The sequence below is a fragment of the Arthrobacter sp. StoSoilB20 genome (genome assembly GCF_019977295.1).
Lineage (GTDB): Bacteria > Actinomycetota > Actinomycetes > Actinomycetales > Micrococcaceae > Arthrobacter > Arthrobacter nicotinovorans_A.
This window is the reverse complement of sequence record NZ_AP024651.1, coordinates 1,604,257-1,661,927: the sequence shown is the minus strand read 5'-3', so window position 1 is coordinate 1,661,927 and position 57,671 is coordinate 1,604,257. Positions and strand designations below refer to the sequence as shown.

Genomic DNA, 57,671 nt, shown 5'->3' with positions numbered 1-57,671 from the left:
GGAGCCGTCACCATCTGACAGCCCCCTCCCCCGGGCCAGTCCCGCCGCCGGTCGATCCTGCCCGGAACAAACGTCGGCCTGGAACAAACTTCGGCCGCCATCAGCGGGTGCCAATGACGTCACCCACCGATGGCGGCCGGATACTTTTAACTTGCCCTGCCTACCCCAGCCCGATCGCCTTGCCGAACAAACTGAAGCCGACAAAGGCCACAATGTCCAGCAGGGCATGGGCGATCACCAAGGGCATCACCCGCTTGGTCCTGGTGTAGATCCAGGCGAACACCAGGCCCATCACCACATTGCCGATAAAGGGTCCAAAGCCCTGGTACAGGTGGTAGCTTCCCCGCAGGACGGCGCTGACCACAATGGCCACCGGCGCGCTCCAGCCAAACTTGCCGAAGCGGTCCATGAGGTACCCCACCACGATCACTTCTTCGACGATCCCGTGCCGCACGGCCGAGAGGATGAGTACGGGCACGGTCCACCAGTAGGCGTCCAAGCCGCTGGGGACGATCGCAGTGGTAATGCCCAGGGCCCGGCCGGCAGCATAGAGGCCCAGGGAGGGAATGCCGATCAGCGCAGCAAGTCCCACGCCGTGCAGCAGGTCCTTTCCGGGCCGGGCGAAGTTGAAGCCCAGCCGGGCGAAAGCCCCGCCGGCGCCGCCGTCGCGGTTCCCCTGGCTGTGGGTGGACAGGAAGTAGAACACCAGGGCCACCGGCACGAGGGCGAAGATGATATCCAGTAACTGGTAGGTGAGGTCAAAGTACTCGCGGGTGTTTTGGGACCTGTTCAGGGTGGACGTGGCATCAGCCAAAGGAGCCCGCGTCATCTTGTCCAGGAGTTGCACCACGGAATACACGGCCGACTGGCCCAGGGACAAGCCCAGGACAATCAGCACTTCGGCGCGTAATCGCCGTCGGGAAGCAAGAAGCATGTACCCACCCTATGCTTGGTGGGATGGGCGCCCCAGCGAGAATTTTCATGATCCGGCATGGCCAGTCGGCCGCGAACGCCGACACCACCATCTACAACCGTGTGCCGGACTACCGGATCCCCCTGACGGAGCTCGGCGTGGAGCAGGCACGCGTTGCCGGGGAGGACCTTAGACGCAAGCTCGACGGGCAGCAGGTCTGCGTCTACGTCTCACCGTATTTGAGGGCGTATCAAACCCTGGAGGCGTTGAACCTTGGCCCCTTGATGGAACGGGTCATTGAGGAACCCCGGCTTCGCGAGCAGGACTGGGCCAACTTCCAGATCGCCGGGGACATCGAGGACCAAAAGGAGCTCCGAAACCTCTACGGCCACTTCTTCTACCGGTTCCGCGAGGGTGAGTCCGGCTCGGATGTCTACGACCGCGTGTCGTCCTTCATGGAGACCCTCTACCGTCACTGGCAAAAGCCTGCGTATTCGCCCAACACCCTCCTGGTCACGCATGGGTTGACCATGCGCCTGTTCTGCATGCGCTGGTTCCATTGGACGGTGGAGTACTTCGAGTCGCTCAACAATCCGGACAACGCCGAGTTGCGCACGCTGGTGAGGGACGACGACGGCCAGTACAGCCTCGATCTACCGTTCAGCCAGTGGGTGCCCAGGGAAGTTGACGATTCCGTGCTGCATGCGCCCAGAATGCGGTTCTAGCCGCTGCAAGTTTCCTGCAGGGCTCAGTTCGCTGCACGGCTCAGCCGGCGGCTGCGACGATGACTTCGGTGCCCTTGGCTTCGAAGGCAGCTTTGTCTTCGGCACTGATCCCGGAATCGGTGATGAGGTGCCTGAAGTCGTATCCGGCCATGGCGGCGAAGGAGCGGCGGCCCACCTTGGAGGAGTCCGCCACGACGTAGGATTCCGTGGCCCGGCGTGCCATCACGGTGTTGACCATGGCTTCGCCTTCATCGGTAATGGTGGGGCCGAGGTCCGGATCAACGCCGTTGACGCCGATGAACGCAATGTCCAGGGCCACTTTCTGCATGATGACGTCCGTGTAGGGACCCACCAGTTCGTAGGAGCGCGGGTTCAGGATGCCGCCGGTGACCATGATCTTGATATTGGGCCGGACCGCCAGTTGCGAGGCGATGTTGATGGCATTGGTCACCACTGTCAGGGTGGGCCGGTTGGACGGCGCGTTGAGGTCTTCGCGGGTGGAGAGCAACTGGGCCAGCGCGGTGTTGGTGGTTCCGCCGCTGAGGCCGATCACGGCACCGGGCCGGATCAGGGCTGATGCTGCCAGTGCAATGTCCTGCTTGGCCTGGGCGTGGTCGTCACGGTTGTAGCGGCCCGGGAGGTCGTAGGCCACCGATCCTGTAGTGGCGCCACCCCTGGTGCGGCTGAGGAGGCGCTGCTTGGCGAGGCTGTCCAGGTCCCGCCGCGCCGTGGCCGGCGACACGCCAAGGCGCGTCACGATGTCCTCGACTTCCACATGGCCGGACTCGGCCAGGAGATCGAGGATGGCAGTCAGCCGATCGGTGCGGGTCATGACGGGCCTTTCGCGGGTTCGGAGCTATTTCGCTTTGGCGAACAGCGTCAGCATACGTGCGGACTCCAACACAAGGGCATCCCGGCCGGCCTTGATGTACTTCCGGGAATCCACCACTGCAGGGTTGGCATCGAGGTACTCACGGACTGCGCGGGTAAAGAACCCGTTCAAATGTGTGGATACGTTGATTTTAGTCATACCCGCGCCAATAGCTGCCACGAGCATCTCGTCTGTGACGCCTGAGGAGCCATGGAGGACCAGTGGTTTTCCTACAGCAGTCTTCAGCCGGGTGATCAAATGCAGGTCCAGTGCCGCGCTGCGTTCGGTCATGGCATGGGATGAACCTACGGCCACGGCCAAAGCGTCAACGCCCGTGGCTTCGACGAACGCCCGGGCCTCTGCGGGGTCGGTCCGGACACCCGGGGCGTGGGCGCCGTCTTTCCCGCCCACTTTGCCCAGTTCAGCCTCCACATAGACACCGCGCTGGTGGGCGTAGGCGGCGACGCGCTGGGTGACTTCGACGTTCCATTCATAGGGCAGATGGGCGCCGTCGTACATCACGGAGCCGAAGCCAAGGTCAACGGCGGCAAGCGCGAGGTCCTCGGACTCGGCGTGGTCCAGGTGCAGGGCGACCGGGACAGCGGCCGAGCGTGCGATCGCGAGCGCCGCTGAAGCGATCGGTTCGAGCCCGCCGTGGTATTTGGCGCAGTTCTCGGAGATCTGCAGGATCAGGGGAACCCCGGCAGCCTCGGCTCCGGCCACCAGGCCTTCGGCCGTCTCGATGTGGATGATGTTGAACGCGCCCTGGCCAGTACCGGAGGCCGAGGCCCTGTCCATGAGTTCCCGCGTGTTGACCAGGGTCACCGGGTCTCCTTCCATGTCACGATCAGTTGGTCTTGAAGTTCCTGGTAGCGCGGTGAGATTTCGCCGGCGGCCGGCATGAGCACGGCGGCTGCTGACCAGGCGGTGGCGCGGCGGAGTATTTCGCGCGGTTCGGTAATGCCTTCGGCGAGTGCGACGGCGGCAGCCGCCACGCCGGCGTCGCCCGCCCCTGTGGGGTTGCCGCTCAGCGCCTCAGGCAGGCGTGCGCTCCAGTAGCCACCGGGAGCGGCGTGGTCGAAGGCGAGCATGCCGTCCGCGCCGGCGCTGACCAGCACTGTCCGGGCGCCCATCTCGATCAGGGCAAGGGCTGCCGCTTCCAGGCTGGATTCTCCGGTCGCTTCGGCGAGCTCGTGATGGTTTGGCTTCAGGATGTCGGCCCCGGCCTTGGCTGCGGCGATGATTCCGGGACCTGAGGTGTCAATGATGGCCGGGATGCCGGCGTCGTGGGCCAGGCGCACGAGTTCGGGATAGAAATCCGCTGGAGCCCCCGGCGGCAGGCTGCCGGAACCAACCAGGACGGAGGCCGGCAGGTTCCGGTTGCCGCTGACGGCTTCAACTATGGCGATCCGGAGTGAGCGCCAGTCATCGGGCAGAAGGGCCTGCCCTTCCTCGTTGAAGATGGACGTTTCGCCGGCGACCGTGTCCACGAGGGCGATGCTGCGGCGGGTCTCGGCGGCCACTCCCACCAGCGTGTGGGGAACTCCGCTGGTCCAGAGCTCCGCTGCCAGGGTCTGACCGGCTGCGCCGCCGGTGGGTGCGATCGCCAGGACAGGGTAGCCAAGCTGGTGCGTCACGCGGGCAACGTTGATGCCCTTGCCACCGGCGCGGCTCAAAGGAGTGGGCACGCGGTGGCTGGCGCCCTCGGTGATTCCCTGAACGGCATAGGTCATGTCGATGGCCGGATTGGCAGTGACAGTGATGATGCGGTTCACGTTGGCTCTCTTCATTGTGACGCCCCCTGGAGTGCTTTGGCCGTCAAAAGTGCCCTTGCGTTCAACGCCGCACCCAGCAGGCCGGCGTCCTGGCCCAGCTGGGCCCTGATCAGCTGCGGCCGCCGCTGGAAGTCAAGGATTCCGTCCACCTTGGCCCGGAGGGGCTCCAACAGTTCGTCGCCCGCCTCAGCCAGGCCGCCTCCTATCACCACAGCTTCGGTTCCCATGATGTTGACGCATTGGCAAATGGTGAAGGCGAGGGCATCGACGGCATCGGACCAGATGCGGGAAGCAAGGTCATCGCCCTCTCCTGCCCTGATCAGGACACCGCGGGCACCGTTGACCCTGTTTCCGGACGCCCGGTAGTAGCGTTTGGCGATGGCACCGGCCGAGCCGACGGCTTCGAGAATGGTCGAACCTGCCGATCCAGGGCCGGCGTCGGGATCCGGTACCTGGGCATGTCCGAGTTCCCCGGCGAAGCCGCCTGCGGTGACAGCCTTGCCGCCGGAAAAAACGGCTGCGGCGATCCCGGTTCCCACCACCATCACTACGACGTCATTGAATTCTTTGGAGCCGCCGAAGGTGTGCTCCACTGCGGCAGCGGAGCGGACATCGTGATCAAAAGCCACCGGGATTCCCAGCCGCTTTTGGGCTTCGGCCGTGAAAGGGAAATTTCTCCAGCCGAGGTTGGCGGAGTAGACGCCGATGCCGGCAACGGAATCCACGATGCCCGGGACGATGATGCCGGCGGCTTTGGCAAGGGTTTCCGGGAATTCCTCCGCCAACTCGGCCTTAAGCTCGGCCAGCCTGTCCAGGACGGCCTCACCCGGGCGGGCAGGGTCCAAGGGCGTAGGGACCCGGCGCATGCCAAGGACTCTCCCCCGGGCATCCACCAGGCCGGCCTTGATATCAGTGCCGCCAACGTCGAAAGACAGGACCGGTGATTCAGCGGCTCCGAGAACCATGACCGGTGCCTAGGCGGAGGCGTCGAGAATGACGGAGCGCGTCAGGTTGCGGGGCAGATCCGGATTCAGGCCACGGACGCGCGCGCGCTCCAAAGTGACCTTGTGGACGCGCGCCAGTTCAGCCAGCGGGTGCTTGTCGGTGTGGAGGTAAAGGGCGCCGGTGACGGCCATGTCACTGTCCAGGCCTTCGGGCTGGGTACCGAACAGCCACGTCACCCGGCCCGGAGCGGCGATGGAGATGGGTCCGTGGCGGTATTCCATGGCGGGGTAGGACTCGGTCCAACCCTGCACAGCCTCGCGCATTTTCAGTCCGGCCTCATGGGCCAGCCCGACAGTCCAGCCCGTGCCCAGGAAGGTGAATTGCTCCGCATCCAACAGCTCCTGCGGGACCGGAGCACTCACGGCGTCGCGGGCATCCTCGATGGCCTGCTGCACATCGATATCAAGGCTTGTGAGCAGGTAGACCAATGCGGTGGTGGCGAACCGGGTCTGGACCACGGAACGTTCATCGGCGTACTGCAGTCCGATCACGGCATCTGCAAGCTCAACGATCGGAGACGTGGTATCACCAATAATCGCCACCGTGGGGACAATTCCCTGAAGCTCAGCCAGGATCTCAAGTACCTCAGTGGTGGTGCCTGACCGCGTGATGGCCACAACGGCGTCGTACTGGCGATCGGCACTGTTGCTGTTGAGGAAGGCCTCGGAGGCGGCGAAGGCATCGGTGACGCCCTTGCCTGCGGATTCGCGCGCTGCTGCATAACTCTGGGCCATGAACCAGGAGGTTCCGCAACCGATCACGGCGATGCGCTTTCCGTCGGCGGGAAGCAACTGCTCGGCCCGGGCTTGTTCTACCGCCCGCTGCCAGACCTCGGGCTGGGAAACCAGCTCTTCCTCCATGAAGGCGCCCAGTGTGTTCTCGCTCATCGTGTGTTCCGCTCCCGCTCAGCTTAATGACGTTTTCTGATCTATAGAAACACTAAACGATCATTTTCGATCTCACAAGGATCATCCGCGCGGGAAGACCGCTCATTATCTGCGTAGGTGCGGAATGCGCAGGATGACAGGGAAAGCGTGTGCCGACATGTGCACTTAAGTTAACTGACTGTTAACTCTTGTCAACTTCTGTCCCATGAACCAGGCTTAGAACCGTCCGCAAGAATCTGATCAATATCAGCTCGGAAAAATCAAGAAGGAGCATAATGCCCCGCTTGTCATCCCCCAGACGCATCGCAGCGCTCAGTTTGGCCTGCGTCGTCGCCTCATCCTCGCTCGGTCTGCTGGCCATAGCACCGGCCACGGCAGCCCCGACCTCCCCGCCCTCCCCGCAAGCCGACCCCGTCAGCCCTGCAGAAACAGCCACCATCGCCTCCGGCCAACTCACCGTGGATGTCTCCACCGGCTTTCCGCAGGTCCTCAGCTATACAGACGCCGCCACCAAAGCACGTCTGGAAGGGACCGCGAACCGGCTCAGCACCATCACCCTCAACGGCGTGGAGTACACGGTGAGCGGGACCTCCACCGCATCCGGGAAGGATGCCCGGGACTACGTGATGACCGTTCCGGAATTCGGCAACACCGTCATCAAAGCCCGTCTCTCGGTGAAGAAGAACGTGGTCTCCTTCAATGTCACCGAGATCAAGGACTCCGCTGATCATCAGGTCAAGACCCTGCAACTCCCCCGGCTGAACCTGGTGACGGTCGGATCCGCCCAGCCCGGAGCCCAAGTGTCAACGGCCAACCTGTCCGTGGACCGCAGCGTTAGCGGTGACGAGTTCACGCCCATTACCGCCGCCACCGCCTTGGACACCACCGCCAAGAGCTCGGCCTACGCCCTGGCCAACACAGCGTCCCTGGGCGCCGCCGTCGAATCGAATGCCCTCTACGACACGTCCTCGGGTCCGGGCGCCAAGGATCGCGGCCGCTTCTGGCGCCAGGCAGTAAGTGATGGCGCCGGCGGAGTTTCCATGGGTGTCGCCAGTGGCCAATGGCTGTACCGGGCAGAAGGGTCCCCGGCCACCGAGGAACTTCCGTGGACGCGGGTTGCCATCACCACCGACGCCAACGCCGACGGCGGAGTGGATTGGCAGGATGCCGCCATCGCCATGAGGTCCATCCAGGTCAGCGCGAACAAAGGCGAGCAGACCCCGGACAACGTGATCACCCACATTCCCTTCAACTTTGCCTCCCAGGCAACCCACCCCTTCCTGCGCACCCTCGATGACGTCAAGCGCATCGCCCTGGCCACGGACGGACTCGGACAGGTGGCCATGCTCAAGGGCTACACCAGTGAAGGACACGACTCGGCCAATACCGATTACGGCAATAACTTCAATACACGCGCGGGCGGGCTGGAAGACCTTAATACCCTGGTCAAGGAGGGCAAAGACTGGAACGCCAGCTTCGGAGTCCACATCAACGCCACTGAAATCTATCCCGAAGCCAAGTCCTTCAGCGAGGACCTGCTGCGGGCGGACAAAGGCCTGGGGTGGAACTGGCTGGACCAGTCCTACTACATGAACCAGCGTGCAGACATCACCTCCGGCAAGCTTGCCCAACGCATCAAGGAACTGCGGGAAGCCACGGACAAGAACCTGGATTTCGTGTACGTGGACGTCTACTACGAGTTCGGCTGGCTGGCCGAACGCCTCCAACAGGAACTGGTGAAGAACGGCTTCCGGGTGGGCTCGGAATGGGCGGACCACCTCTCGCGGAACAACACCTGGTCGCACTGGGCCAATGATGAGAAGTACGGCGGCTCCACCAACAAGGGCGTCAACTCACAAATACTGCGCTTCATCAACAACACCCAGTCCGACGTCTGGAACCCGGACCCCAAGCTGGGCGTGAGCCACATTGTGGAATTTGAAGGCTGGACCGGACAGAACGACTTCAACGCATTCAGCGAAAATGTCTGGACAGCCAACCTGCCCGCAAAGTTCCTGCAGCACCACCCCATCACCAAATGGACAGCTGACAGGATCGACCTCGCCGATGGCGTGTCCGTCACCGGAAACACAGCAGCCGAACGCAATATCACGGTTGCGGACACCTCGGTTTTGCGCGGCGGAACCTACTTGCTGCCGTGGTCTTCGAAGGAAAACGGCAAGGCCGACAAGCTCTACCACTACAACCCCGCCGGTGGTTCCAGCACGTGGACGCTCACCAAGGAGTTCGCCAAGGCCAACACCCTTGAGCTGTTCAAACTGACGGACAACGGCCGCGTCAAGGTCGCCGATGTTCCCGTGATCAACGGACGGGTCACGGTCACGGCCGACGCCAAGCAGCCCTACGTCCTGGCTCCGAAGAACAACAAGGCTGAGCTGCCCGGGAAGGCCACCTTCGGCGAAGGAACGGCCTTCAACGATCCCGGCTTCAACGGCGCAGACCTCTCCCCATGGAACCCCACCGGCACCGTCACGCAGGTCCGCGATGACAAGGGCCGCCGCTTCGCCGAAATGGGGGCAACGCCGTCGTCGATCAGCCAGGAAGTAAAGCTGGACGCCGGAACCCAGTCCGTGAGCGCCTGGGTGGAAATCCAGCCCGGCAAGACCCGACCCACCACGCTGTCCGTGGACATCAACGGCAAGACCGAAAGCGTCACAATCGACTCCTCCAACGCCGAAAACTTCGTGGCCGGCGACGAAAAACACGGCACCTCGTTCCAGCGCGTCCGTGTGCTGGTGGACGTCCCGCACAACAACACCAAAGCCAAGGTCACCGTCACAGCGGCCGACGGCGACGGAACAGTTCGCGTTGATGACTTCCGGGCGGCGAAAACCAGCCGGGTACCCACTACGGGCCTGCTCAGCGAAAACTTTGAAAACGTGGACCAAGGCTGGGGACCCTTCGTCAAGGGCGACGCCGGCGGCTCCACCGACCCGCGCACCCACATCACCGAACGCCACGAACCCTTCACCCAAAAGGGCTGGGACACCAACGTGATCGATGAAGTCCTGGACGGTACCTGGTCCCTGATCGCACACGACGAAAACCGGGCTCCCAACGGCGGACCCGGCATGGTGTACCGCACCACGGAGGCAACAGTGCCGTTCCAAGCCGGCCACAAATACAAGGTCTCCTTCGACTACCAGAACTCCAAGGCCGGGCAGTACGCCTGGGTTTCTGGCTACGACTCCCAGGCCGGTCCCGCCGTGACCGGAAGCCATGCCCTCGATGCCAAGACCTCCACCACACGGTTCGAGCAGACACTGGACACCGGTTTCTGCGGCGACTACTTTGTGGGCCTGCAACGCACTGGCAGCTCAAACGGTTCGGACTTCACCCTGGACAACTTCCTGGTCGAAGACCTCGGAGCCTCGGAATCCGTCCCGGCGTGCGCGCAGCTCTCGGCCTCCCTTCAAGGGGACGTGGTCCAGCAAGGAAAGGCGCAGGACTTCGTGACCACCTTTGTCTCGGACGAGCCGGCGGCCATCAAGGACCTGGCCATCACCCTGGCACTACCCGAGGGATGGACGGCAACGCCCTCCACACCTTCTTCCGCGGACACCCTTCCCGCCGGAGGAACCCTCACCACCACCTGGAAACTCACCGCACCGGCTTCAGCAGATGGCGACTACCCCATCAAGGCGACAGCCACATACAGCACTACGTCCGGGCAGGCGGGCAGCCGGACCATCACCACCACCAGCACCGTCCGGACGCTCCCCAAGCCACCCCAGACCACCGTGTTCGCCAGCGACCACCCGTGGGTCAGTGCTGCCAACGGCTGGGGTCCTGTGGAGAAAGACCAGTCCAACGGCGGAACCGGGGCCGGTGACGGTACTCCCCTCACACTGAACGGCACGGTCTACTCCAAAGGCCTGGGAGCCCACGCCAACGGCAACGTCCGCTACTACCTCGGCGGATACTGCACCGCTTTCACCGCCACTGTGGGCATCGACGACGCCCAGCCGACGCGCGGAAGCGTGAAGTTCTCGGTAGTGGCAGACGGAACTGCGAAGGTGACCACGCCGGTTCTCGGCGCTGCAAGCGCTCCTCTCCCGCTCACTGTGGATGTCACCGGAGCACAGTATGTGGAACTGGTGGCCGACGATGCCGGGGACTCCAACGGCAACGACCACGCGGACTGGGCCGACGCCAAATTCACCTGTTCCACCACGTCCCAGCAACCGCCGGCACCTGTCCTGACGGGGACAGTGTTCGCTTCCGACCTCCCCTGGATCGGCAGCACCAATGGGTGGGGTCCTGCGGAACGGGACCGCGCCAACGGTGAGCAGAACGCCGGCGACGGGCCCGCCTTGCGGCTTGACGGCGTCGTGTACCCGAAGGGCATCGGAGTCCACGCCGACTCGAAAATCAGCATCGCCACCGAAGCCAAATGCACCGCATTCAGCGCGGTGGTGGGCGTGGATGACGCGAAGCTGAACAAGGGCCTGCACGGTTCTGTGGTGTTTATCGTCAAGGGCGACGGGCGGGAACTGATGCGGACTCCCGTCCTCAGCGCCGATTCAGCCGCGCTTCCGCTCGCCGTGGACATCAGCGGCGTAAGGAACGTGGAATTGATCGCCGACAAGAACGGAGACGACGCCGGCGACGACTGGGGCGACTGGGCAGACGCAAAGTTCAGCTGCGCCTAAAGAGCAACGCGGGGTCACTTGTGGCCCTTCCGGAACTGCGGAAGGGGCCATAAGTGACCCCGCGTTGTTTTAAGCTGCCTTGATCAGACAGCCCGGACGCCCGCGCGCCACACCGAATGCGTCAGCGGGATCCCCGGGCGGTAGGCCAGGTGCGTGGCCGACGGCGCCTTCAGCAGGTGCAAGTCCGCGCGATGCCCGACGGCGAGCGAACCCACCGCCCGTTCGGCGTCGACGTCGTTCCCCGACTCCCGCCCCAACGCCAAGGCGCCACCGTACGTCGCCGCCCGGACGGCTTCGTGGACGCTGAGGTGCATTTGAAGCACGGCAGTGGTGACACAGAAGGCCATGGAACTCGTATACGAGGTACCGGGATTGCAGTTCGCCGCAAGGGCGAGCTGCACGCCGGCGTCGAGCAATTCACGGCCAGGGGCAAGCGGCTGCCGGGTGGAAAGATCGCAGGCAGGAAGGCACGTTGCCACAGTGCCCCTGCTTCCCTGACCCGTGGCCGGGTCCCAGCCGGCCCACGTTCCCGCGAGCGCAGCAATGTCCTTGTCCGAGAGGTAGTTGACATGGTCCACGCTGGCAGCGGCGAACTCCACGGCCAAGGCAACACCGGGGCCTTCGCCGAGTTGGTTGCCGTGAACCCTCAAGCCCAGTCCGGCCTTTTTCGCTGCCGTCAGGACACGCCGGGACTGGTCCTCAGTAAACGCCCCCCATTCGCAAAACACATCTGCCCAGCGGACATACGGCAGGACGGCGTCCAGCATCGGACCGCACACCAGGTCCGTGTATTCCTCGGGATCTGAACCTTTCGGGACAAGGTGCGCCCCGAGGTAAGTGACCTCGTCAACTTCCGCTGCGGCGATGCGGGCGCTGCGGGCCTCGTTGTCAACGTCAAGCCCGTACCCGGTCTTGCTCTCCAAGTAGGTGGTTCCTTGCGAGACTGCCTCGGCCACGCGGCCCCGGACCAAGCTGGCAAGCTCGTCGTCGCTGACCCGGCGAGTGGCACCCGTGGTGACGGCGATCCCGCCCGCGCTGTAGCTCTGGCCCGCCATGCGGGCCTCGAACTCAGCCGTGCGGTCCCCCGCGAAGACCAGATGGGAATGCGAATCCACCCAGCCGGGCAGGACGGCGCGGCCCTCGGCGTCGATCATTTCGTCAGCGGCCGGAGCGTCCTTGGCCGAACCGATCCAGGAGATGCGCTCGCCTTCGAACACGATTGCGGCGTCCTTCAGGACCCGGTGCTCAAGGTCCTGGGTCATCAGTTCGCCGATGTTGGTGATGACTGTGCTGCCGCTGTTCCCGTTCCTGTTTCCGCTCATGACCCTATTGTTCAGCGCCGGATGGACCAGCGTGTGGCTGCGAGCTGCTCCGCTGTCCGGGATTCCGGACTGTCTGCCCCGACCTCGCCGAGGATCAGGGCAGCGGCCAGTTCCGCAATGGCCGAGGACGTTTGGAAACCGTAGCCGCCCTGTCCGGCCAGCCAGAAGAAGCCGGGCGCTTCGGCGTCGAATCCCACCGCCGGAACTCCGTCTGCAGCTTCGGTGCGCAGGCCCGTCCACGCGCGGTCCACTGAGCGGATCCCCAGGGTCGTCACGGTGTTGAGGTTGCTGATCAAGGCCTCCACATCACCGGCATATGGCTTGGCATCTTCTGCGCCGCTGGGCACGCTTTCCGAGGGCGAGATCAGCACTTGGTTGCCTTCGGCGCGGAAGTAGAACGAGTCATCTGCTGCGCACACCATGGGCGTTTGGGGCGTCAGGGGGTTCTCGACATTCACTATCGCGGCAGTCCGACGGTATGGCTGCAGGCCCAACTTCTCCACGCCGCTGATAACGGCAAGTTCGTCCGCCCAGGCACCTGCGGCATTAACCACGACGCCGGACTGGAAGCCTTCGGTGCCGGCGCCCACCTGCCAGCCGCTCCCCAACCGCTGGGCGGAGTGGACCCTGGCTCCGGTGATGATGTCCACGCCGGCAGCTTCTGCCGTCCGGCGGTGCTCGTCCAGCAAGAGCGGGGCGTTGCAGCCGAAGGAGCCACTATCCAGCCCGGCCGATGTGAAGGACCCGGGGTCCAGGGCCGGGCAAAGACGCATCGCTTCGTCGTGGGTAATAGCGTGCATGTTCCCGCTGGCCTCGGCCCGTACCGATTCTTCATCGCCCACCAGCATGAAGCCACGCGGGGTGAGGATGGGTTCGGCCGCTACGGCATCCCGGGCTGCCAGCATCTCCAAGGTTCGGATGGTCAGTTCCTGCACCACCGCCGGGCCGTAGCTGGGGATCAACTGCCGGGCAGAACGCGAGGAAGTGTGGAAAGCAAGGGATTGCTCCGCTTCGACAAGCGCCACAGTGCACTTGCCCGCGAGGGCCGCCGCCAAGGACAGTCCGCCGATCCCGCCGCCAACGATTACCACGTCATAATTCGAAGCCATGGGACCATCCTGTCAGACCCGATGCTCTCTCACATCCCACGCCCTTCAAGGGAAACCATCTCTCACATCCCACGCGCTCCAGGGGAAACCTTCTCCCACATCCCCCGCCCCTCAGGGAAACCATCTCTCACATCCCACGCCCTTCAGGGAAACCTTCTCTCACATCCCCCGCCCCTCAGGGAAACCATCTCTCACATCCCACGCGCTCCAGGGAAACCATCTCTCACATCCCACACCCTTCAATGCGCGCCGGGTCCCTGGGCTTCAACCTCGGCCAGTACTGCAACAATGACGGCATGCACCGCAACCATCCCATCCGGCGAGTAGCGGAAGATCCCGCCAAAGCACTGGACCGCCGCCAGTGGCCGGCCAGCCTTCCTCCGGTGGCACAGCTTCTGGACCAAGGTCTGGATCTGACGCCTGCAACAATCCTGGTGGGCGAAAACGGTTCTGGTAAGTCGACAGTTGTCGAGGCCATCGCCATGGCCTACGGTCTGTCTCCGGAGGGCGGCTCAACGGGGGCCCGACACACTACAAGATCCACCGAATCCGAACTGGGCAGCCACCTGCAACTCATCCGAAACGCCGGAAGCAGCAAGCGTGGTTACTTCCTTCGGGCTGAAACCATGCACGGTTTTTTCACCTATCTGGAGCAGAACCCCAGCACGTACGGCGACTTGCCCTTCCACGACATGTCGCACGGCGAATCGTTCCTCGAGCTCGCTGTTGACCGGTTCCGTGGGCCCGGATTGTGGGTATTGGATGAGCCGGAATCAGCGTTGTCGTTCAATGGCTGCCTCAGCCTGCTCTCAGTTCTCAAGGAGTTGCTGGTTGATGGCAAGTCCCAGGTCATCATGTCTACGCATTCGCCTTTGCTTGCCGCACTTCCCGGTGCCCAAATACTTGAAGTCGGGCACTGGGGTCTTCGGTCCAGACAATGGTCGGATCTGGACCTGGTCACCAATTGGCGATCATTTCTGGACGCCCCGGAAAGATTCCTCCGGCACCTTTAGGACGGGAGCCGACGCTCGCTCACTTTCTTGAAGAAAGTGAGCGAGGATCACCCCAAACCCCCGGGAGACATGAGAGAGGATCACCCCAAACCCCCGGGAGACATGAGAGAGGAACACCCCAAAACCCGGGGGACGTGAGAGAGGAACACCCCAAACCCCCGGGGGACGTGAGAGAGGAACACCCCAAACCCCAGGGGACGTGAGAGAGGATCCACCCAAACCCCCGGGAGATGTGAGCGAGGGCTTAGGCGACTGCGGCGCGACTCTTGACGAACGCCTGGACGCAGGCTTCGACGTCGTCCGCGCTGTGGGCGGCGGAGAGCTGCACACGGATCCGGGCCGCACCCCTGGGCACCACGGGGAAGCTGAAGGCCGTGACGAAGACGCCGTTGTTGAGCATTTCGTCCGCGATCCTGGCGGCCATCACGGCGTCACCGAACATCACGGGGATGATGGCGTGCTCGCCGTCGAGGAGCTCGAACCCTTCCTCGCTCATGCGGCGGCGGAACAAAGCCGCGTTCTCAAAGAGTCGGGTGCGGAGTTCGCCGGATTCCTGAACCAGTTCAATGGCCTTGATGGTGGCCGCGACGATTGCCGGGGCCAGGGAGTTGGAGAACAGGTACGGGCGGGCCTTCTGGCGGAGCATCGCAACGATCTCGCCGCGGCCGGAAACGTAGCCACCCGAGGCGCCGCCAAGTGCCTTGCCGAAGGTGCCGGTGTAGATATCCACACGCTCGGAGACACCGGCGTGTTCGGGGGTGCCGGCGCCGGTGGGGCCCATGAAGCCGACGGCGTGGGAGTCGTCCACCATGACCAGTGCATCGTGCTTCTCGGCGAGGTCGCAGATTGCTTCAAGTGGTGCAAGGAAGCCATCCATGGAGAACACACCGTCCGTGACGATGATCTTGCGACGCGACCCCGAAGCCTCCACCAGCTTGGCTTCGAGATCGGCCATGTCCTGGTTGGCGTAGCGGAAGCGCTTGGCCTTGCTCAGGCGGATGCCGTCAATGATGGAGGCGTGGTTCAGGGAGTCGGAGATGATGGCATCGTCCGGGCCGAACAAGGACTCGAAAACGCCACCGTTGGCGTCAAAGCAGCTGGAGAAGAGGATGGTGTCCTCAGTACCAAGGAACTTCGAGACGCGGCCCTCGAGTTCCAAGTGCAGGTCCTGGGTTCCACAGATGAAACGCACCGATGCCATCCCGAAGCCGCGCTCGTCCATGGCTGTCTTGGCGGCGGCAATGATGTCCGGGTGGTCTGCCAGGCCGAGGTAGTTGTTGGCGCAGAAATTGAGGACCTTGTTGGCCGGCTGGCCGAGCTGCCCGGCGGCGATGTGGCTGGCCTGAGGGGAATCGATGTGGCGTTCGGTCTTGAAGAGTCCGGCGCCGCGGATCTCCTCCAGTTCGCCCTGCAGCTGGTCTTTGATGGCTGAATACATGGGTACTCCTAAAGTTGGGGGTGTCCGGGGCAAGGATGGTCGGGTGGCAGTCCGAGTGGGATTAGAGTTCGGTCCAGTCGAGGACCACTTTGCCCCCGGTGCCGTTGCGGGCGATCTCGAAGCCCTTCTCCCAGTCCTTTGCCGACAGTTTGTCCGTGACCACCGCGGAGATGCTGCGGTGGAGCACGGGGTTGGAGGACAGCATGGCGCTCATGGCGTACCAGGTCTCGAACATCTCCCGGCCGTAGATGCCCTTGAGGGTGAGCATGTGCGTGACTACCTTGGCCCAGTCAATATCGATGGACTGGCTGGGGAGCCCGAGCATGGCGATGCGTCCGCCGTGGTTCATGTTGTCGATCATCTCAGGCAGCGCCGTGGGGTGTCCCGACATTTCCAGGCCGATGTCGAATCCTTCGCGCATGCCCAGTTCCTGCTGGGCTTCGCGGACGCGCATCTTGGAGACGTCGACGGCCAGGTCTACACCCATTTGCCGCGCCAGTTCCAGCCGCGGGGCTGAGACGTCAGTGATGGCGATCTTGCGTGCACCGGCATGACGGGCGACGGCGATGGCCATCAGCCCGATGGGTCCGGCACCTGTAATGAGCACATCTTCGCCAACCAGCGGGAAGCTCAGTGCCGTGTGGACGGCGTTGCCGAAGGGGTCGAAAATCGCTCCGAGTTCCGGGGTAACGGATTCGTCGTGGTGGACCCACACGTTGGTTTCCGGAATCACCACGTACTCCGCGAAAGCACCATCGCGCTGCACACCGACGGACACGGTGTGGATGCACATCTGGCGGCGTCCGGCGCGGCAGTTGCGGCAGATTCCGCAGACCACATGGCCCTCGCCGGAGACCCTGTCCCCTACTTTGACGTCGCGGACATCCTCGCCGATTTCCACCACTTCGCCGTAGAACTCATGTCCGGCAATGAGTGGGGTTTCGATGATGCCCTGCGCCCATGCGTCCCAGCTTTGAATGTGGAGGTCGGTGCCGCAGATGCCGGTGGTCATCACACGGATCTTGACGTCGCTGGGGCCCGCTTCGGGCTCGGGACGTTCGACGAGTTCGAACCCTGCGTGGGGTCCGGATTTGTAGAGAGCCTTCATGGGATTCCTCACTGGCTGGGGCTGCTTCGCTGCTGCTGAGTCCATTAGAGCTCCGCCAACGATTTAGCACAACTAGATTCTTCTCAATCAACGATTTAGGATTTGCTAATGGAAATTCACCAGTTGCAGATGCTCCGGGAGCTTGGCGACCTTGGCAGTGTGAAGGCCGTGGCAGAAACCCTGATGGTGACCCCGTCCGCTGTTTCCCAACAACTCGCCTTGCTGCAAAAGTCAGTGGACGTGCCACTGACGCGCAAAGAGGGCCGGGCTCTGGTGCTCACCGACGCAGGCCGCGTCCTCGCAGAGGCAGGTGCCGCCGTCGTCAATGCCATGGCAGATGCGCGGGCCGCCATCGGCGCGTACCACGATGCTCCGGACGCCCCGGTGAGCGTGAGCGCCTTCCATAGCGCCGGGCAGGCGTTGTTCGCCCCGTTGGCGGCGTTGCTGGCATCCGGAACAGCGTCCGACGGCGGGATGTCACCGCGCCTGCGCCTGTCCGATGAGGATGTTGCCCAGGAGGATTTCCCGGGGTTGGCGGCCCGCTATGACTTGGTTTTGGCGCACCGAATGGACAACAGCCCCCAGTGGCCCGAAGACAAGGTGGCCGTGATTCCCCTCGCCGACGAGCCCCTGGACATCGCCCTCCCCGCGGATCACCCCCTGGCGGACCGTGCGGAACTGAAACCATCCGACGTCGTGGGTGAATCCTGGGTGACCAGCCGTGACGGCTACTCCCCCGCGGACGTCCTTGCCGCGGTCGTTGCCGTTAGTGGCAGGCCCGCCGAGGTGCTGCACCGGATCAACGACTATTCCACGGTTGCGGCGCTGGTGTCAGCGGGCGGTGCAATCGGACTGCTGCCGCGGTTCACAGCGCGCCGCGTGCTCGATGCCGGGGTGGTGCTGCGTCCACTGTCAGGAGTGAATTCGGTGCGCAAGATCGACATCCTGGCCCGCCCCGAAACGCTCAAGCGGACATCGGTCATGACGGTTTGCGAGTCACTTCAAACCGTCATGACCGAGCTTGTGGAACTGTCCGGCCGGCACTGACCACGGCTGACCATCGCGGACCGGGCAGCCCGGGTCAGTCGCGGACCAAGGCGGGCTGTCCGGCGTCGAAATACGCCACCAGCTCCGCAGGCAGCTCCGGCACCTCCCGGGCAGAGCCGTCACCACGCAGTGATTCCGCCGCCAGGATGCCGGCCACCACTGCCTGCCGCGCCGCAATGGGGCTTGTTTGGGTCCGGCCGCCTTCGGAAGCGAACTGCAGGAACTCCCCGATCAGGCGCGGGTCCGCACCGCCGTGGCCGCCTTCGCCATCCTCGATGGTGATGACCTCGTCCGGTACGGCATAGCCGGAGGACCGGCTGGTCCATACATTGATGGTCTCTCCCGGCCCGTCGCCAAGGTTCTCAATGCGCCCCTTGGTGCCAATGACGGTGTAGTTGCGCCAATAGTCCGGGGTGAAGTGGCATTGCTGGTAGGAAGCCAGCACACCGTTGTCCAGGACCATGTTCATCATGGAAATGTCCTCGACGTCGATCACCTCCGCCAGGTCCTTCTGCTCGGTGGGCGGCCAGTTGTCCATGGAGAACCAGTCCCCCATGCGCTTGCCGGCGTTGTTGCTCCGGTTGGATACATCGCCGTATACGGCCAGATCTCCGACGGCGGAAACCCGCTTGGTGTATCCCCCGGCCAGCCAATGGATCACGTCGATGTCATGGGCACCCTTTTGGAGCAGGAGCGAGGTGACGTTTGCCCGTTGGGCGTGCCAGTCCTTGAAGTAGTAGTCGCCACCGTGGCCCACGAAGTGGCGGCACCAGACCGCTTTGACCTCGCCGATCCTGCCTTCCTCGATGAGTTGGCGCATCTGTACTACAACCGGCATGTGCCGCATGTTGTGGCCGACGTAAAGACGGGTGCCGGTCTCATAGGCGGTCTTGAGGATCAAGTCCGCAGCCTCGATGGTGATGTCCAGGGGCTTCTCGCAGAAGGTAGGGATTCCCGCCTTGAGCGTACGGACTGCGACGGCGGCGTGCTGGTTGTCCGGGGTCAGGACCAGGACAGCGTCGATCCCACTGGCCATGAGTTCCTCGAGATCCCCCGTGACGCGGGCGGTGGGAATCCGTTCTGCAGCGTCTGCCCGGCCGCGTTCACTGAGGTCGCAAACGATGGTGACCTCAGAGCCCTGGCCTGGCTTGTGGGCATGCTTCCACAGCCCCGATCGCAGGCCGAAACCAACGATGCCGACCTTCAAATCCTTTTCCATGGTGTGCAGCTTCCTTCTTCTGTTGCTTAGTAGAGTCTGGTTGCGGCGCTGCGGTGCGGCGCCGATTCACGCACGAACAAGTGCCAGGGGAAGTCCAGGACACCGGGCTCCTCCGCGGTGCCGGCATCGGCCGGTCCTGTCGCCCGGCGCAGGAGCAGCCGGGCAAGTTTGTCGAAGAAATCCACTGGACCAACTGTGCTGAGGGAGGGCGACATCCTTTCGCCCTCCACGGTGTTGCCCACGCCGATGATGTCTACGTCGGTGCCTACCGCCAGGCCCAATCTCTGGGCGGCGTTGATGGCGCTGACTGCGGCATAATCCGTGGTGGCGTAGATGGCTGTGGGCCTGTCCGGCAGGCTGAGCACGCGGGTTGCTGCCGCATAGGCCCCGGCGCTGGTGCCATCGAACAACCCCACGTAGTCCTCGCGTTGCGGAATCCCCGCGTGCTCCAGTGCCTCTGCGTACGCGCGGTACCTGGTGCCACCGGATGTGCCGGCCGCCGTAGCAGGAGTCAGGCAGGCGACCCTGCGATGGCCGTGGAGCAGGTGCTCCACGGCCATGCGGCAGCCGGGTCCGGCGATGGATCGGATGACGTCGAAGCCTTCCGCATTCACGTTCTCGTCAAAGACCACCAGCGTGGTTCCGTGCCCTGCCAGTTTTCGCAAGGCCTCCCTCTGATCAGGACGGACGGCGTCGACGAACACAGCGTCGGCATTGTGCGTGCCAAGGACCTTGACCCAGTCGGCGTCCCCAAGGATCATCGGGGTGATTCCCAACGGGGCGGCCGCCTTTTGAACGGCCTCGATCACCGACAACGACCACGGATCGGAGAGCATGGTCAGAGAAAGGATCACGGTGTTGGTGCGGCCCGTCCGGATGGCCCGGGCTGCCTGGTTGGGGCGGTAGCCAAGCCGCTCCGCGGCCGCCTTGACCTTCTCCGCCGTCGGGTCCGAAACACCGGGGCCGCCATCACCGCGGCGTCCGGACAACACGTAGGAGACCGTGGCGGTGGACACGCCCGCCAGTTCGGCCACCATGCGAATGGTGGGCCGGACTCCGGTGGTGCTTGCTTTTGCCATGGTTCCCCCTGCTGTGTTCGTTGTCCGCCAGTGGTTTCCGGCACTGGCTGGTTGTTTGTTTGAGGCTAGCTCCTGAATACCGGCACATTCGGGTCCAACGCGGCCTGGTATTCCTCGCGCATCTTGTCGCCGCCTTCGCTCTTCCAACGCTTCACAGCGTCCTTGAGCTCGTCCACCTTGGCGCGGCCGGTAATGATGTCCACTACCTTGTCCCGCAGTTGCTTCGTGATTTTGGCGCCTACCTTGGCGTTGGTGTCCGAGTAGGAACCGTTGGTGGGGTTGCGCCATGCGAACTCAAGCAGTTTTTCTTCCTGCTGGCTGACGTATCGCGTGTCGTCGTCGAACCCCGGGTTGAAGATGACGTTCTCCGGGCTGGACATAATGTTCAAAGCCGAGACCAGGCCGGGCGCGTTGGTGGTTCCGGTCTCGGTGCGTGCCGGGTTGCCCGAACCGTCGATGGTGTAATCCTCGCCCAGCTCGCCGAAGTTCTTCTGCATGTACTCCACCGTGCCGAACGGGGCGGACAGGTAGTTGATGAGGGAGAGCAGTTCACGGATCTTCCCTTCCTCGGCCTTCTTGAACGGCGTGAAGCCCACCGTGCCGTAACCCATGTCGTAGACCGGCTTGACCTTGCCGTCGGCACTGAACGGAATGAGGACATCGAACCGGGCGGTCTTGTTCAGCGCGCGGTAGCTCCGGATATCGTGCGGGCCAACCACTACCTGGGCTGCCACGCTGCCGTTGGCGACACGTGAGCGGATGTCCGTTGCCTTGGAGTCCGGGTAGAACACGCCGGCTGCGAACATTTTGGCGGTGAACTCCACACCGGCCAGGTACTCGTCTGTCTCGTAGAGGTGGGTAAGGGTGCGGTCCTTGTTCACAGCCCAGCTGTTGGGGGCCCCGAACCATTCGGTGACCATGTGAAGGGCATTGATGTAGGCCGGTTCCAACGCATATTGCTGGTCACCGGGACGGGTCAGCTCCTTGGCTTTGTCCAGGAACTCATCGGCGCTTGCCGCTTCAAAGCCGCCCACCTTCGCCCACATGTCGTGGTTGCCAAGGTACACCTGGCCGAACGGGGTGCTCGGGATGGGAGCTCCCCAGATCTTGCCGTTCACGACGGCGGTCTTCCAGGAATCGGGCTTCAGTGCAGCCAGGTTGGGGTACTCAAGGACGGCGTCACCGGAGAGGTACGGCGTCAGGTCCTGGAACTTGGCTTCCAGCATGGGCCCGACGTTGGGGATACCCTGGTTCGGCGGAACCCACATCATGTCCGGCAGATCGTTGCTGGCCAGGACGGTGGCGAACTTTGCCGGGTAGCCGTCTCCGATGTCTTCGGCGATCTGAAGCTCCAGGTCACCGCCGAGCTTGGTGTTGAGCCGCTGCCAGAAGGGATTGTCCTTCATGCCGGGGCTCATGGTGTCGAACGTTTCGGTCAGGCCGGTCACTTTGCCCTTGAGCGGCGGTGTCTTCACGGACTGCACGGCGTTGGGCAGCTTGAAGTAGCCGGCTTGGAGGCCCTTGGCGTTGCCCGCAATATCCGGGGTAACGCCGGTGAATTCCTTGTAGGTGGGCAACTTGACCGAAGCGGAGGCAGCGGCGCCTCCACTGCCCGATGCTCCGCCGCCACCGCAGGCGGACAGGCCTGCAGCGGTCACGGCCAGGCCTGCGAGGCCAAGGAAACCGCGTCGGCTGAATCCAGCCTGGGAGGTAGTGCTCGTCATGGCATAACCCTTTCTGGTTACTTGCTTTTCTCTGAGGTTTGAGTGCTTGGGTATTTCTGGAGTTCGGGAGGCTGTCAGCCCTTGACGGCGCCGGTGATGACGCCCTTGGCAAAGTGCTTCTGCAGGAAGGGGTAGACCATCAGGATGGGGACCAGGGCCACCACGACCACGGCCATCTGGATGGACTGCGGCGGCGGCGTAGTGGTGATTCCCAATTGGTCAGCCGCCCCGCTGCCTTGGACCACGAAATTGCGGAGCAGCAACTGGATGGGCCACTTGCTGTGATCGTTGATGTAGAGGAGCGCGTTGAAGAACGAGTTCCAGAAACCGACCGCGTAGAACAGCCCGACCACGGCGATCACGGCTTTGGACAGTGGCATCACGATGCGCCAAAGGATTTGCCAGTCGTTGGCGCCGTCGATCCTGGCACTTTCGATCAGTTCACCGGGGATGTTCATGAAGAATGACCGCATCACCACAAAGTTGAAGGCTCCAAAGATGCCCGGCAGGATCAAGGACCACAGCGAGTCCAACAGGCCCAGTTGCCGGATCATCAGGAACGACGGGATCAGCCCCGGAGCAAACAGGAGGGTGAACAGGACGGCGAGAATCACGGGGCGGCCAAAGAGGACGGTACGGCTGGTGGCGTAGGCCATGGTGATGGTCACGAAGAGCGCCAGGATGGTCCCTACTGCTGTGACCAGCATGCTCACGCCAAGTGATTGGAGCACCATGGGGCCTTTGAAGATGGTGGCGTAGGCCTCCAACGTTGGGCGTTCGGGCCAGAGGACAAATCCGCCTGCCTTCACCAACTGCTCTGTGTCAGCGAGGGACGTCGAGACCACCAGCAGGATGGGCGTGAGGATGGACAAGCTGAAGACGACCAGCACTACTGCTTTGATCGTTTGGTAAAGGGCGGAAGGCTTTTCCTTCCAGACCGGGCGCTTGGGGTTGTAGGTAAGTTCCCGGGGTTTCCTGGTGAAAAGTGTTGTTGCCATGGGTTTCTCCTTGTGCGGCAGGCGCGAGGGTCAGCGTGGCTTTCAGCGCACTTGTTTTGCGAAGATGCCGTCTTCGCCGAAGCGGTGGGCAAGTTTGTTGGCGCCGTAGATCAAAAGGGCGCTGACCACTCCCTTGGCCAGCCCGGCTGCGGCACCTGAGCTCCAGCCGCCGCCCACCACGCCGGTGTAGTAAGTGAAGGTGTCCAGCACTTCCGCGGCTCCAGCACCGACAGCGTCGCGCTGGAGGATGAACTGTTCAAAGCCGACCGAGAGGATGTCGCCGATGCGCAGGATCAGCAAAAGTACGATCACGGGCCTCAAACCCGGAAGGGTGATGTGCCACATCCGGCGCCAGCGACCAGCGCCGTCGGCAGCAGCAGCCTCATAAAGGGAGGCATCGATGCTGGCAAGGGCTGCCAGGAAGATGATCATTGCCCACCCGGCGTCCTTCCAGATCATTTGGACAACCACCATTACCGGGAAGGTTTCCGGATTGGTCATGAACGGAATGGGGTCCATGCCCCAGTCCCTCAGCAGGTTATTGACGAAGCCTGCGCCGCCGAGCATCTGCTGGAAGAACGCGATCACCAGAACCCAGGACAGAAAGTGCGGGAGGTAAGCGATGCTCTGGAAAATCCGCCGGACCCGGGTGCTGACCAACGAGTCCACGATCAGCGCCAGTACCAAGGGAACCGGAAACAGGAACACCAACTGCCAGCCGGCCAGGTACAAGGTGTTCCAGAAAGCGTGAATGAAGTCCGGGTTTCCGAACAGGTCCACGAAGTTCTGCCCGCCGACCCACAGACTGTCACCGATGCCCAAATAGGGCTGGTAGTCCTGGAACGCGATGACGTTGCCCAGGATGGGGATATAGAAGAAGAGCAGCAGGAACGCCACACCCGGGACCATCATGAGCAGCATCTGCTTGTCGCGCCGCAGACGGGACCGGAAACTCTGCTGCGGGGGCTTGTTCCTCTTCCGCTTCTTCGCAGATCCAGGGGTGCTCCCCCGTGCCGGCGTCGCGACCCCGCGGGCCTCCGGCAGTGCCGGGGCCTGTTCCGTCGTCGAGTTCATGCTGTCTCCTCAAGTGTTGAGCCCGTATCAGCAATGTGATCCAAGCCACGCTCGTTAACCGTTTAACAAACCATAAGTGACAAGGATCTCTTTTTGCAAGAACATGATTGAAAGTGATCGCAAAAATCACTTTTCATCACTTCGGTGGGGTTGGCTCACTGTGGCGCGGGGGGTAGTGGCGCGGGGCGGTAACGGGTGCCTGGTTGAGGCGAGGGCAGGGAAGGAGCCTCCGGCAGGCCACCCGGCCCCGCTAAAGTACAAGCAGTTGGATTTTCAGACAGAAGGTGGACATGGCAGATTGCTGCAGCCCGGGCGCCGGTGCCCGGGAACACCCCGCGCCCGGGCCGGCACTGCCCCTGCGCCCGGCGGGCGGACACCGGGACCCGGGCGCTGCCGTCGAGCCTTCCGCTTCGACCGCTGTCCCAGCCGTAAGCGGCGACGGAACCAACGATGTCGACATCCCTGCCGGAACGTTTTCCATGGGCGATCCCTTCAACGAGGGTTACGACGACGACGGCGAATCACCCCTGCACGAGGTGTCGGTCTCACAGTTCCGGATCAGCGCCACCACCGTGACCAACGAAGAGTTCGCCGCTTTCGTCGATGCCACCGGCCACCGCACGGAGTCGGAGATCTACGGAACATCAGCAGTGTTCCACCTTGCCGTGGAGGCCAACAGCCAGGACGTTTTGAACCGGGTCAACAACGTTCCTTGGTGGCTCAATGTCCGTGGAGCGGATTGGGCCCATCCCGCAGGCAAGCTCTCCCACTGGTCCGACATCCCGGACCACCCCGTTACCCATGTGTCCCACAACGACGCCCTGGCTTACTGCCAATGGGCGGGTCGCCGGCTTCCCACGGAAGCCGAGTGGGAATATGCCGCACGCGGCGGGCTGTCAGGGCAGCGCTATCCCTGGGGCAACGATCTGCACTCCACCACAGCAACAACAGAGGGCCACAACTGCAACATCTGGCAGGGCGACTTCCCGACCCGCAACACAGTGGAGGACGGCTACCTCACCACCGCGCCCGCAAAAGCGTTCAACCCCAACGGCTACGGGCTGTACCAAACCAGCGGGAATGTGTGGGAATGGTGCAGCGACTGGTTCCTGCCCAAGTACTACAAAACCTGCCACGCACAGGGAACCGTCCAGGACCCGCAAGGGCCCAGCATCGGCCGGGGCCGGGTAATGCGCGGCGGCTCATACCTCTGCCACGATTCCTATTGCAACCGCTACCGCCTCGCCGCACGGAGCTCAAACACGCCGGACTCAGCCAGCGGCAACCTCGGTTTCAGGACGGTGGCCCTCTAGCTGCGCGGCTTTGACCTACTTGTGCCCATGCCCACGCTGGTGCCCATGGCCTTTGATGCCAACCGGCAGATCGCCGGAGACGATCCTGGTGGCTGTCACTGAGCCGCCATCCTTGGTGCCGCTGATGCGCACGGCATCGCCGGCTTTGAGGTCAGCCGCCGTGGCCGACGTCAGTGACGGCCTGCCTTTGCCATTCCCCGGCTCCGAGGTCCCCGCAGAAACTTTGGCGATCCGCGTCTCCGCTTTGATCGCGTAGCGCTGGCTGAAACCGTCCTCGCTCTTCACAGTCACCTCCGAAGCGCTCACGGCATCGATGGTTCCAGCCTGGGTAACCACGGTGCGGTAGCTCCCATCCTGCTGCTTCACCACGTGTTCGCCATGGATTGGCTGCCCGCGGCCTTCGGTGGGGTCGGATTTAGCGGACGCGGACGGACCGGGTGAGGCAGAAGCGCTCGACGGCGAAGGGCTGGGTTGGGTGCCCGCCCACACGGCGGCGGCCCCGCCGCCGGTCAAGGCAACGGCGATTCCGCCGGCCAGAAGGACCTTCCGGAAGCTGGGTGACAATGTGGCCATGGATCCATTGTGCGCCCAAAGCAAAGTAGGCCGCAGTAAGAACTGCGGCCTACTTTGAAGGGAAGAGCGGGTGCTTAGCCTTGGACGCCCAACTTCTCAAGGATGAGTTCGCGGACGCGTCCAGCGTCTGCCTGGCCACGGGTGGCCTTCATGACGCCGCCAACGATTGCACCGATGGCCTGGACCTTGCCGCCACGGATCTTCTCGGCGACATCCGGCTGTGCTGCCAGTGCTGCGTCGATCGCTTCCAAGAGAGGACCGTCGTCGGAGACAACCGCAAGGCCACGCTTCTCGACGATCTCCGCCGGAGTTCCTTCGCCGGCGAGCACGCCGTCCAGGACCTGCGTGGCCATCTTGTTGTTGATCTTGCCGTCTTCAACGAGCTTGTTCAGCTCGACAATGACCTGCGGGGTGACACCGAGCTCGGAAGGATCGACGTCGGCCACCTTGGCGCGGCCTACGATTTCGCCCATCCACCACTTACGGGCAACATCGGCGGAGGCACCGGCAGCAATGGTTTCCTCAATGGAATCCATGACACCTGCGTTCACTACGTCACGGAATTCCAGGTCCGAGTACCCCCATGCTTCCTTCAGGCGCTTGCGACGCTCGGCCGGCGGCTCGGGAAGGGTGGCGCGGAGTTCCTCCACCCACTCACGGGAGGCGACAACCGGAACCAGGTCCGGCTCCGGGAAGTAGCGGTAATCGTCAGCGTCGGACTTGGGCCGGCCCGACGTCGTCGAACGCGTGTCCTCGTGCCAGTGGCGCGTCTCCTGGATGACCGGCTCGCCGGAGTCAAGGACGGCAGCGTGGCGCTGGATTTCGTAGCGGACAGCGTGCTCGACGGCCCGCAGCGAGTTCACGTTCTTGGTCTCCGAACGAATACCGAAGCGTTCCCGACCATGCGGGCGGAGGGAAACGTTGGCGTCGCAACGGACGTTTCCACGCTCCATCTTGGCGTCGGAAACGCCAAGGTTCTTCACGATCTCACGGACAGCGGCGACGTAGGCCTTGGCCAGTTCAGGCGCCCGGCTGCCGGCACCCTCAATGGGCTTGGTGACGATTTCCACCAACGGAACACCCGAACGGTTGTAGTCCACCAACGAGTAATCGGCACCCTGGATACGGCCGGCCGCGCCACCCATGTGCGTGAGCTTGCCGGCGTCCTCCTCCATGTGGGCGCGCTCGATCTCCACGCGGAAGACGGTGCCGTCCTCAAGCTCAATGTCCAGGTAACCGTCGTAGGCGATCGGCTCGTCGTACTGCGAGGTCTGGAAGTTCTTGGGGGTGTCCGGATAGAAATAGTTCTTCCGGGCGAAGCGGCAGGACTCGGCAATCTTGCAGTTCAGGGCAAGGCCGATCTTGATGGAGGACTCCACAGCCGTTTTGTTCACCACGGGCAAGACGCCGGGCATGCCCAGGTCAACCTCGTTGACGTTGGTGTTCGGTTCGTCACCGAAAACGTTCGGCGCGGAGGAGAACATCTTGGTCTTGGTGTTGAGTTCCACATGGACCTCAAACCCCAAAACGGGATCGTACTTCTCCATGGCCTCTTCGAAGCTCAGGGTTGCGTCGACGGACATTAGTTGGAACCTCCGGCGGTGTTGGATACTGCACCGAGAGCAGGCGCCTGCGCAAGCATCGGACCGCCCCACTTCTCTTCAAGCATTGATTCGAGGACTGCGCCCACACGGTACAGGCGGGCGTCCTGGCGGGCAGGAGCCAGCAACTGGATGCCAACGGGCAGGCCGTCTTCATCAGCCAGGCCACCTGGCAGGGACAGACCCGGAATACCGGCGAGGTTGGCCGGGATGGTGGCGACGTCGTTCAGGTACATAGCCAAGGGATCATCCAGCTTCTCGCCCAGCTTGAACGCCGTGGTGGGCGCCGTCGGGGAGATCAGGACATCGGCCTTGGCGAAGGCGGCATCGAAGTCACGCTGGATGAGCGTACGGACCTTCTGCGCCGAGCCGTAGTAGGCGTCGTAGTAGCCGGCGCTCAGCGCGTAGGTACCGAGGATGATGCGTCGCTTCACTTCGTCGCCGAAACCGGCGGCACGGGTGGCACCCATGACGCGCTCGATGGTCATGGGTCCGTCCTTGGGGAGGACGCGCATACCGAATCGGACGCCGTCGAACTTGGCCAGGTTGCTGGACACTTCGGAGGGCATGATCAGGTAATAGGCGCCCAGGGCGTACTTCAGGTTGGGGCACGAAACCTCGACGATTTCAGCGCCTGCATCCTTGAGCAGCTGGAGGGACTCATTGAAACGGTTCTCGACGCCGGCCTGGTAGCCCTCGCCGTGAAGTTCCTTGACGATGCCGATCTTCATGCCGGCCACGTTGCCGACGCGGGCGGCGGCAACAAGATCGTTGAACGGATCGGTCAGCGACGTCGAATCAAAGGGGTCATGCCCGCCGATGACTTCCTGCAGCAGCGCCGAGTCCAGCACCGTACGGGAGACCGGGCCGATCTGGTCCAGGGACGAGGCCATGGCAATGGCGCCGTACCGGGAAACCGCACCGTACGTCGGCTTCACGCCAACGGTGCCCGTGACGGCACCGGGCTGGCGGATGGAGCCACCGGTGTCCGTGCCGAGCGCCAGCGGCGCTTCGAAAGCGGCGACGGCGGCAGCGGAGCCACCGCCGGATCCACCGGGAATCCGGTTCAGGTCCCAAGGGTTGCGGGTAGGGCCGTACGCCGAGTGCTCCGTGGAGGAACCCATGGCGAATTCGTCCAGGTTGGTCTTACCCAGGATCGGCATCTTCGCCGCGCGCAGCTTCTTCACCACGGTGGCGTCGTACGGGCTGTGCCAGCCCTCAAGGATCTTCGAACCAGCCGTGGTCGGCTGCCCGATCGTGACGATGAGGTCCTTCACGGCGATGGGTACACCGGCGAGGGCGTGCAGTTCTCCGGCCGCGGAACCGCCCGCAGCACGGGCAGCGTCAACCTCTGCCGCAACAGCCAAAGCCTCTTCGGTATTTACGTGCAGGAAGGCGTGAACACCATCGGCTCCGCCATCAACAAGGGCGATACGGTCAAGGTGCGCCTGCGTCACCTCGACGGCGGTGACCTCGCGGGCGGCCAGCTTCGCAGCGAGATCGGCAGCGGAGTGGTGGATGAGTTCGTTCTTCGGTTCAGTCATGTGATTAGCCCTCATCCAGGATCGCGGGGACCTTGAAACGGTTCTCGTAAGCATCCGGTGCGCCGGACAACGCCTGCTCCGCCGTGAACGTGTGGCCCACAACGTCCTCACGGAACACATTGGTCAACGGAATCGGGTGCGACGTCGCCGGGACGTCCTCCCCCGCAGCTTCGCTCACGCTCTTCACCGAATCCACAATGACAGCAAGCTCAACAGCCATCCTGTCCAGTTCTTCGGCACTCATTTCAATGTGAGCCAGACGCGCAAGATGCGCGACGTCGTCACGGTTGATCGCAGCCATGGATCTCCCCTGCAAAGTTCAAATGGTTTTCCGAACCAGTCTACTTGGATTGGGTGTGCCGGTCAGACGGCGGGGTTGGCTATGTGGAAAGTGCTCGCCTGCGGCGACTGCCCGGACACGATCCTTTGGTCGCTCGCTCGTGCCTCGCTTAGACGCGACCGGCAGGATGTCTCCGGACCGCCGCCTCCCTGCCCATCCCACCTTGCGGCCGGCGCCCTACGCTGCTCCGGGATCCCCAAACAAAAAGACCCTCGAGCGGACCATGTCGGACTTTGCTTTCCCGTTGGGTTGGGGCCGTGGGCTGGGTGGGCTTGATTCGCGATGTGGTGCGAGGGTTCCTTTGCTGGTGCGCCGGCTGACGTGGGTGCTCCCGCAAAAGGACCCAGGCATCCGGAAGCGTGCGTCAAAGCGACGAAGGAGCAGCACGCGCAGGATGTCTGGGTTCTTTTGCGCCGGAAGGCGGCCACTTTGGGCCGCCCTCCGGGGGATTGTCCGGGCCGGATAGCTTTGTCGGCGCACCGGCGTTTGGGTTCTGTGCGGCAGGTCAGCCGATGCCGATCGCTCCGGTCAGGACACCCACTGCCAGCATGACCACCGAGATCACTGCCGTGCGCCAGAGGACCTTCTTGTGGTGGTCGCCCAGGTCCACCTTGGCCAGGGAGACCAGCAGGAGGATGGCCGGAACCAAGGGGCTCTGCAGGTGGAATGGCTGCCCGGTGATGGAGGCGCGGGCCATATCCACGGCATCGACGCCGTAGTGTGCTGCGGTTTCGGAGAGGACCGGCAGGACTCCGAAGTAGAAGGCGTCGTTGCTCATGAAGAAGGTCATGGGGATGCTGAGGAGGCCGGTGATGATGGCCATGAACGGGCCCATGTCCGCGGGGATGATCTGGACCAGCCACTCGGACATTGCCTTCACCATGCCAGTGCCGTTCAGGACACCGGTGAGTACTGCAGCTGCCATGACCATGCTGACAACGGCGACGATCGAAGGTGCGTGGGCGATCAGCTGCGCTCCCTGGTCCTTGACCTTGGGGAAGTTCACCAGCAGGGCAATGGCGGAGCCCACCATGAAGACGAACGGCAGCGGAACGATGTTGGCCACCAGAACCACCATGACGGCGACCGTCAGGGCCAGGTTGAACCAGAACAGCTTGGGACGCAACGTGGCACGGTTGGGGTCCAGCGCGGTGTCCGCCATGGCGGTGTCGTGGTCGTCCACCAGGGTTGCCGGGTCTTCAAGAACCGCGACGCCGGAGCCTCCGCCGGTGCCTGGCTTGCCCGCAGTGGTTGAGCCCTTACGGGCAAAGCCGAACCGGCCGGCGCCTGAACCTGCACCGGAACCGGCGGTGACGGCACCGCCGCGGCCCGTGCCGCCGTCGAACGCTTCTGAAGGATCGGCGACGTCGCCCCAGATCTCAGGAGCGGTGGTGCGGAGGCGGTTGCGTTCCTGCAGGCCGAGCAGCCAGGCGAAGACCAGGACAACGATCAGGCCGACGATGAGGGACGGGACCATGGGGACGAAGACGTCGTTGACATCGAGCTTCAGGGCGGTTGCGGCGCGGGCGGTGGGCCCGCCCCACGGGAGGATGTTCATGGTGCCGTTGGCCAGGCCCGCCACGCAGGTGAGGACCACGGGGCTCATCTTGAGGCGCAGGTATACGGGCAGCATGGCGGCGGTGGTGAGGATGAAGGTGGTGGAGCCGTCACCGTCCAGGGAAACCGCTGCGGCAAGGATCGCCGTGCCGAGGACCACCTTGGCGGGGTCGTTGCCCAGCTTGCGGAGGATGAACTTCACCAAGGGATCGAAGAGGCCGACGTCGATCATCAGGCCGAAGTAAATGATCGCGAACATCAGGAGTGCGGCCGTGGACGTCATGGACTTCATGGAGTCCATGACCATGGGTCCGATACCGAGGCCCGCCCCGGCGAAAAGGCCGAAGACGGTAGGGACGATGATCAGCGCCAACACTGGCGTCAACTTTTTGGTCATGATCAGGACCATGAATACCGCAATCATTGCGAATCCAAGCAAAACCAGCACGGCCGGCTCCTTACTACTGTGAATGGCGCCACGTCGGTGTGATGCGCACTACAGACGATATGGTGGCGCCCGTCACTGGGAGGGGTTTGTGGGAATTGTTGGGAATACTGCTCGTTACGAAGGTTGTGCGCATTGTGCTCAGTGCTTCAATGGAGCATGCGTTTCTCCACCCAAACCCTCCTCCTCCAGCTTGGGGTGGTGCTGCTGGTGGTCCTGCTCAGCGGTGCCGTCCATGGGTGGCTGGTGTACGAACGGATCGGCGACGAAGCCGAGAACCAGGCACTCACCCTTGCCAGGACGGTTGCTGCAGATCCGGATATCAGGTCCGGCGTCCAGTCCATCAGCAAAGAAGAAGGAACGCCTCCCCCGGATATCCTTGCGGCCGGCCCCCTCCAAGCTGCCGCCGAAGCCGTGCGAAACCGGACGGGCGCATTGTTCGTGGTCATCACGGACGAAACCGGGCTCCGGCTGGCCCACCCCGAGATCGCCCGGCTGGGCGAGCGGGTCAGCACGGATCCTTCCGTGGCACTTGCCGGAGAGGAAATCACCACGCGCAACACCGGAACCCTGGGACCGTCCGCCGGGGCTAAAGTACCCGTCTACGCCCCGGGGGCTTCCGGTGCCATTGTGGGCGAAGTCAGTGTGGGCTATTCCGTGGAGTCGCTCAGCAACAGCCTTGCCCGGGACATTGCACCCATTGCCCTCACTGCCGGGGGTTCTTTGGTGGCCGGCGTGTTGGCATCGTTCCTGCTCCGGCGCAGGCTGCAGCGGCTCACCCTCGGCTTGGAGCCCGAGGAAATCAGCACCCTGGTCCATGATCAAGTGGCAGTCCTTCAAGGCGTGGACGACGGCGTGATCGGCATCGCCGCGGATGGTCGCATCTCCGTTTTCAACGCCGCAGCCGCCAGGCTCCTGGACATGCCCGATGCCACCGGCCAGGACTGGGTCTCCGCCGCCGTTCCCGAACACCTCAAGCAGCTCACCCAGCCGGCATCCCGGGATGCCGAAGCCGTCGAAATCGTGGCGGGCGGGCGCGTCCTGGTTGCCAGCGCACGGAAGGCCTGGCACCGCAAGGAGGACCTGGGCTGGGTGGTCATGTTGCGGGACCGCACCGAACTGCAGCAGCTGACCCGTCAACTCGACGCCGTGGGGACCATGTCCACCGCACTGCGCGCCCAGCGCCACGAGTTCGCCAACCAACTCCACACCATCGCCGGATTCATGAGCATCGGCCAGTACCAATCTGCCAAAGAGTACCTGGCCAGGATCTCGGCAACAGGGCCGTTGAAGTTTCCGCTGGAGCAGGCCGAATTGCTTCAGGACCCCTACTTGCAGGCGTTCGTAGGAGCGAAGAGCGTAGAGGCCTCGGAGCGTGGCGTGGCCCTGCGCATCGGACCCGAAACACTGGTCCGTGGACACGTTGCCGATCCACAGGACGTGACCACAGTGCTGGGCAACCTGATCGACAATGCGGTGAGCGCCGCCGTCGCAGGCTCCTCGGACGAGCGCTGGGTGGAGGTCGAACTGCTCGATGACGCCACCACAACCGGCGGGACTTTGCACCTGGTGGTGGGTGACTCCGGCGACGGTTTGGGGAGCCTGGAAGCTGAAGAAATCTTCGCGGAAGGATTTACGACGTCGGCACAACCGGTACGCTCGGGGGCTGGACAAGGTTTGGGGCTGGCATTGGTGCGGCAGCTTGCACGGCGGCGCGGCGGTGAGGTCCGCGTCCTGGATCCCGGGAGCCACGGCGGCCCCGGCGCGGTATTCATGGCAACGATCCCCGGCGTCATGGATGCGGCCGGGCGCGGTGCTGCCGAACAGGGTGCTGCCGGAACCGACTCGACGTTGAGGGAGGACAGCAATGGCTGAGGATTTACGCGTGCTGATTGTGGATGACGACTTCCACGTTGCAAGGCTCCACGCCGCCTATGTGGATTCGGTGGCCGGCTTCATGGCCTTGGCACCGGCGGGGTCGGTGTCCCAGGCTTTGCAGGCCATCCATAGCCTGCGCCCCGATCTGGTGCTGCTGGACGTATACCTGCCGGACGGCTCCGGCCTGGACCTTCTGGGCCAATTGGACGTGGATGCCATCATGCTCACGGCGGCCTCTGACGCCCAATCCATCAGGGTGGCTTTCAGGCGCGGCGCCCTGGGGTACATGCTCAAGCCGTTCACCGCAGAGTCATTGTCCCAACAGCTCCGCTCCTACGCCAGATACCGGCGGATTTTGGCCCAGCAAACCGCTGTGGACCAAACCACCATTGAGCGGGCCAAGCGGTCCCTGATCCCGGGTGATGTTACGCCGGCCGCCAAACCCCGTTCGGCAACCGAAGCTGCCGTCCTCGAATCCCTGCTGCCCGGTGAACAGTATTCAGCTGCCGAGGTGGCTGAACGCGTCGGCGTTTCCCGGGCCACGGCGCAACGGTACCTTTCCTCGCTGGCGGACGATGGCGCCGTCGAGATCCAACTGCGGTACGGGACCACGGGCCGGCCGGAACACCGGTACGGCGTCCCGGCCTGACCTTACGCGGACTTTTGCGCCACGAGTTCAATCTCCACCAGCATGTCCGGATCGAGGAACGGCAGGACGTGCACCAGGGACAAGGTGGGACGGATCTCCCCGAAGACTTCGCCATGCGCACGGCCGGCATCTTCCCACTTGCTGATGTCCGTCAGGTACAGCTTGGACTGCACCACGTCCTCGTAGGAGAACCCTGCGTCTTCCAGAACAGTCCCGAGCTTCTCGAGGATGTACTTGGTCTGGGTGTAGAAGTCGTCGCCAACGATGCCCTGTTTGCCATCGACAAGCCCGGACGCAGCCGTCGCCGAAATGAAAAGTGTGTTGTCCACCTGGACTGCGCGGGAGTATCCAAGGGTCTGCTCCCAGACCGAGCCCGTGCCGAATGTCTTGCGCATGCCGCGCCTTCCTGTCGCTTCGCACGGTCCGGTGACCGGCGTTTACGAAGGAAACTTTATGAGTTTGGAAGGTCCAGCCGGTAAACGAACAGCTTTATGTCGGTGCCGGGAACAAACCAATCGCGGTGCGGAGCACGGTCAAAGCCGGTACGCGCATAGAGGGCATTGGCACTTTCCCACGTTGCACCCGTGGTCAGGGATACTCCCTTGATGCCGTCCATGGCCTTGGCCTGATCCACCACGGCCTTCACCAGGGCCCGGCCGGCTCCGGAGCGTTGGACTGCCGGATCCACCACCAGCGTACGGAGTTCCAACTCGTCCTCGAGGCCGATGTCCGAGAAACCGCCGCCTGCAGGTGCCGCCGTCACAGAGCCGATGATTTGCCCGTTGCGCTCTGCCACCAGGATTTCTGCATGCTCCGCGCGTCCAGCCACGTCCTGGAGCTTCTGCAGGTACGGGTGATCGGCGTCGCCATAGTACCCAGCGGTGACGTAGGAATCCTGCGTAATGCGGGCAACGGCGTCGTAGTCTTCGGGCAGGGCGGGACGGACGGTAATCGGCGAAAGCACCTACCAATGGTAGTTGGTTTGGAGGCGCGAACAGCGCCGGAATGGCCTTTCCGTGATGGAGCTATCAGTCTCATGCGGAACGCACGACGCCGGATGGCTGGCTCTGCGCCCTCCACTCACGGCTGCGGGGGCTGCTTTTGTGTTGCCCCACGTGGCGCCGGATGGAGCACCATTGCGTGCGGTGAACCCCGGTTTCGTGCTGTTGCGGGGACATGTCGGGGCGCTGGCGGACCCCTTGGAACCCGTGCTTGAGTTGCCACACACCAGCCCCAGCTGTTCCGAGTATGAGGAGAAACCATGACCCCGCCACACCGCCAACTTCACCTGAACGCCTTCCTGATGAGCACCGGGCACCACGAAGCATCGTGGCGTTTGGCGGAGAGCGACCCCCTTGCCTCTACCAAGGTGGAGCACTACCAGCATCTGGCCCGCACAGCCGAGAGGGGAAAGCTGGACTCCATCTTTTTCGCGGACTCCCCGGTCCTTTTCGGGGAAGTGGGCAGGCGACCGGCAGGGAAGTTGGAGCCCACCGTCCTGCTGACGGCACTGGCAGCAGCCACCCGGAAGATTGGCCTGATTGCTACTGCCTCCACCACCTACAACGATCCCTTCAACCTGGCCCGCCGCTTTGCCTCCGTTGACTGGGTCAGTGGAGGCCGCGCAGGGTGGAACGTTGTCACCACAGCTGGGCCGGACGCGGCCCGCAACTTCGGCGTGGATGATCAACCTGCGCATGCGGTCCGGTATGAACGGGCCGCCGAATTCATCGAAGTTGCCCGGAAACTGTGGGACAGCTGGGAAGATGACGCCATCCTGGCGGACAAGGCCGACGGCGTCTGGGGGGACGACACCAAGATCCGCACCATCGACCACGAAGGAGAGCACTTCCGCGTCCGTGGCCCCCTGAACGTGCCCCGGTCCCCGCAAGGCCACCCGCTGATCGTGCAGGCAGGGTCATCGGAGAACGGTAAGAATTTGGCGGCCCAATATGCGGAAGCCGTCTTCACTGCCCACCAAACGCTGGCTGATGCACAAGCCTTCTATACAGACTTGAAGGCACGCACTGCGGCGGCCGGGCGGGACCCCGAAGGCATCAAGATCCTGCCCGGAATCGTCCCCGTGATTGGCTCCACCGAGGCTGAAGCCCGCAAACTCGAGCAGGAGCTGGACCAGCTCATCAAGCCCGAGTACGCCCGCGAACAACTGGCCAAAACCCTTCGCCTGTCTCCCGAGGACCTGCCCTTGGACCGCCAGTTGCCCGCCGATCTGCCCTCGGAGGATGAGATCGAGGGTGCCAAGAGCCGCTACACGCTCATTGTGGAGCTGGCCCGGCGCGAACAGCTCACCGTCCGGCAGCTGATCGGGCGGCTCGGCGGCGGCCGCGGTCACCGGACCTTCTCCGGCACACCCGAACAGGTGGCCGATGCCATCCAGGACTGGTTCTTTGCCGGCGCCGCTGACGGTTTCAACATCATGCCGCCTGTGCTTCCCTCCGGCTTGGAGATCTTCGTGGACCAGGTGGTACCGATCCTCCAGCAGCGTGGACTGTTCCGCACCGAGTACACGGCGTCCACCCTTCGCGGGCACTACGGGCTCGAGCGCCCGAAGAACCTGTACACCGGGAGCGTCCCGCAGGAGCTTAGCTCCATTGGCTCTGCCCTCTGAGCCGGATTTCAGCTTGAGCCGGATTTCAGCGCTTGGGCCAACTCCATGGCGGCCCTTCCAACGGACCCATGCCCTTGATCCTGGTCTCGCCCATGTCCTTATACAACTCGTGTTCATGGGCGGCGCCGCTGCTCCGCAGAGCATTCAACAAGGCTTCCGAGTGGGTCACCACGATCATCTGGCTGTTGGCACTGGCCTGGACAATCAGTTCGGCCAGTGCCGCCATCAGGTCAACGTGGAGGCTGGTCTCCGGTTCGTTCAGGACCATGAGCTCAGGCGGACGCGGGGTCAGCAAGGCGGCGGTCAGCAAGAGGAACCGCAGGGTCCCGTCCGAGAGTTCGGCTGCTTTCATGGGACGGAGCATGCCCGGCTGCCGAAGCTCCACGCTGAACCGGCCATCATGGACGGCTATTTCCAATCGGCTTCCAGGAAAGGCATGGCCGACGGCGGCATCCAGCTGCCGTTCGAAACCCACCTCGCGCAGCGTCTGCAGGGCGGCAGCAAGATCCTTCCCGCTGTGGTGCAGGACCGGGGTACGGGTACCCAGTTGCGCCTGGCGAGCCGGTGCCTCGGCATCAGTGCGGAAGTGGTCGTAGAACCGCCAGGACCGCACTGAGTCCCGAACCCGCAGGACTTCCGGAGCCCGGTCCTGGTCCGAAACCTCAGTCAGCATGCTCTGGAAGGTGTCCAGCCGCCGCGACAACTCGGCCCACTCCCCTTTGGGCCCCCGTAATCTGGCCAGGCTTCCCTTCCGGTCCACCAGCAAAGACCCCGGCCTGGCTACGGGACCGGAGAAGATCTGCTCGCGTTTGATCTCCGGGTCAAGGCTGAAGGCCGAGGGGCGGGTCCGGCCGGTTTCCGGGTCAAACCCGGAACCGCTGCCCGCAGGCATTCCCAGGTCCACCAAGTATCCGAAGTCGTCGCCGGAGTAACCGAGCTTGAGGTTGACGGACTCCCGACGGACTGTTCCCTGAACGGGCACCTCACCCCGCCGCATTGCCTCACTGATGGATTCCGGGCCGGCCCACAGCGTCGAAGCCAGGCCGCCGTCACGCGCCAGGGATCCCACCACATTTCCCGAGTCTCCCCCGGCGCACTCGGCCAGCAGGCGCAGGGCGCGGTAGAGCGAGGACTTTCCGCTGCCGTTGGCCCCGGTCACTATGTCCAGTCCATGCAGCTCCAAGGCAAGATCCCGGATTGACCGGTAGTTGGCGATGGCGAGGGTGGTGATCACTGGCTGAGGGTTACAGCGGGAACTTGCCGGACAGTTCCAAGGTCCCCGCGCACATCCAGGCCGCCAAGCGGTCCTCTGTGCTGGGCCCACCAGTCAGCGGGCTTTCCAGCCGGGGCCTGCGCACCCAACAACCGGCTTCCTCCGCCACCAGCGCGCCGGCGGAGAAGTCGTGCTCGTTCAATCCACGCTCGCCGTACGCGTCAAAGGTTCCGTCGGCCACCAGGCACAGATCCAACGCTGCGGAGCCCAGTCGCCGAACATCGGCAAATCCTTCCATGAGTTCGGCCAGCCCGGCGGATTGGCTTGCACGGGTTGCGGGATCGTAGCTGAACCCCGTGGCCAGGATGAGACCTGTGCGCCCTGGAACCGGACCCGCCAACCGGATGGATTCTCCCCCGGTTTCCAACCAGGCTCCCAGCCCGCGGCCGGCCGAGTAGACCCGTCCCAACGCAGGTGCGTGGACCACGCCGGCCAGCCATACGCCGTCGGAATCGGCTACGGCAACAGAGGTGGCGTAGTAGGCGATGTTGCGGATGAAGTTGGTGGTCCCGTCCAGGGGATCAATGGACCAGCGGTACCCCGACGGCGTCTCCGGCCTGGTGGTGCCGTGTTCTTCCCCGGTGATGGTGTCATCCGGACGCTCCGCAAGGATCGCTGCACGGACAGCGTTCTCCGCGGCGACGTCGAAGGCTGTCACCCAGTCTCCTGCCTCGCCTTTGTTGCTGGTTTCCAAACCATCGCCGCCGGTGCCGATGACGGACCGGCGGGCGAGCACGGCGGCCCCCGCTGCCGCAGCCCGTTTGGCTACAGCCAGCAACCCGTTCACGTCAGTCATTCGGAATCCGTCCCGGCAGTATCTTCTTGGGTTGCTGCTTCAGGTGCTCCTTCAGTCGCATCTTCAGGTGCCGCTTCAGCGGCGGCGGGTCCGTTGGCAAGGAGCTCCCGGAATCCGTCCTCGTCCAGCACAGGAACGCCGAGCTGTTCTGCCTTATCCAGCTTGGTCCCGGCACTTTCTCCGGCCACCAGGTAGCTGGTCTTCTTGGACACTGAACCGGATGCCTTCCCGCCACGGATGATGATGGCTTCCTTGGCTTCGTCGCGGCTGAAGTTGGGCAAGGTACCGGTCACCACGATGGTCAGGCCTTCGAGCGTTCTCGGCATGGAGGTGTCCCTCTCGTCCTCCATGCGCACACCGGCGGCAGCCCAGCTGTCCACGATCTCGTTGTGCCAGTCCACCGCGAACCACTCCTTGAGGGCCACCGCGATGGTGGGGCCAACACCATCCACGTGTGCCATCTGCTCTTCGGTGGCGTTGCGGATAGCGTCCATGCTGCCGAAGGCCGTAGCCAGTGCCCGTGATGCTGTGGGGCCCACATGCCTGATGGAGAGTGCCACCAGCACCCGCCAGAGCGGTTGCTTCTTGGCCTTCTCCAGCTCCACGAACAGTTTCTCCGTGGTGGCCGTTGGCTTGGACGGGGACTTGGCCGTGCCCTTGGTGTAGAAATACGGAACGAGCTCGTACTCGCCCGTGCCTACGCCTTTGGAACGCTTCTCCCTGCGGATCAGGACATCTGCCAGGTCCTCGGGCTTCAGGCTGAACAAACCCGCTTCACTGGTCAGGGGCGGTGTTTCAGGCTCCGCCGGCTGGGTGAGGGCGATGGCCGCTTCCCACCCCAGGGCTTCAATGTCGAACGCGCCCCTGCCCGCAAGGTGGAAGACACGCTCACGCAGTTGGGACGGGCACGACTTCGCGTTGGGACACCGGATGTCCACGTCGCTTTGCTTGGCCGGCGCCAGCGGGGTGCCGCAGGACGGGCACTCCGTGGGCATCACGAACTCCCGGACCGGAGGGTCTTGTTTGTCCCTCAAGGCAAGGACCGGCCCCACGATCTCCGGGATGACGTCACCTGCTTTTCGCAGGATCACGATGTCACCGATCATGACGCCCTTGGCCTTGACCACGTCCTGGTTGTGCAAGGTCGCCATACCCACCGTGGAACCGGCCACTTTCACCGGTTCCATCAATCCGAACGGAGTCACCCGTCCGGTGCGGCCAACATTGACGGCTATGTCCAGGAGCTTGGTGTGGACTTCTTCCGGCGGGTACTTGTAGGCAGCTGCCCACCTCGGAACGCGGGAGGTGTATCCAAGGGCGCGTTGGGTCGCGAAGTCGTCGATCTTGACCACAATGCCGTCGATCTCATGTGCGAGGTCGTGACGGTGCTCGCCGTAGTGGCTTATGAACTGCAGGACCTCGTCAAAGGAGTCCAGGACTTTGAGGTACGGGCTGGTAGGCAGTCCCCAGGTCTCCAGGAGCTTGTACGTTTCGGACTGGCTCTTGGCGTCCAGGCCTTCGCGGGCACCGATGCCGTGGACGTACATGCTCAGCGGCCGCTTCGCCGTTTCGGCGGGATCCTTTTGCCGCAGTGAACCGGCCGCAGCATTCCGGGGGTTGGCCAGCGGGGCCTTGCCGGCAGCTACAAGGGTCTCGTTGAACTCCGTGAAAGCCTTGGAGGGGATGAACACCTCACCACGGATCTCGACTTCGGACGGATACCCAGAACCGCTGAGCTCCCGCGGGATTTCCTTGATGGTGAGGACGTTGTGCGTGATGTCTTCGCCGGTTGTGCCATCCCCGCGTGTGGCTGCACGCACCAGCTTGCCGTCGCGGTAGAGCAGGTTCACGGCGAGGCCGTCAATCTTCAACTCGGTCAGCCAGGCGATGGGCGGAACGGAATCTCCGAGCTTGGCCACGGACGCTTCTGCCTTCCGCACCCAGGCCTCGAGCTCGTCCAGCGAGAAGACGTCGTCCAGGCTGTACATGCGCTGCAGGTGTTCAACGGCAGCAAAGGCCGAGGAAACTTCGCCGCCTACTTCCTGCGTAGGGGAATCGTTGGAGACCAGTTCCGGGTGGAGTGCCTCCAACTCCTCCAGCCGCCGGTACAGCTCATCAAACTCGGCGTCCGATACCGTGGGCGAGTCCTCCTGGTAATAGGCATACCTGTATTTACGGACGAGGTCGGCCAGGTGCTCGTACTCGTCCCGCAAGGACTCCGAGGGCGGGGTGCCCTCTCGTTCCACAACGGCTGCAGCCGTGTCCTCACCTGTGGTTTCTACCGGATTCGCAGTTTCTGGTGTGCTCACACGTCTATCTTGCCGCACCGTGCGGACATTATGCGGTGGGCTAGTGCGAGGAGAGCCTGTTCTTGCTCCAGAGTGCGAAGGCAAGGCCGCCCAGACCAACCAGCAGGACGCCGCCCAGGATACCGAAGAGGCCCAGCATGTTGGGGCCGGAAATCGAGGTACCAACCATGGCCGCGGCCTGGGTCTCCTGGCCCTTGTCCACCGGGGTGTTCCAATTGGACGACTTGGAGGGGCTGGGGCTGGCAGAGACGGAACTTGCCGAAGGCGAGGCCGACGGCGTTGCTGACGCGGTGGTCTCCTCAGCAGTGGGCGTAGGTTCGGAAGACTCCGACGCCGGACTGGTCACCCGGGGTGCCACGGTGACGAACTGGGTGACCGCGGGCTGCGGTGCCTGGACGGGCGGCTGGGGAGGCGCCGGTGCCGGCGCCGGCGCCTTCTGGGTTTCCCTTACCCTGGTCGGTTCCGGTTGCGGCGCGGGCTTCTTATCCGGCTCCGGGGCCAGGCCAGGCTGCGTGGGTGTGGGCTCCGTAGGAACCTGCACGGGAGCACACGTGGCTTTGCCCTCCGTGCATGGAGCGGCGTGGACTGCGCCGGCGGGCGCAAGCACCCCGCCGACGGCAAGGAAAGCGGTAAGGAGAACGGCAGGGACAACGGAGTGTCTCATGAAGATAACCTCAGCTGGGGCGTTGGGGTGCCGCCAGTTTTCAAGGAGTTCGGGTGTTTTGTGAAATCCTCCTATATCCACTGCGCTGCGGCAAATCCTAGCTTCTGTTCTCCGGTGGCATGGCAATCTGGAGTTTGCGTACCTTGCCCCGTCCAACAATGTATCCACGGCCCGGAATGAAGTCGGTACTGATCCTGCCCAGGGAGGTGTTGAGGAGGCTGTCGCCCTCCACATCTCCCGGGTTGAGCAAGAGTCCGCGGCGGCCGGACTTGAACGGCTGGGCCAAGGACCAGGCCTGGGACCAGGTGGAGGTTTCGGACTCCCCCACCACCCATTGATCGGCCTTGATGGCTGCCGTGACCAGGCGGCCGACACCCGATTCTGCAAGCGTGTCCGTGAACTCGGTCAGGCCCTCGATGAAGATGGCCATGCTGCCCGGGTTGTCCGAGGCTTTGTCGATCAGGTCGTCCACCACATCGGACACTTCATCCGGGCCCACCAGCGAGCGGCTCCAGATGTTCAAGGAGGCAACAGCGGAACGGCGTGAACCGATGTAGATCAGGTCCGTCCGCGGGTTGGAGCGACGCAAAGCGTACGCCAAGGTAACCAGTGCAACCGTCCGTCCGGCACCCGGAGGGCCGGCGAGGAGCAGCGAACCCTTGGCGGCGATGGCCGCCGAACCCAGCGTTTCGTCGTCGACGCCTATCACGGGGTTGTCCGGAGCGCCGGTAGGCAGGATGTCCAGGTCCACCAATTCCGGCAGGCGCTGGATCTGCGGTGCCTGCTCCAGTCCCTGGCGGACCATGGCTTGGCTGAGCTTGGCCACTTCGCGTGCTTGCAGGGCCAGGTTCGGGTTGCCACCGAGCACGGCGAGCTGGACTTCCAGCCCATCAAGCAGGCCTCGACCGGGAGGTGACGCAGCGTTGAGGACGTCTTTGGGGACGTCCAAGGTCATGTAGTCGTCTTCGGAGCTGAGCCGCAGGACCAACCGCTTCTGGATGGAGGCAAGGAGCGACGCCGGAACGGAGTTGGTGCGGTCACCGCTGACTACAAGGTGGATGCCCAAGGGACGCCCGTCGGTAGCCAGGGTCAGGAAGATGTCCCAGAGCGCGGACAGCTTGCTGTACTCGTATCCTTCCCGGAAGGAGGACATACCGTCGACCAGGATGAAGATGCGCTTCTCCTCCGGCCGGTTGGCCAGCTGCCGGTACTCGACAATCGTCGATGCCCGGACCTCGGCGAACCGGGCAGCGCGGTCATCGGCCACTTCCTTGAGCCAGCGCAGCAGGCGGCCCACCCGTTCTACGTCGTCGCCGTTGATGATTTCACCAACGTGCGGGAGTCCGTCCAGCATCTTGAGGCCCGAAGAACCGCAGTCGATGCCGTAAATGTGCACCGGACCACCCCGGGGGGTGACAGCGGCAGCGATGGCGATACTGCGCAACGCAGCCGACTTTCCGGATCCACCGGTGCCGTAGACAGCCATGTTGCCGTCTTTGTCCGGTTCGTAAAAAACAGTTGGCTGGTCCTGGTGGGCGGGATCATCCGCCACGCCCAGCAGGAGCCGCTCATCCGTCCGGGGGTTGGGCAACTTGGAGAAGTCGTAGGTGGTGGCCAGCTCGTTCAGCCACGGCTTCCGGGGAGGCTCGATGGACAGGACGTCGGCAGCGCGGATGATGTTTCCGGTCATCCGGGCAATGTCGTTCGGGCCGGCCGGTTCTTCCTCCACCTGGGAGACCAAAGGCGGCTCCCAGGTGGGGCCGGAACCGAAGGCCATCTCGACGATGTCGATCCTGGGACGCTGCGGCTTGTCGGTGGTCCAGCCTCCGGCGTAGCCGGTCTGGAAGCCCTGGATGCGGCCCGGACCGGTCTTCGCAGCGCCACGCCCCGGAATCGAGGGATCAAAGTAGGCAGCAGTGGGAACACCCAGGATGTCCACGGCATCCACTTCATCGGCCATGCGCAAAGCAACGCGGAGGTTGGTGTTGGCCCGCAGGTTGTCCTTGATGACGCCGGCGGGACGCTGGGTGGCCAGGATCAGGTGCAGACCCAGCGAACGGCCTCGGGCTGCGACGTCCACCACGCCGTCCACGAACTCGGGAACTTCGGTCGCCAGAGCCGCGAACTCGTCCACGATGATGATCAGGTAGGGCGGGGCCTCGGGATCGGCCTCGCGCTGGAGCGCCAGCAGGTCCTTGGCTTTCTTGCGGTTCAGGAGGCGTTCACGGTAGTGCAGCTCCGCGCGCAGGGAAGTCAGGGCACGGCGGACCAGGTGCGGGGACAGGTCAGTTACCAGGCCCACGGTGTGGGGCAGGTGCAGGCAGTCAGCGAAAGCCGCGCCGCCCTTGTAGTCCACGAACAGGAAGCTCACACGGTCCGGGCTGTATGCCGCGGCCATGCCCATCACCCAGGACTGGAGGAACTCGGACTTACCGGCACCGGTGGTACCACCCACCAACGCGTGCGGTCCCTCGTTCTTCAGGTCAAGGTAGAACGGCTCCACGCCCTTGGACCCCACCAAGGCCCGGAGGCTGCCGTTGTCCTTGCGGTTGGGCACTGCCGTGGCGTGGACCGAGTTGTTTTCCTGCCACCGCTCGGCCACGGCCTGCGGGTTGTCCATCAGCTCCTTGCCGATCAATGTGGCATAGGAGACCGCGCGCGGGAGGTCGGAGTCGTCGTCGAGCGGGTTGCCGACGTCCACCAGCGGGGACATCATGCGCGCCAGCTGCGTGGCGAGATCCGCGTCGAGGCTTTCACAGCTCACCGGGTAAGTGTGGCGGCCCAATCGAACCTGGCCGGTGGTGGTGCCATGATCGCCGTCGACTGAGAGGAAATCGCGGCACGCTGCGGGGAGCGACTGGACATTGGCGGCCACCCACATGATGTGGACCCCGCAATCGGGGCCCCGCTCCACCAGGCGGGTCAGGCGTCCGCGATCCACGGGGGCGTCGTCCTCAACGATCACCAGGACCGCCGGAACCACGGGGGCGGGGATCTCTTCGTGTTCGTCCTTAAGACCTGGCCGGGGCTGGGGGCCCGGTTCCTTGGCCATGGACTCGCGTTCTTCGACGAGGCTTTCCAGCCGGGACAACAAGGCAGCACCGGCACCAGGGCCGGCGGCGAGGTGGTCGCCGGAGAGCGGGCTGTGGCCCGAACCCACATGCGGGAGCCATTGCAGCCAGTCCCAGCGTTCGCGGGAGCGTGCCGAGGTCAGTGAGGTCAGGACCACTTCCGCCGGTGAGTGGAGGCCCACCAGTTGGAGCACCATCCCGCGGGCAACATCGTCCACCACGCTGCGGTCCCCCGCGACGCCGAACGAGCCGGAGGTACGCAGTTGGGAAACGATCGGCACGCCTTCAATCACACGGACCTGCTGAAGGCATTCCTGGATTTCGCGCATGTACTGCGGTTCGGTCTCGTTGGCGCCGGGCTCGTCGAACGGGATCCGCGACGGCGCGGAGCCCAGCCCAAAACGGACGCCAAGGAAGTGCTGGTGCTCTGGACGGTTGGTCCACAGCAGCGGGCCAAGCTTGTAGATCGCGTCCACGGTATCGCTGACCGACGGCGCTTCCTGGAGCCTGACTGCGCGCTCGATGTTCTGCTGCCGGTCAATGTCCTCGCGGAATGCCAGCATTGCGGCTTTGAACTGCTTGTGGCCCTCCTTGGCCTGTCGCTTGCTCTGCATCTTGTGGTCCACATAGTGCCCCACGATGAACAGCGGCATCATGGCCATGAAGAGCACGGACAGCAGGTTCTGGGTGACGGCGAAGAGCACCCCACCCATCAGCAGCGGCGCCACCAGCATGATGTAGGGGAAGGGCTGGTGCTCGGGGCGCTTGGGACCGGCCGGCGGCACGCGCTTGGGCGAGTCGAACCTGGGCAGCACCCGGGGCGAGCGGTTGAAGTCCACCAACGGCGACGACGGTCCCCCGCCGTGGTTGCGCGACAAAGCCACCACTCCCACCGTGGTGTCGCCCAGAGTGACCGTGTCCGAGGACTGCAACGTTGCCCGGGTGACCGGCAGCCCATCCATCAGGAGGCCGTTGGCGGAGTTCGTATCCACGATCTCCACGGTTTCGCCCACCGTAATACGGGCGTGGCGCTTGGAGGTCAAGGGGTCGGTAAGCCGGATGTCGGCGTCCCTGTCCCTGCCGATGTAGCTGGTGCCGAAAGGCAGCGAAAATTCGCGTCCGACGTCGGGCCCTGACATAACCCGCAGCGTCGCCGCTGCCGGTCCCCTGTTGGTGCCGTTGGCGTGGCCGTTCGAGGCGAACTGTTCACTGACCTGCGCGAGCGAAACCTTTGAACCAGGCCGCAGCCCGGACTCCAGCAAGTTGTCCGTGGGCCGCAGGACGTGCCCGGACAGGCCTCCTCCAACGAACGCTTCGTCCACGCTGATGGACAGGTTCGACGGCGGTTCGGTCCCCTTGCGTACGGGGTCGGCGGCCCAGAGTTCCGTGGCGATGTCAGCAACCGTGGCACGGCCATCCACCGTGACGGCGAGGTCCTTTGCTTCGGCAGGATCGCGCCGCAAGGTCAGGCGAAACTTCATCCTTCGTCGACTCCAGTCATTTTTTCAAGAAGGTGCAAATCCGCCGGGGTGACCAAATGCGAGGTCACAGCGTGCTCAACCAGGCGGGCGCGGCGATTGGTGGCTAGTTTTCCGGCGCCTCCGCGCAGGCCCACTACGCCCACGCGGTCCAGTTTGTCGCACACGTTGTCCAGCTTGCGGTTGAAGCGGGTCAGCGCCCATCCCAGGCGCTTGGCAGCCTCTGCCGAGGAAGGAATGGCGCTGAAGCCGGTGCCTTCGCGCCGCAGCATGGGCTCAGCCAAGGCCACGATCAAGGCCTTCTGCGAGTCGGTAAAGACCACGGGCCCAATGGTGGTGTCCCCGGCCTGGTCTTCTTCACGTGCCTCATGCCGGAACGATGGCGTCTTCAGGTGGACGGCGAACTCATAGGTGGTGGGACCGGCCGTGAAGATCACGTTGGTGTGGCTGAAGACAAGCGGGATCCTTGCTCCGGGTGCGAGCCAGGCCTGCATTCCGCCGGAACCATCGGCGATCGTGGCAGACAACATGCTGCCCACGTTGCTGAGCCACCACATGCCGTCGTAACGGGCAATCTGCAGGAAACGCCGGTGCAGGTACGGGTTGTCGTCGACCTCCAGATCACCTTCCCGACCAATGTCAAAGACGTCTTCGTCGGATGGTTCGTACCACTCCCCACAGAAATCTATTGCTAGATCCCCCATGATCTGTGCCTCCTATGTCGGTGATAAGTAAGTGTCATGCGCCGGTCAGCCTTCCAGGCAAGCAATGGATTCCGGGCCTTCCGGTGAGGCGCTGCCATCAGAGCGGACAATGATGACCTGGACACAAATGGGCGTTTCACCGAATCCGGAAACAAACGCCTTCTCGGTCTGGGTTGTCTCATAGGCGCCGTCGGCTTTGGCCGATTTGGTGCGCCACTTATAGGTGTCGCCCTCTTTTGGCTGCGGATTCTTCCAGGAGAAAACAATGATGTTCGGGTCCTTGGTGTCCCGCGCTGCGGACAGTGCTTCGACGTCGGGGACGCTTCCACTGTCCAGGGGATCGGCCGGGGGCTTGCTCGCCGTTTCTGTCGGTGCAACCTTTGGTTGCGCCGAGGAGCCCAGGACCACGCCAACAACGACGGCGACCACCAAGACTGCTGCTCCGGTGGCGGCGAGCCACAGGTTGCGTTTGCTGTGGTCGGCGGCCGGGGCGTCGTCGTCAACAGCCGTTGGCACCCCTGCGGAGGCAGAGGAGCGGCTGATGGTGGCATCATCCACAGGCTCAGGCGAGGACTGCCACCCCCGCAGCACTGTGGACTCTGCGACGTCCGGTTCTTGCACAGGGCTGTTGTCCCGGGCAGGCGCGTGAAATTGGGGCGGGGTTTGCTGGGCGGCTGCTTGCGTTGATTGGGCAGGGCTGGCTTGTTGGGCAGCGCTGGCTTGCTGGGCAGGGGTTGCTGGCTGGGCAGCGCTTCCTGGCGTTTGCTGTGCGGGCCTGAACTGGGCCGGCTGTACCGTTTGGGGCGGACCAGCCGACTGCGCAGGAGGCCGGGTGGCTCCTGGAACAGTGGAGGGAAAAGTCCGCGCCGGGAACGTGGGAGCCGAGCCCGTGGTGGCCGTTCCGGAGGCGTCCGGATCGATGGATGCAATGCTCCGGACCCGGGTTTCTTCGAAGTTGTCATCCGGATGCTGCTCGTCACCGTGCCCGGGCTCTTCGAGTACCTCGAACGGCGTCACGGACAGGTTCAGTTCTGTCTGGATCCGCTGGAGCGCCAAGGCAAAAGCGTGGGCCGACGAGTAGCGGGACCCTGGCGATTTCGCCATGGCCGTAGCCAGGACCAATTCCAGCGACTCCGGAACATCCGCCCGCCCCAGCCTGGGCAGGGGCGAATTGGTGATGCGTGAAATCAGCTCCCGCTGGGAGTTGTCCTGTCCGGGCAAAACGAACGGCGAACGGCCGGCCAAAAGCGTGTAAAGGGTTGCCCCCAGGGCCCAGATGTCCACGGGAACCCCGTCCACTGCGCCGCCACGGAACTGCTCAGGCGGCGACCACGGAATGGACATGCCGGCGTCGTCCTCGGTGTCCGCGCCAATGGTGCCGGAAATCCCAAAGTCCGTCAGGGCAGGCCGGTTGTAGTCAGTGACCAGGATGTTCGCCGGCTTGATGTCCCGGTGGACAATGCCGGCCCGGTGGGCAGTCTCGACGGCGGATGCCACCTGGATGCCGACGGCCAGGACCTCGTCCACGCTGAACCGCTGGCGACGGTAGCGGACATCAAGGCTTGGCCTGGAGCAATACTCCATGGCGAGGTAGGAATGGCCGTTCTCGGTGATCTCTGCTTCGAAGATCGTGACAATGTACGGGTGCGAGGACAACTGGGCCATCAGGTTGGCCTCGGACTCGAAGCGACGGCGTGCGCCCTCGGTCTTCAGGTCCGACAGCAGCACCTTGACGGCTACTTTCCGGCGCGGCCTGTCTTGCTCGTACAGGTAAACATCCGAGAATCCACCGGAGCCGAGCAGGCTGACGTACTGGAATCCCGGGATGGGTGGAGGCGGCGCGGGGGGCCTCTTGGAACTCAAAGAATCTCCTCGAAACGCAATGAAATATCGTCACCCAACTCTGCGATATCGCCATCGAGCAGGATGGCCATCTCGTTTTGGGCAAGCCTGCGGGGTGCCTGGCCTTCCCTGATCAACACGGTTCCGTTGGTTGCTTTCAGGTCGCACAGCATGACGTGCCAACCTTCCAACCTGACCTCGACGTGGGAGCGGGAGATGTCCCCACCGGGGCTTTCCACCTGCACCAGCTTGGGCATGGTGCCGCCCTGGACACGGGAAACGGAAGGTTGCCGTCCAATGATGAGCGACTGGTCAAGATCAATCAGCTCACCTGTCGAAAGGCGCATCCGGCCAAGACGTGGACGTGGGACCTGCTGCGCATCGCCGGACAAGGCGGTACCGCACACGGAACACTGCGGGTAGGTAGGCGGATTCGCGTGCCCTTGGGAGCACACCCTCGCCAGGACGCTTGGTCCGTTGGCAACCGCTGCCTCCGACGCGTCTTTCGCCGCATCCGACGCTGGTTTGGCCGCGTCCGTGGGATCAGCAGCAAGGCTGCTCTTCATGATGGTTTGGCCGTCATGATCTGAATCTTCGTCAACCGCGGGAGAAGGCGCCGCTGGCCAGCCGCCTGGAAGCTGCGGGGCAGCGTCCACTCCACGCGCTGAGGGAGCCTGCCCGGGAGCTGGAACCGACCCAATGGCCGGCACCGCGGGCATATTCGAAAGCGGTGGCGGAACGCTGCCCGTGTCCGGTGCAGTGGGATTGTTGCGGAGCCAAGGGACGGAATCGATCAGCCCGGAGCCTCCGGTGGCTGCCGGGGGTTGCTCGACGGATTCCACGGCGGGTTCCACGGCGGGGGGCAGCTCAATGGGTTGCCCATGGCGTTCCGGAGCGGAGGGTTGCTGAATCGGGGACCCGGGGGCATCCGGTGTCTTGGACGCCGGGGCACCAGACATCTGGGACACCGGGGCGTCGTGGTCATCGGAATCGTCTTCCACGCGGACAGCCGCGTCTTCAATATTCCGCATCACCGTCTTGTCCCACAGGTGATCGTAATTGGTGGTGGTTTCCAACGTGGGCAACAACGGATCGGTGGTGCTGGTGTGGACAGGGGCTTCCGACGCCTCCTGAACGTCCTCAACCGCAGGGCCATCTGCGGGTCCGTCCGCGGGTGGTGCCGCAACCGCCGCTTCCTTCGCGTCGTCGTTCGTTTCCGGACTCTGGAGGCCAGGGGAATCCGGAAGTGCGCCCGCTTGCGAAGACCCAGCCGCCGCGGTGCCCTCCCCTGCCGGGGCAATTGTCAGTGAAGCCGCTCGGGTACGGTCAGCCGCAACCCCTTCAAAAGATTGCTCGGCCACGTGGGACTCCTGGTCCACTGGCCGGCCAGCGGCCGGCAGGATATCAGCGTGCTGGTCATCAGCGTCTTGGTCATCAGCGTGCTGGTCATCAGCGTGCCGGTCATCAGCGTGCCGGTCATCAGTGGGTTGGCTGGCGGAAAGCTGGCCCGGTGCGATGGTCAGGCCCAGGTCTGCCTCGGTGTAACCGATCATGGTCTCGTCCGAAACGCTGTCCCGCACGGCAGACCCGGCGTCGCGTTCCTTGGCCGGCACCTCCACAGGAACGGCTGCAGCGGATATCACCGGCACGGCGGGCCCGGTGTTGCCGTCCTTTGCCGGCACCTCCACGGGAACGGCTGAAGCGGGTATTGCGGGCACGTCATCGCTGACGGGTTCGCCGGGGGCAGCTTCCAGTGCTGACAAGAGCACCACGCCCTCCGCCACGGGAAGGCTGTTCAAGGGCATGTCCGAGGCGGAACCGCCACCAATCCGGAGGCTGTAGGAAGTTGCGCCGGCGAGCCGGCGTTCGGTCCATGTAGTGACATCACGTCCGGTGAGCTGTTCGGCACCCGACTCGAACTGGACCAGCAGTTCAAGATCACCACGAAGGAACACACGGAGCGCATCCTTGGCGTCAATGATCCCGAACGGAGGGATGCGGCTCAGGGATACGCCAAAGGCGTCCGTTACCTCGTGGAGGACTTCGTGGGCCTCGGGAGCTGATTCCAGCAACCCCCAAACAGTATCAATCAGGGCGTGCGGCGTATCCGGGCCAAGGAGCACCACCGTTCCGTTCCGTACCACGCCGAACCAGTCACCCTGCTGGTAGCGGGTCTCCGACAGGTTACTGCTTGCCATCGACGCCTTCCTCCTGGTCCGCCGCGGGAAGCTCGTCTGTTCCATTCACCCAGGCCCTGGGAAGCGTGTCCTCTTCAACCTCGGCGGCAACCTCGGGGCGGGGTGCAGTGGTGGCGATGCCGGCGTCGTTCAGGACGTTCTTGGCGTCCACCACTATGACGGTGACGTTGTCACGGCCGCCGCTTCTGAGTGCGGCCTGGATCAGCGCGTCCACGGCGTCCTGCGGATGGGCCACGGTGCTGAGGATACGGAACATGTGGTCATCGCCCAGTTCACCGTTGAGGCCGTCGGAGCAAATCATGATCCGGTCGCCTTCCTGGATGGGAAGCAACCAGAAATCGGCTTCGGTCTCATCGCCGGTACCCAGGGCGCGGGTCACTACGTGCCGCCGGGGATGGACCGTTGCCTGCTCGGCGGTGATGTCCCCGGAATCCACCAGTTCCTGCACCTCGGAGTGGTCAACGCTCACCTGGGTGAACTCCCCCTGGCTGAGGCGGTATGTCCTGGAATCGCCGATGTTCATCACCAGCCAATAGGGCAGGTCCATCTGTTCCACCACCACGACGCCGGACAGCGTGGTTCCGGCCCGGGCTCCGGTGGCGTTTCGAATAGCCGCGTCAGCCCTCAAGAGGCAGGCCTGCAGATCCGCCGCGGATGCTGTGCGGACACCGGAAGCAAGTTCGGGGGCGCTGCCCAGGGCCCGGACGCACATGCCGCTGGCAATTTCTCCGGCTTCGTGCCCGCCCATGCCATCGGCCACCGCGAAGACGGGGTCGGCAGCGATGAACGAATCCTCGTTCAATTCACGGCGCAGGCCGCGGTCCGTACCGTACCCATAGCTCAGGCCAAAGGATGGCCCGCCCGGGACACCTGCTTCGGCGTTGGCAGGGGTGGCCGGCTGTGAATTCATGCTTGTCCTAGGTGGAAGGAACGGTCGCCAAAGTGAACGGTGGAACCGGGTCGGACCAGGACAGCCTGGCCCGGATGGAGTCGAGTCTGGAGGCCGTCGGGCGTGGTAACGGCACTGCCGTTGGTGGAGTTTCTGTCTGTGACCCAGACGCCATCGCCATCCACGCGCAGATGCAGGTGGGTTTTGGAGATGGACCGGCCGGGGTCCGCTACTGGCATCAGTTGTTCCACCGCTTCCCCTGGCTGCGGGGCAGGGTTGCGTCCCAGAAGAACCGAGCCACCAAGCTGGACGTCCTGGCCGTCGTCGATCCGGATCCGCAGGACCGCTTGCGCACGCTCGGCCCCGGGACGCATCTGGGTGCGCTCGACGTCGTCGTCGGGGTGCCCGGCAAAGCCGGGAACCGGTGCAGGAGGTTGTTGGATGACCTGGGGTTCAGGGGCGACCGGCGGCTGAATGACATGCGGCTGCTGCGCCACAGGGGCCGGGCGTTGTGCTGCCGCAGGGGGCCATGGAGCCGACGGCGGACGCCACTGGTTGGGGTCGTGGGAGGGTTGCTGCGCGGCCGGCACCGCAGGGGTCGCATGCACCTGAGGCCCCTGCGATTGAATCCCCTGGGCTTGAATCCCATGGGCTTTAGTCCCCTGAGCTGGGGAAGCAGTCCTCGGGGCGGACTGCCCTGCGCCGGACGGCACCGGAGAAGCCACTGGCTGCACCGGCGGCAGGTCCATTGGAGCGAAACTGTAGGGCCCCTGAATTCCGCCGGTAGCCACGGGGTTGCGTCCCGCGTGGACATCGAACATCAAGGATTTCGCTGCCTTGTCCTGCCAGCCGCGCAGTTTGCCGTCTTTATCCCAGGCATTGGAGACCACCACCAGGATGGCCCACACAACACCAAGGAATATCAAAGGAAGCCCGATCCACAGGACCAGGGAAATCAGGCCAAGCGCGGAAAGGACTACCGAGGTGATCCCGCCGAGGAGCAGGACACTGCCGGTGACGATGCCACGAACAAAAACGGCGCCTGCGCCGGGAGCGTACCCCTCGGCATCGGAGCTGCGGATTCCCATGAGCTGGTTGCCAATGGTGTTGCCGGATTTCGCCTCAAGGGCAAGCAGAACAAAGATGTAGACAACGGTGACGCCCAGGCCGATGCTGCCCAGGAGGACCAGCAGGCCGGTGTCATAAACAATGAAGCCGTTCCGGCGGGTTTGGGTGATGCCCGCGATGCCTATGGCGAAGGTGGTGGCCAGGACTGCTAGTGGTCCAAGCCAATCCAGCACAGCAGCGCCCAGCCTTTTGCCTGCAGATGCGGGCACCAAGTCGAGCTTGGTGGTCATGGTGGTCCCTCCCCCTGGCCCAGTGATACGGTCCGGCGCGTTGCTGGTTCCCGGTGGCACCGGGTGTGCCGGCGACGCCGCCGCCGACACTACCGAGATACTACCGGGATCGGGCACGCCCTGCCGGGTGGCGAACTCCAAAGCCGCTTTTTGGGCGTGGTTGATGTTCCCTTCCTTGCGGGCTCCACGGTTGCTCAGCGGGGAACCGCACTGGGTGCAGAACGCAGCCCCGGGACGGACCGCATGCTTGCAGGCCGGGCAGAGTTCGGCCTCATTACTCATTGGTGGTGTCCTTCTTGAACGGCCAGGTGAAGCGACGACGTGTCGCCGGATCAGTGGTTCCCAGCTCCCGGCGCCTCAAGGCGGCCCGGCCATCGGACAACAGGGACCGCGGCGAGAACCTGGCTTGCTGCCGTTTCCAGAAACCGACGCTTCCAGTGATGTCGGTCAAGGACGAGTCAACGATCTCCCAGTAGTCCTTGACCTCGTCCTCGCTTGGTTGACCGGCGCCAAAAACGGCAGCGTCGGCGCGGTGGGCCAGCATCGTGGTGGTGCCGCCCGCGTTCGGGAACGCCTCCGCGATGACCGTGGCCGACTCGCGGCGCGTGGACTTGGTATCGATCGAGGCACCCATGTCGGTGGCAAGGCTGATCACTTCGTTCCATCCGCCGCCGACCCGCTGCGCAGGGTGGCCGTCACGGAAACGGGCCTTCCGGCGTCGTGCCTTCAACAGGAGGATGAGCAACAGCGGCAAGGCCAGGATCCCCAACGGAATCAGCGCAACACCGATGGCTGCCAACAACGGACCCCAGAACAGCCAAGGGTTGTTCTTCTTCTCATCAGCGTCCAAGGCATCGGGGGTGGAGTCCGGCGGGAGGTCTGCCGGTTCCTGCGGCGGGGGCGGTGGCTGCAGCACCTGCGGCTTGGGCTTGGACTTGTTTTCCGGGTCCGGCGGAATGGGCACGTTGTCTTTGGGCGGGGTGGGATCGAACGCAACCCAACCCACACGGTCGAAAGCAACCTCAACCCAGGCATGGACGTCCTTGCCGGTGATTTTGATATCCCCGGCGCCATTTTCGGGGCTCTTCGGATCGGGGTAGAAGCCCATCACCACGCGCGAGGGGATGCCCAGGTGCCGGAGCATGAGGGACATGGAGACGGCGTACTGCTCATCATCGCCCAGCATCTGCTTGGCGGAGAGCATGTTCCGGATACGTGCGGCGCTGTGGCCGGGCAGGCTCGGAAGCTGTCCCTCCGTCACCAAGCCATTGCTGAACGCACCGCTCTTCTGGAAGTGAGCTTCAATCTGCCGCACGCGGTCAATGGCCGTCGGCGCATCCGCGGACAATTCGTTGGCCTGGGAGGCGACGATCGGCGGGACCTCCTGCGCCTCAGGCAGAGTGAGCTTTGCGAAGTCGTACTGCGTCAACTGCCCGTGCTCCAAGGTACCGGGGTCCGAGACCTGCACGGTGTAGTTCTCACCCTTGGACAAACCCTTGGTGCTTACAGCGGTGTCCGTACCGGCATTGAAGTAAAGCCCTGAGGCCGCGCCGGACGTGTCGGAGAAACTCATGCCGGTGGTGTGCCGGCCGCCCGGGACGAAGTACCCCTGGTAGTCCTCCACAGTGATGTCCAAGGTGTAGTTGGTGCCCTTCACCGGGCTCCCGGTATCGGCCAGCGTATTGAGCGAGCGGGCGTCGCCCACCTTGCTGAAGTTGCCGGAACTGTTGGGATCCATGGTGTAGTTCAGGCCGTTGAAGGCGTCCAGCGCAGCCAGGCGCACACGGGCATCCTTGGGCAAGCCCTTGACGGTAAAAAGCGTGCTGTCCTTCTCGTCCTTGACGAAGTTCCGGAAGCTCGCCAGAGGAGTGATGTAGTCACGCGGATCGAACGGCGGGACAATCGTGTTCCGCAGGACCTTCCGGTCATCGCTGGCCGTCACAATCGGCGAGGCGATGGCGGTGACACCGACGGCGACCGCGATCACGGCAGCAGCAGTCCCCAGCCTGCGAAGCTGGCCGCGGCGGGCCGCACCGGCGTCGGAATCCGGCCTGTTGGCCGAGACGGTCTTGGTGCTCCGCTGCCGAAGGACATCGCGGCGGAACGTCGCCCATACGATCGAAACGATGGTGAGGGAAACACCGCGCTCCACGTTGAGGAAGCTCGCACTGGTGCTGAAGGCGATACCTGTCACGAACAACACCAGGACGGGCAGCAACGGCCAGTACGGGCTCTTCAGGCGCCATGTCAGCAGGCCCGCGGCCAGCGCCGTGAGCAGCGAGCTGAGGAATGGCACAATGAGCGTCCCGTTGGCTGTGCCCACGGGAACGCCCACTGTGAGCATGTCCTTCCAGGAAAACACCACGCCCAGCAGCAGGGTCCGCAACGAATCGAGGCTCGGCAGGACGCCAAAGACCGCTGAATCCGGGACAGCCAGGGCAGAACCGAACAGCATGTAGGCGCCGAAGGTCACTGCTGCGGTGATCAGCAGCCCCAAACGAAGATGAGCGTTCAGGACCGCGATGCCCAGTCCGAGCAGCACACCGCCCAGACCTGCAACCAGATAGTGCGCGTCTCCGCCGAAGCTCAGGCTGAATCCGAGGACTCCAAGGAAAAGCAGCACCGCCAGGGCACCGCAATCCACGGCGAAGTGCCACAACGGGCGGCCGTCGGCAAAAATCGACCCGCGGGCGGCGCCACTGGCGCGGCCTGCGGACCTGGCTCCCTTGGCGGCGCGGGGACGCACGCGAAGATTGGGCGCGGTGCTCATGCTGCCGCCTTTCGAAGGACAATGGCGAGGTCGTCCAGGTCGCCCACCGTGAGGACCGTCAGGTCCGCGATGTTGGCCCTCGACGGCGCCGCGCCGGGTTGGACGCGCACCGCCAGGCTTCGGACTCCCGGAGGTACGGACGCGGCGCAGGTTCGGAGCTGGGTCGCGCTGACGTGGCTGCCCACGACGAAGAACACCACCGAAGCGTTCGGAACGGCGTCGGACAGGTTGCGTGCGAGGTCGACGGCGGTCTTCCGCATGGGTGCCCCGACAATGCGGGTGGCGTCGTCCAGCAGGTTGCGGCCGGTTTCGCAGCGGAGCGGTCCTCTTTGGGTCAGGACGTCGAGATCGCGCTGCTCACTGATGGCCTGGCGTCCGATGGATGCCGCCACTGAGATGGCCATTTCGAATTCAGGCTCGGAATCGTATTCGTCAGTGTTGATGGACAGGGCGATGGCAAGGTGGGCGCGGCGGGTTTCTTCGAACTGGCGGACCATGAGTTTGTTGGTACGTGCCGTGGTCTTCCAGTGGATATGGCGGCGGTCATCGCCCGGAACATAATCCCGAAGTGCATGGAAGGAGACATCCGCGCTGGACAGCTCCGTGGTGGGCATGCCTTCGAGGTCACGGATGAAGCCGGCGGCAGAGCTGCCCAGCGACACCGTGCGGGGGTGGACGAAGAGGTCCACCGGTTCCGTCCACATCACCCTACGGCGCAGGAGGTGGAGGGGGTCGGCGCGTACCGAGCGAACCGGACCCACCACGATCACGGCGCGCCGGGCCGTGGGGATGGTGAAGAGATCCTCGTGGACCTGCGCCGGCTTCATGCGGGGCAGATGGAACACAGCAGTATTGGCGCCGACCGGAAGTTCCAACGCGGCCGGCAGCAACGGCCTGGTGGAGACGTTGGACACCGCAATACTGCCCACCGCGTCATCGCCCACAGCCACGCGCGTGCGGGCAAGGTCCAGGACCACACCGTAGGCCGAGCGGCCAACGATGAAGGCAATCGCCAGGACGAACAGGAGGAAGGCGACCATTGCCGCGGACTTGGCTTCCTGCCAGCCCCAAGCCTGTCCGGCCCACCAGAGTCCGATCGCAGCAGCCAGGACCACCCAGCCCAGCAGGCTCACTACGGACAGGACCGGCCACACGAACTTCAACCAGACAACGCGGACCCTGGTCCACGCCGGAGAAAGGAACTGGGCGGCTGTTCCCGCGGCTTCGGCCCAGACGGCGGCCGGGTGAAGTGAGCTGGACTTGCCCGGTTTCCCGGTTCGGCCAGGGCGGTTGCCTGGTTCGTTCCGGGGAGTGCGGGCGCCGCGGATCTTGCCGCTCACTGCCGCCGTAGCGCGCTTGAACGAGTCAGCAGCCCGGGTCAGGGGTGTGCTGGAGGACATGTGGAGGCCTTTGTTTGAGCTGGGGTGCAGGTGGGGGTGCCAGGCGCCGGACTGGTTTGACCCGGCGCCGGCGCTTGTGCCGGAGGCTAGGCCGTGGCGCGTTGCTGCGGAGCCGCGACGTCTGCCAGGACCCGGGTAAGGACTACCTCGGGCGTAGCACCGGAGAACTCAGCCTCGGGATCCATCACCAGGCGGTGCGTCCAGACCACTGGGGCCAGTTCCTTGATGTCATCCGGCAGCACGAAGTTGCGGCCCTGCCCGGCAGCCCAGACCTTGGCCGCCCGGACCATGGCAAGTGCACCACGAACGGAAACACCAAGGCGGGTCTCGGAGGCGTTGCGGGTCTCCTCGCACAGGCGCGAGATGTACTCCAGTACGGCAGTGTCCACGTGGGTGGTAGCTGCGAGATC

General features: G+C 64.0%; 44 protein-coding genes (2 of these 44 only partly in view). 9 read left to right on the top strand and 35 right to left on the bottom strand.

Annotated features, from left to right (window positions below):
* Positions 1–18 carry the 3' end of a VOC family protein gene (locus LDN85_RS07445; RefSeq protein ID WP_026541463.1) on the top strand. It extends 621 nt beyond the left edge of the window, so the window shows 18 of its 639 coding nt (coding positions 622–639); the start codon falls outside the window, past its left edge; it ends in the stop codon at positions 16–18.
* A 142-nt stretch (positions 19–160) separates the two neighbouring features.
* Here the strand turns inward: LDN85_RS07445 and LDN85_RS07440 are convergent, their stop codons facing one another.
* Positions 161–934, bottom strand: coding sequence for a type II CAAX endopeptidase family protein (locus LDN85_RS07440; RefSeq protein WP_223945026.1), 774 nt, complete (start codon positions 932–934; stop codon positions 161–163).
* 23 nt (positions 935–957) lie between these two features.
* On the opposite strand from LDN85_RS07440, the gene LDN85_RS07435 reads away from it, so the two are divergent.
* Complete coding sequence (locus LDN85_RS07435; RefSeq protein ID WP_026547271.1) at positions 958–1,638, top strand: histidine phosphatase family protein; 681 nt, start codon at positions 958–960, stop codon at positions 1,636–1,638.
* Positions 1,639–1,678: 40 nt separating this feature from the next.
* Here LDN85_RS07435 and LDN85_RS07430 read toward each other — a convergent pair whose 3' ends face one another.
* Genes LDN85_RS07430 through LDN85_RS07410 form a run of 5 tightly spaced genes read right to left on the bottom strand, consistent with a single transcriptional unit; the run spans position 1,679 to position 6,176 of the window.
* Positions 1,679–2,470, bottom strand: a complete 792-nt coding sequence (locus LDN85_RS07430) for a DeoR/GlpR family DNA-binding transcription regulator (RefSeq protein ID WP_026541460.1) — start codon at positions 2,468–2,470, stop codon at positions 1,679–1,681.
* 24 nt (positions 2,471–2,494) lie between these two features.
* Positions 2,495–3,349 (bottom strand): class II fructose-bisphosphate aldolase, encoded by an 855-nt coding sequence (locus tag LDN85_RS07425; protein ID WP_035760959.1) that lies wholly within the window; start codon positions 3,347–3,349, stop codon positions 2,495–2,497.
* Entirely contained in the window at positions 3,331–4,299 is a 969-nt protein-coding gene (locus tag LDN85_RS07420; RefSeq protein WP_026541458.1) for a hexose kinase, read from the bottom strand. The genes LDN85_RS07425 and LDN85_RS07420 overlap by 19 nt, the downstream gene beginning before the upstream one ends.
* On the bottom strand, positions 4,296–5,249 hold the full coding sequence (locus LDN85_RS07415; protein ID WP_035760958.1) for an ROK family protein: 954 nt from the start codon (positions 5,247–5,249) through the stop codon (positions 4,296–4,298). Before LDN85_RS07415 ends, LDN85_RS07420 begins: the two co-directional genes overlap by 4 nt.
* Before the next feature lie 9 nt (positions 5,250–5,258).
* Positions 5,259–6,176 (bottom strand): SIS domain-containing protein, encoded by a 918-nt coding sequence (locus LDN85_RS07410; protein ID WP_026541457.1) that lies wholly within the window; start codon positions 6,174–6,176, stop codon positions 5,259–5,261.
* Between the two features lie 275 nt (positions 6,177–6,451).
* On the opposite strand from LDN85_RS07410, the gene LDN85_RS07405 reads away from it, so the two are divergent.
* Positions 6,452–10,849, top strand: coding sequence for an endo-alpha-N-acetylgalactosaminidase family protein (locus LDN85_RS07405; RefSeq protein WP_223945025.1), 4,398 nt, complete (start codon positions 6,452–6,454; stop codon positions 10,847–10,849).
* Positions 10,850–10,932: 83 nt separating this feature from the next.
* On the opposite strand, the gene hutI is transcribed toward LDN85_RS07405, so the two are convergent.
* Together hutI and LDN85_RS07395 are read right to left on the bottom strand one after the other, a co-directional pair.
* Entirely contained in the window at positions 10,933–12,171 is a 1,239-nt protein-coding gene (gene hutI, locus LDN85_RS07400; RefSeq protein ID WP_223945024.1) for an imidazolonepropionase, read from the bottom strand.
* Between the two features lie 11 nt (positions 12,172–12,182).
* Positions 12,183–13,280, bottom strand: a complete 1,098-nt coding sequence (locus LDN85_RS07395) for an FAD-dependent oxidoreductase (RefSeq protein WP_223945023.1) — start codon at positions 13,278–13,280, stop codon at positions 12,183–12,185.
* Positions 13,281–13,576: 296 nt separating this feature from the next.
* On the opposite strand from LDN85_RS07395, the gene LDN85_RS07390 reads away from it, so the two are divergent.
* On the top strand, positions 13,577–14,293 hold the full coding sequence (locus LDN85_RS07390) for an AAA family ATPase (protein WP_026541453.1): 717 nt from the start codon (positions 13,577–13,579) through the stop codon (positions 14,291–14,293).
* A gap of 244 nt (positions 14,294–14,537) precedes the next feature.
* Here LDN85_RS07390 and LDN85_RS07385 read toward each other — a convergent pair whose 3' ends face one another.
* Together LDN85_RS07385 and tdh are read right to left on the bottom strand one after the other, a co-directional pair.
* Positions 14,538–15,731 carry a glycine C-acetyltransferase gene (locus tag LDN85_RS07385; protein ID WP_223945022.1) on the bottom strand — a complete coding sequence of 398 codons (1,194 nt, stop codon included), beginning with the start codon at positions 15,729–15,731 and terminating at the stop codon, positions 14,538–14,540.
* Between the two features lie 61 nt (positions 15,732–15,792).
* On the bottom strand, positions 15,793–16,839 hold the full coding sequence (gene tdh / locus LDN85_RS07380) for an L-threonine 3-dehydrogenase (protein ID WP_223945021.1): 1,047 nt from the start codon (positions 16,837–16,839) through the stop codon (positions 15,793–15,795).
* 108 nt (positions 16,840–16,947) lie between these two features.
* Here tdh and LDN85_RS07375 point away from each other — a divergent pair, with 108 nt between their 5' ends.
* Complete coding sequence (locus tag LDN85_RS07375) at positions 16,948–17,886, top strand: LysR family transcriptional regulator (RefSeq protein WP_026547145.1); 939 nt, start codon at positions 16,948–16,950, stop codon at positions 17,884–17,886.
* A gap of 34 nt (positions 17,887–17,920) precedes the next feature.
* Here the strand turns inward: LDN85_RS07375 and LDN85_RS07370 are convergent, their stop codons facing one another.
* The 5 genes from LDN85_RS07370 to LDN85_RS07350 form a co-directional block, all read right to left on the bottom strand.
* The gene (locus LDN85_RS07370; protein ID WP_223945437.1) at positions 17,921–19,114 is read right to left on the bottom strand and encodes a Gfo/Idh/MocA family oxidoreductase; all 1,194 of its coding nucleotides are present in this window, start codon (positions 19,112–19,114) and stop codon (positions 17,921–17,923) included.
* Between the two features lie 17 nt (positions 19,115–19,131).
* Entirely contained in the window at positions 19,132–20,184 is a 1,053-nt protein-coding gene (locus LDN85_RS07365) for a LacI family DNA-binding transcriptional regulator (protein WP_026547143.1), read from the bottom strand.
* A gap of 65 nt (positions 20,185–20,249) precedes the next feature.
* Entirely contained in the window at positions 20,250–21,908 is a 1,659-nt protein-coding gene (locus LDN85_RS07360; protein WP_223945020.1) for a sugar ABC transporter substrate-binding protein, read from the bottom strand.
* A gap of 74 nt (positions 21,909–21,982) precedes the next feature.
* Entirely contained in the window at positions 21,983–22,906 is a 924-nt protein-coding gene (locus LDN85_RS07355) for a carbohydrate ABC transporter permease (protein WP_026547142.1), read from the bottom strand.
* A 42-nt stretch (positions 22,907–22,948) separates the two neighbouring features.
* Positions 22,949–23,980 (bottom strand): ABC transporter permease subunit, encoded by a 1,032-nt coding sequence (locus LDN85_RS07350; protein WP_223945019.1) that lies wholly within the window; start codon positions 23,978–23,980, stop codon positions 22,949–22,951.
* 290 nt (positions 23,981–24,270) lie between these two features.
* Between LDN85_RS07350 and LDN85_RS07345 the strand changes: the two genes are divergently transcribed.
* Positions 24,271–25,293 carry a formylglycine-generating enzyme family protein gene (locus LDN85_RS07345; RefSeq protein WP_223945018.1) on the top strand — a complete coding sequence of 341 codons (1,023 nt, stop codon included), beginning with the start codon at positions 24,271–24,273 and terminating at the stop codon, positions 25,291–25,293.
* 15 nt (positions 25,294–25,308) lie between these two features.
* Here the strand turns inward: LDN85_RS07345 and LDN85_RS07340 are convergent, their stop codons facing one another.
* The 5 genes from LDN85_RS07340 to LDN85_RS07320 all read right to left on the bottom strand — a co-directional run bounded on the left by LDN85_RS07340 (position 25,309) and on the right by LDN85_RS07320 (position 31,356).
* Entirely contained in the window at positions 25,309–25,866 is a 558-nt protein-coding gene (locus LDN85_RS07340; RefSeq protein WP_223945017.1) for a DUF5666 domain-containing protein, read from the bottom strand.
* A gap of 74 nt (positions 25,867–25,940) precedes the next feature.
* Complete coding sequence (gatB, locus tag LDN85_RS07335) at positions 25,941–27,449, bottom strand: Asp-tRNA(Asn)/Glu-tRNA(Gln) amidotransferase subunit GatB (RefSeq protein WP_026541442.1); 1,509 nt, start codon at positions 27,447–27,449, stop codon at positions 25,941–25,943.
* Positions 27,449–29,011, bottom strand: coding sequence for an Asp-tRNA(Asn)/Glu-tRNA(Gln) amidotransferase subunit GatA (gene gatA / locus LDN85_RS07330; protein WP_223945016.1), 1,563 nt, complete (start codon positions 29,009–29,011; stop codon positions 27,449–27,451). The genes gatB and gatA overlap by 1 nt, the downstream gene beginning before the upstream one ends.
* A gap of 4 nt (positions 29,012–29,015) precedes the next feature.
* Positions 29,016–29,312 carry an Asp-tRNA(Asn)/Glu-tRNA(Gln) amidotransferase subunit GatC gene (gene gatC / locus LDN85_RS07325; RefSeq protein WP_026541440.1) on the bottom strand — a complete coding sequence of 99 codons (297 nt, stop codon included), beginning with the start codon at positions 29,310–29,312 and terminating at the stop codon, positions 29,016–29,018.
* A gap of 544 nt (positions 29,313–29,856) precedes the next feature.
* A complete protein-coding gene (locus LDN85_RS07320) occupies positions 29,857–31,356 on the bottom strand; it encodes a CitMHS family transporter (RefSeq protein WP_223945015.1) in 1,500 nt (499 codons plus the stop codon).
* Between the two features lie 156 nt (positions 31,357–31,512).
* On the opposite strand from LDN85_RS07320, the gene LDN85_RS07315 reads away from it, so the two are divergent.
* Positions 31,513–33,228: a sensor histidine kinase gene (locus tag LDN85_RS07315; RefSeq protein ID WP_223945014.1), complete on the top strand. Its 1,716-nt coding sequence runs from the start codon at positions 31,513–31,515 to the stop codon at positions 33,226–33,228.
* Positions 33,221–33,880, top strand: coding sequence for a response regulator (locus tag LDN85_RS07310; RefSeq protein ID WP_026541437.1), 660 nt, complete (start codon positions 33,221–33,223; stop codon positions 33,878–33,880). The genes LDN85_RS07315 and LDN85_RS07310 overlap by 8 nt, the downstream gene beginning before the upstream one ends.
* A 2-nt stretch (positions 33,881–33,882) precedes the next feature.
* On the opposite strand, the gene LDN85_RS07305 is transcribed toward LDN85_RS07310, so the two are convergent.
* Positions 33,883–34,275: a RidA family protein gene (locus tag LDN85_RS07305; RefSeq protein WP_223945013.1), complete on the bottom strand. Its 393-nt coding sequence runs from the start codon at positions 34,273–34,275 to the stop codon at positions 33,883–33,885.
* Between the two features lie 56 nt (positions 34,276–34,331).
* The gene (locus tag LDN85_RS07300) at positions 34,332–34,844 is read right to left on the bottom strand and encodes a GNAT family N-acetyltransferase (protein WP_223945012.1); all 513 of its coding nucleotides are present in this window, start codon (positions 34,842–34,844) and stop codon (positions 34,332–34,334) included.
* A gap of 297 nt (positions 34,845–35,141) precedes the next feature.
* Here LDN85_RS07300 and LDN85_RS07295 point away from each other — a divergent pair, with 297 nt between their 5' ends.
* Entirely contained in the window at positions 35,142–36,509 is a 1,368-nt protein-coding gene (locus LDN85_RS07295; protein WP_223945011.1) for an LLM class flavin-dependent oxidoreductase, read from the top strand.
* A 25-nt stretch (positions 36,510–36,534) separates the two neighbouring features.
* Here the strand turns inward: LDN85_RS07295 and LDN85_RS07290 are convergent, their stop codons facing one another.
* The 13 genes from LDN85_RS07290 to LDN85_RS07230 all read right to left on the bottom strand — a co-directional run.
* A complete protein-coding gene (locus LDN85_RS07290) occupies positions 36,535–37,743 on the bottom strand; it encodes an AAA family ATPase (protein ID WP_223945010.1) in 1,209 nt (402 codons plus the stop codon).
* Between the two features lie 10 nt (positions 37,744–37,753).
* Positions 37,754–38,578 carry an inositol monophosphatase family protein gene (locus LDN85_RS07285; protein ID WP_223945009.1) on the bottom strand — a complete coding sequence of 275 codons (825 nt, stop codon included), beginning with the start codon at positions 38,576–38,578 and terminating at the stop codon, positions 37,754–37,756.
* Positions 38,575–40,887, bottom strand: a complete 2,313-nt coding sequence (gene ligA, locus LDN85_RS07280; protein ID WP_223945008.1) for an NAD-dependent DNA ligase LigA — start codon at positions 40,885–40,887, stop codon at positions 38,575–38,577. Before ligA ends, LDN85_RS07285 begins: the two co-directional genes overlap by 4 nt.
* A 40-nt stretch (positions 40,888–40,927) precedes the next feature.
* Positions 40,928–41,551 (bottom strand): hypothetical protein, encoded by a 624-nt coding sequence (locus LDN85_RS07275; protein ID WP_223945007.1) that lies wholly within the window; start codon positions 41,549–41,551, stop codon positions 40,928–40,930.
* Between the two features lie 97 nt (positions 41,552–41,648).
* Positions 41,649–46,103, bottom strand: a complete 4,455-nt coding sequence (locus LDN85_RS07270; protein WP_223945006.1) for an FtsK/SpoIIIE domain-containing protein — start codon at positions 46,101–46,103, stop codon at positions 41,649–41,651.
* The gene (locus tag LDN85_RS07265) at positions 46,100–46,804 is read right to left on the bottom strand and encodes a hypothetical protein (protein ID WP_026541428.1); all 705 of its coding nucleotides are present in this window, start codon (positions 46,802–46,804) and stop codon (positions 46,100–46,102) included. The genes LDN85_RS07270 and LDN85_RS07265 overlap by 4 nt, the downstream gene beginning before the upstream one ends.
* 45 nt (positions 46,805–46,849) lie before the next feature.
* Positions 46,850–48,667, bottom strand: coding sequence for a serine/threonine-protein kinase (locus LDN85_RS07260; RefSeq protein WP_223945005.1), 1,818 nt, complete (start codon positions 48,665–48,667; stop codon positions 46,850–46,852).
* Positions 48,664–50,844, bottom strand: a complete 2,181-nt coding sequence (locus LDN85_RS07255) for an FHA domain-containing protein (protein WP_223945004.1) — start codon at positions 50,842–50,844, stop codon at positions 48,664–48,666. Before LDN85_RS07255 ends, LDN85_RS07260 begins: the two co-directional genes overlap by 4 nt.
* Positions 50,831–51,754, bottom strand: coding sequence for a protein phosphatase 2C domain-containing protein (locus LDN85_RS07250; protein ID WP_223945003.1), 924 nt, complete (start codon positions 51,752–51,754; stop codon positions 50,831–50,833). Before LDN85_RS07250 ends, LDN85_RS07255 begins: the two co-directional genes overlap by 14 nt.
* Entirely contained in the window at positions 51,751–53,373 is a 1,623-nt protein-coding gene (locus LDN85_RS07245) for an RDD family protein (protein WP_223945002.1), read from the bottom strand. Before LDN85_RS07245 ends, LDN85_RS07250 begins: the two co-directional genes overlap by 4 nt.
* A complete protein-coding gene (locus LDN85_RS07240) occupies positions 53,366–55,861 on the bottom strand; it encodes a transglutaminase-like domain-containing protein (RefSeq protein WP_223945001.1) in 2,496 nt (831 codons plus the stop codon). The genes LDN85_RS07245 and LDN85_RS07240 overlap by 8 nt, the downstream gene beginning before the upstream one ends.
* Complete coding sequence (locus LDN85_RS07235; protein WP_223945000.1) at positions 55,858–57,261, bottom strand: DUF58 domain-containing protein; 1,404 nt, start codon at positions 57,259–57,261, stop codon at positions 55,858–55,860. Before LDN85_RS07235 ends, LDN85_RS07240 begins: the two co-directional genes overlap by 4 nt.
* Positions 57,262–57,347: 86 nt before the next feature.
* Positions 57,348–57,671 carry the end of a MoxR family ATPase gene (locus tag LDN85_RS07230; protein ID WP_026541421.1) on the bottom strand. It continues 648 nt past the right edge of the window, so 324 of the gene's 972 nt are visible here — the last part of the coding sequence; the start codon falls outside the window, past its right edge; the stop codon is at positions 57,348–57,350.

Coding starts and splice junctions, on each gene's coding strand:
- LDN85_RS07440 (WP_223945026.1), bottom strand. CDS start 934: ATGCTTCTTGCTTCCCGACGGCGATTACGCGCCGAAGTGCTGATTGTC.
- LDN85_RS07435 (WP_026547271.1), top strand. CDS start 958: ATGGGCGCCCCAGCGAGAATTTTCATGATCCGGCATGGCCAGTCGGCC.
- LDN85_RS07430 (WP_026541460.1), bottom strand. CDS start 2,470: ATGACCCGCACCGATCGGCTGACTGCCATCCTCGATCTCCTGGCCGAG.
- LDN85_RS07425 (WP_035760959.1), bottom strand. CDS start 3,349: ATGGAAGGAGACCCGGTGACCCTGGTCAACACGCGGGAACTCATGGAC.
- LDN85_RS07420 (WP_026541458.1), bottom strand. CDS start 4,299: ATGAAGAGAGCCAACGTGAACCGCATCATCACTGTCACTGCCAATCCG.
- LDN85_RS07415 (WP_035760958.1), bottom strand. CDS start 5,249: ATGGTTCTCGGAGCCGCTGAATCACCGGTCCTGTCTTTCGACGTTGGC.
- LDN85_RS07410 (WP_026541457.1), bottom strand. CDS start 6,176: ATGAGCGAGAACACACTGGGCGCCTTCATGGAGGAAGAGCTGGTTTCC.
- LDN85_RS07405 (WP_223945025.1), top strand. CDS start 6,452: ATGCCCCGCTTGTCATCCCCCAGACGCATCGCAGCGCTCAGTTTGGCC.
- hutI (WP_223945024.1), bottom strand. CDS start 12,171: ATGAGCGGAAACAGGAACGGGAACAGCGGCAGCACAGTCATCACCAAC.
- LDN85_RS07395 (WP_223945023.1), bottom strand. CDS start 13,280: ATGGCTTCGAATTATGACGTGGTAATCGTTGGCGGCGGGATCGGCGGA.
- LDN85_RS07390 (WP_026541453.1), top strand. CDS start 13,577: ATGCACCGCAACCATCCCATCCGGCGAGTAGCGGAAGATCCCGCCAAA.
- LDN85_RS07385 (WP_223945022.1), bottom strand. CDS start 15,731: ATGTATTCAGCCATCAAAGACCAGCTGCAGGGCGAACTGGAGGAGATC.
- tdh (WP_223945021.1), bottom strand. CDS start 16,839: ATGAAGGCTCTCTACAAATCCGGACCCCACGCAGGGTTCGAACTCGTC.
- LDN85_RS07375 (WP_026547145.1), top strand. CDS start 16,948: ATGGAAATTCACCAGTTGCAGATGCTCCGGGAGCTTGGCGACCTTGGC.
- LDN85_RS07365 (WP_026547143.1), bottom strand. CDS start 20,184: ATGGCAAAAGCAAGCACCACCGGAGTCCGGCCCACCATTCGCATGGTG.
- LDN85_RS07360 (WP_223945020.1), bottom strand. CDS start 21,908: ATGACGAGCACTACCTCCCAGGCTGGATTCAGCCGACGCGGTTTCCTT.
- LDN85_RS07355 (WP_026547142.1), bottom strand. CDS start 22,906: ATGGCAACAACACTTTTCACCAGGAAACCCCGGGAACTTACCTACAAC.
- LDN85_RS07350 (WP_223945019.1), bottom strand. CDS start 23,980: ATGAACTCGACGACGGAACAGGCCCCGGCACTGCCGGAGGCCCGCGGG.
- LDN85_RS07345 (WP_223945018.1), top strand. CDS start 24,271: ATGGCAGATTGCTGCAGCCCGGGCGCCGGTGCCCGGGAACACCCCGCG.
- LDN85_RS07340 (WP_223945017.1), bottom strand. CDS start 25,866: ATGGCCACATTGTCACCCAGCTTCCGGAAGGTCCTTCTGGCCGGCGGA.
- gatB (WP_026541442.1), bottom strand. CDS start 27,449: ATGTCCGTCGACGCAACCCTGAGCTTCGAAGAGGCCATGGAGAAGTAC.
- gatA (WP_223945016.1), bottom strand. CDS start 29,011: ATGACTGAACCGAAGAACGAACTCATCCACCACTCCGCTGCCGATCTC.
- gatC (WP_026541440.1), bottom strand. CDS start 29,312: ATGGCTGCGATCAACCGTGACGACGTCGCGCATCTTGCGCGTCTGGCT.
- LDN85_RS07315 (WP_223945014.1), top strand. CDS start 31,513: ATGCGTTTCTCCACCCAAACCCTCCTCCTCCAGCTTGGGGTGGTGCTG.
- LDN85_RS07310 (WP_026541437.1), top strand. CDS start 33,221: ATGGCTGAGGATTTACGCGTGCTGATTGTGGATGACGACTTCCACGTT.
- LDN85_RS07305 (WP_223945013.1), bottom strand. CDS start 34,275: ATGCGCAAGACATTCGGCACGGGCTCGGTCTGGGAGCAGACCCTTGGA.
- LDN85_RS07295 (WP_223945011.1), top strand. CDS start 35,142: ATGACCCCGCCACACCGCCAACTTCACCTGAACGCCTTCCTGATGAGC.
- LDN85_RS07285 (WP_223945009.1), bottom strand. CDS start 38,578: ATGACTGACGTGAACGGGTTGCTGGCTGTAGCCAAACGGGCTGCGGCA.
- LDN85_RS07275 (WP_223945007.1), bottom strand. CDS start 41,551: ATGAGACACTCCGTTGTCCCTGCCGTTCTCCTTACCGCTTTCCTTGCC.
- LDN85_RS07270 (WP_223945006.1), bottom strand. CDS start 46,103: ATGAAGTTTCGCCTGACCTTGCGGCGCGATCCTGCCGAAGCAAAGGAC.
- LDN85_RS07265 (WP_026541428.1), bottom strand. CDS start 46,804: ATGGGGGATCTAGCAATAGATTTCTGTGGGGAGTGGTACGAACCATCC.
- LDN85_RS07255 (WP_223945004.1), bottom strand. CDS start 50,844: ATGGCAAGCAGTAACCTGTCGGAGACCCGCTACCAGCAGGGTGACTGG.
- LDN85_RS07250 (WP_223945003.1), bottom strand. CDS start 51,754: ATGAATTCACAGCCGGCCACCCCTGCCAACGCCGAAGCAGGTGTCCCG.
- LDN85_RS07245 (WP_223945002.1), bottom strand. CDS start 53,373: ATGAGTAATGAGGCCGAACTCTGCCCGGCCTGCAAGCATGCGGTCCGT.
- LDN85_RS07240 (WP_223945001.1), bottom strand. CDS start 55,861: ATGAGCACCGCGCCCAATCTTCGCGTGCGTCCCCGCGCCGCCAAGGGA.
- LDN85_RS07235 (WP_223945000.1), bottom strand. CDS start 57,261: ATGTCCTCCAGCACACCCCTGACCCGGGCTGCTGACTCGTTCAAGCGC.